Annotated in this window: 57 protein-coding genes and 1 riboswitch (1 of these 58 running past the window's edge); of the genes, 16 read left to right on the top strand and 41 right to left on the bottom strand. The window is 32.3% G+C overall.

The genetic code is table 11. The features are described from left to right. The 6 genes from ACFFGA_RS06475 to tpx form a co-directional block, all read right to left on the bottom strand. Positions 1-1,472: the 5' portion of an LptF/LptG family permease gene (locus ACFFGA_RS06475; RefSeq protein ID WP_386061390.1), read on the bottom strand. Its footprint begins 511 nt before the window's first position; 1,472 of the gene's 1,983 nt are visible here — the first part of the coding sequence; it begins with the start codon at positions 1,470-1,472; its stop codon lies off the left edge, out of view. A 19-nt stretch (positions 1,473-1,491) separates the two neighbouring features. After that, complete coding sequence (lolA1, locus tag ACFFGA_RS06470) at positions 1,492-2,133, bottom strand: outer membrane lipoprotein periplasmic chaperone LolA1 (protein ID WP_386061387.1); 642 nt, start codon at positions 2,131-2,133, stop codon at positions 1,492-1,494. Between the two features lie 19 nt (positions 2,134-2,152). Next, complete coding sequence (locus ACFFGA_RS06465; RefSeq protein ID WP_386061385.1) at positions 2,153-4,564, bottom strand: DNA translocase FtsK 4TM domain-containing protein; 2,412 nt, start codon at positions 4,562-4,564, stop codon at positions 2,153-2,155. 20 nt (positions 4,565-4,584) lie between these two features. Beyond that, complete coding sequence (locus ACFFGA_RS06460; RefSeq protein WP_386061382.1) at positions 4,585-5,364, bottom strand: M15 family metallopeptidase; 780 nt, start codon at positions 5,362-5,364, stop codon at positions 4,585-4,587. A 78-nt stretch (positions 5,365-5,442) separates the two neighbouring features. After that, the gene (locus ACFFGA_RS06455; RefSeq protein WP_386061379.1) at positions 5,443-5,811 is read right to left on the bottom strand and encodes a diacylglycerol kinase; all 369 of its coding nucleotides are present in this window, start codon (positions 5,809-5,811) and stop codon (positions 5,443-5,445) included. Positions 5,812-5,817: 6 nt separating this feature from the next. Next, entirely contained in the window at positions 5,818-6,318 is a 501-nt protein-coding gene (gene tpx / locus ACFFGA_RS06450) for a thiol peroxidase (RefSeq protein ID WP_386061376.1), read from the bottom strand. A gap of 272 nt (positions 6,319-6,590) precedes the next feature. Between tpx and ACFFGA_RS06445 the strand changes: the two genes are divergently transcribed. Continuing rightward, positions 6,591-7,313, top strand: coding sequence for a DUF8692 domain-containing protein (locus tag ACFFGA_RS06445; RefSeq protein WP_386061374.1), 723 nt, complete (start codon positions 6,591-6,593; stop codon positions 7,311-7,313). A gap of 73 nt (positions 7,314-7,386) precedes the next feature. Here the strand turns inward: ACFFGA_RS06445 and pheT are convergent, their stop codons facing one another. Next, positions 7,387-9,813 (bottom strand): phenylalanine--tRNA ligase subunit beta, encoded by a 2,427-nt coding sequence (pheT, locus tag ACFFGA_RS06440; protein WP_386061371.1) that lies wholly within the window; start codon positions 9,811-9,813, stop codon positions 7,387-7,389. 117 nt (positions 9,814-9,930) lie between these two features. Between pheT and ACFFGA_RS06435 the strand changes: the two genes are divergently transcribed. Beyond that, positions 9,931-11,160, top strand: coding sequence for a peroxiredoxin family protein (locus ACFFGA_RS06435; protein ID WP_386061368.1), 1,230 nt, complete (start codon positions 9,931-9,933; stop codon positions 11,158-11,160). A gap of 102 nt (positions 11,161-11,262) precedes the next feature. Here the strand turns inward: ACFFGA_RS06435 and ACFFGA_RS06430 are convergent, their stop codons facing one another. Then, positions 11,263-11,559: an N-acetyltransferase gene (locus tag ACFFGA_RS06430; RefSeq protein WP_386061365.1), complete on the bottom strand. Its 297-nt coding sequence runs from the start codon at positions 11,557-11,559 to the stop codon at positions 11,263-11,265. A 213-nt stretch (positions 11,560-11,772) separates the two neighbouring features. On the opposite strand from ACFFGA_RS06430, the gene ACFFGA_RS06425 reads away from it, so the two are divergent. From ACFFGA_RS06425 to cls, 3 genes are read left to right on the top strand one after another with little or no spacing between them, the layout of a single operon-like run. Then, the gene (locus ACFFGA_RS06425) at positions 11,773-12,405 is read left to right on the top strand and encodes an alpha/beta hydrolase (RefSeq protein WP_386062407.1); all 633 of its coding nucleotides are present in this window, start codon (positions 11,773-11,775) and stop codon (positions 12,403-12,405) included. A gap of 50 nt (positions 12,406-12,455) precedes the next feature. Continuing rightward, positions 12,456-13,391 carry a lytic transglycosylase domain-containing protein gene (locus tag ACFFGA_RS06420; RefSeq protein WP_386061362.1) on the top strand — a complete coding sequence of 312 codons (936 nt, stop codon included), beginning with the start codon at positions 12,456-12,458 and terminating at the stop codon, positions 13,389-13,391. A gap of 2 nt (positions 13,392-13,393) precedes the next feature. Further along, entirely contained in the window at positions 13,394-14,842 is a 1,449-nt protein-coding gene (cls, locus tag ACFFGA_RS06415) for a cardiolipin synthase (RefSeq protein WP_386061359.1), read from the top strand. Here the strand turns inward: cls and ACFFGA_RS06410 are convergent, their stop codons facing one another. Continuing rightward, a complete protein-coding gene (locus ACFFGA_RS06410) occupies positions 14,843-15,421 on the bottom strand; it encodes a tetratricopeptide repeat protein (RefSeq protein ID WP_386061356.1) in 579 nt (192 codons plus the stop codon). It abuts the gene before it with no gap. Between the two features lie 174 nt (positions 15,422-15,595). On the opposite strand from ACFFGA_RS06410, the gene rpmH reads away from it, so the two are divergent. The 3 genes from rpmH to ACFFGA_RS06395 all read left to right on the top strand — a co-directional run bounded on the left by rpmH (position 15,596) and on the right by ACFFGA_RS06395 (position 19,094). Continuing rightward, positions 15,596-15,757 (top strand): 50S ribosomal protein L34, encoded by a 162-nt coding sequence (gene rpmH, locus ACFFGA_RS06405; protein ID WP_033961596.1) that lies wholly within the window; start codon positions 15,596-15,598, stop codon positions 15,755-15,757. A 98-nt stretch (positions 15,758-15,855) separates the two neighbouring features. Beyond that, positions 15,856-18,708 carry a carbamoyl-phosphate synthase large subunit gene (gene carB / locus ACFFGA_RS06400; protein WP_386061352.1) on the top strand — a complete coding sequence of 951 codons (2,853 nt, stop codon included), beginning with the start codon at positions 15,856-15,858 and terminating at the stop codon, positions 18,706-18,708. Between the two features lie 77 nt (positions 18,709-18,785). Continuing rightward, positions 18,786-19,094 carry a T9SS type A sorting domain-containing protein gene (locus ACFFGA_RS06395; protein WP_386061349.1) on the top strand — a complete coding sequence of 103 codons (309 nt, stop codon included), beginning with the start codon at positions 18,786-18,788 and terminating at the stop codon, positions 19,092-19,094. A 56-nt stretch (positions 19,095-19,150) separates the two neighbouring features. Here ACFFGA_RS06395 and ACFFGA_RS06390 read toward each other — a convergent pair whose 3' ends face one another. From ACFFGA_RS06390 to ACFFGA_RS06340, 11 genes are all read right to left on the bottom strand, one after another. After that, positions 19,151-19,696, bottom strand: coding sequence for an acyl-CoA thioesterase (locus tag ACFFGA_RS06390; protein WP_386061346.1), 546 nt, complete (start codon positions 19,694-19,696; stop codon positions 19,151-19,153). Further along, the gene (locus tag ACFFGA_RS06385; RefSeq protein ID WP_386061343.1) at positions 19,689-20,402 is read right to left on the bottom strand and encodes a DUF3307 domain-containing protein; all 714 of its coding nucleotides are present in this window, start codon (positions 20,400-20,402) and stop codon (positions 19,689-19,691) included. The genes ACFFGA_RS06390 and ACFFGA_RS06385 overlap by 8 nt, the downstream gene beginning before the upstream one ends. Next, positions 20,399-21,013, bottom strand: a complete 615-nt coding sequence (locus ACFFGA_RS06380; RefSeq protein WP_386061340.1) for a transcriptional regulator — start codon at positions 21,011-21,013, stop codon at positions 20,399-20,401. The genes ACFFGA_RS06385 and ACFFGA_RS06380 overlap by 4 nt, the downstream gene beginning before the upstream one ends. Positions 21,014-21,148: 135 nt before the next feature. After that, the gene (locus tag ACFFGA_RS06375) at positions 21,149-22,468 is read right to left on the bottom strand and encodes a DNA recombination protein RmuC (protein WP_386061337.1); all 1,320 of its coding nucleotides are present in this window, start codon (positions 22,466-22,468) and stop codon (positions 21,149-21,151) included. A 188-nt stretch (positions 22,469-22,656) separates the two neighbouring features. Next, entirely contained in the window at positions 22,657-23,070 is a 414-nt protein-coding gene (locus ACFFGA_RS06370; protein ID WP_386061334.1) for a DsrE family protein, read from the bottom strand. Positions 23,071-23,091: 21 nt separating this feature from the next. Next, a complete protein-coding gene (locus ACFFGA_RS06365) occupies positions 23,092-23,772 on the bottom strand; it encodes a Tat (twin-arginine translocation) pathway signal sequence containing protein (RefSeq protein WP_386061331.1) in 681 nt (226 codons plus the stop codon). Position 23,773: 1 nt separating this feature from the next. Further along, positions 23,774-24,811 carry a c-type cytochrome gene (locus tag ACFFGA_RS06360; protein WP_386061328.1) on the bottom strand — a complete coding sequence of 346 codons (1,038 nt, stop codon included), beginning with the start codon at positions 24,809-24,811 and terminating at the stop codon, positions 23,774-23,776. A 191-nt stretch (positions 24,812-25,002) separates the two neighbouring features. Further along, on the bottom strand, positions 25,003-28,950 hold the full coding sequence (locus ACFFGA_RS06355; RefSeq protein ID WP_386061325.1) for a hybrid sensor histidine kinase/response regulator transcription factor: 3,948 nt from the start codon (positions 28,948-28,950) through the stop codon (positions 25,003-25,005). A 110-nt stretch (positions 28,951-29,060) separates the two neighbouring features. Then, positions 29,061-29,852 carry an ABC transporter ATP-binding protein gene (locus ACFFGA_RS06350; protein ID WP_386061322.1) on the bottom strand — a complete coding sequence of 264 codons (792 nt, stop codon included), beginning with the start codon at positions 29,850-29,852 and terminating at the stop codon, positions 29,061-29,063. 62 nt (positions 29,853-29,914) lie between these two features. Then, the gene (locus ACFFGA_RS06345) at positions 29,915-30,943 is read right to left on the bottom strand and encodes a FecCD family ABC transporter permease (RefSeq protein ID WP_386061319.1); all 1,029 of its coding nucleotides are present in this window, start codon (positions 30,941-30,943) and stop codon (positions 29,915-29,917) included. Beyond that, positions 30,944-32,095: an ABC transporter substrate-binding protein gene (locus ACFFGA_RS06340; protein WP_386061316.1), complete on the bottom strand. Its 1,152-nt coding sequence runs from the start codon at positions 32,093-32,095 to the stop codon at positions 30,944-30,946. A 76-nt stretch (positions 32,096-32,171) separates the two neighbouring features. After that, positions 32,172-32,507: riboswitch (cobalamin riboswitch) on the top strand. Positions 32,508-32,571: 64 nt separating this feature from the next. Here ACFFGA_RS06340 and ACFFGA_RS06335 point away from each other — a divergent pair. Beyond that, complete coding sequence (locus ACFFGA_RS06335) at positions 32,572-34,503, top strand: TonB-dependent receptor plug domain-containing protein (protein WP_386061313.1); 1,932 nt, start codon at positions 32,572-32,574, stop codon at positions 34,501-34,503. Positions 34,504-34,535: 32 nt separating this feature from the next. Here the strand turns inward: ACFFGA_RS06335 and ACFFGA_RS06330 are convergent, their stop codons facing one another. Then, entirely contained in the window at positions 34,536-36,020 is a 1,485-nt protein-coding gene (locus ACFFGA_RS06330) for a GFO_1087 family putative carboxy terminal peptidase (RefSeq protein WP_386061310.1), read from the bottom strand. 326 nt (positions 36,021-36,346) lie between these two features. Between ACFFGA_RS06330 and ACFFGA_RS06325 the strand changes: the two genes are divergently transcribed. The 4 genes from ACFFGA_RS06325 to ACFFGA_RS06310 are packed head-to-tail and all read left to right on the top strand — an operon-like array spanning position 36,347 to position 38,481. After that, the gene (locus ACFFGA_RS06325; RefSeq protein ID WP_386061307.1) at positions 36,347-36,856 is read left to right on the top strand and encodes a GFO_1088 family ECF-type sigma factor; all 510 of its coding nucleotides are present in this window, start codon (positions 36,347-36,349) and stop codon (positions 36,854-36,856) included. Beyond that, positions 36,843-37,334 (top strand): PG0215 family putative anti-sigma factor, encoded by a 492-nt coding sequence (locus ACFFGA_RS06320; protein WP_386061305.1) that lies wholly within the window; start codon positions 36,843-36,845, stop codon positions 37,332-37,334. Before ACFFGA_RS06325 ends, ACFFGA_RS06320 begins: the two co-directional genes overlap by 14 nt. Before the next feature lie 25 nt (positions 37,335-37,359). Then, positions 37,360-37,929 (top strand): GFO_1090 family protein, encoded by a 570-nt coding sequence (locus ACFFGA_RS06315; protein ID WP_386061303.1) that lies wholly within the window; start codon positions 37,360-37,362, stop codon positions 37,927-37,929. 6 nt (positions 37,930-37,935) lie between these two features. Next, complete coding sequence (locus tag ACFFGA_RS06310) at positions 37,936-38,481, top strand: GFO_1091 family lipoprotein (protein ID WP_386061300.1); 546 nt, start codon at positions 37,936-37,938, stop codon at positions 38,479-38,481. Between the two features lie 26 nt (positions 38,482-38,507). On the opposite strand, the gene ACFFGA_RS06305 is transcribed toward ACFFGA_RS06310, so the two are convergent. From ACFFGA_RS06305 to ACFFGA_RS06295, 3 genes are all read right to left on the bottom strand, one after another. Next, positions 38,508-38,735 carry a hypothetical protein gene (locus tag ACFFGA_RS06305; RefSeq protein WP_386061297.1) on the bottom strand — a complete coding sequence of 76 codons (228 nt, stop codon included), beginning with the start codon at positions 38,733-38,735 and terminating at the stop codon, positions 38,508-38,510. An 11-nt stretch (positions 38,736-38,746) separates the two neighbouring features. Next, positions 38,747-40,090, bottom strand: a complete 1,344-nt coding sequence (gene purB, locus ACFFGA_RS06300) for an adenylosuccinate lyase (RefSeq protein WP_386061294.1) — start codon at positions 40,088-40,090, stop codon at positions 38,747-38,749. A gap of 109 nt (positions 40,091-40,199) precedes the next feature. After that, on the bottom strand, positions 40,200-40,763 hold the full coding sequence (locus tag ACFFGA_RS06295) for an adenylosuccinate lyase (protein WP_386061292.1): 564 nt from the start codon (positions 40,761-40,763) through the stop codon (positions 40,200-40,202). A 39-nt stretch (positions 40,764-40,802) separates the two neighbouring features. Here ACFFGA_RS06295 and ACFFGA_RS06290 point away from each other — a divergent pair, with 39 nt between their 5' ends. Both ACFFGA_RS06290 and ACFFGA_RS06285 read left to right on the top strand, forming a co-directional pair. After that, positions 40,803-41,276 carry a heme-binding domain-containing protein gene (locus ACFFGA_RS06290; protein ID WP_386061289.1) on the top strand — a complete coding sequence of 158 codons (474 nt, stop codon included), beginning with the start codon at positions 40,803-40,805 and terminating at the stop codon, positions 41,274-41,276. Positions 41,277-41,454: 178 nt separating this feature from the next. After that, positions 41,455-42,687 (top strand): glycosyltransferase family 4 protein, encoded by a 1,233-nt coding sequence (locus ACFFGA_RS06285; protein ID WP_386061286.1) that lies wholly within the window; start codon positions 41,455-41,457, stop codon positions 42,685-42,687. Between the two features lie 70 nt (positions 42,688-42,757). Here ACFFGA_RS06285 and ACFFGA_RS06280 read toward each other — a convergent pair whose 3' ends face one another. The 6 genes from ACFFGA_RS06280 to ACFFGA_RS06255 all read right to left on the bottom strand — a co-directional run bounded on the left by ACFFGA_RS06280 (position 42,758) and on the right by ACFFGA_RS06255 (position 47,231). Then, the gene (locus tag ACFFGA_RS06280) at positions 42,758-43,213 is read right to left on the bottom strand and encodes a DUF4303 domain-containing protein (protein ID WP_386061283.1); all 456 of its coding nucleotides are present in this window, start codon (positions 43,211-43,213) and stop codon (positions 42,758-42,760) included. A 145-nt stretch (positions 43,214-43,358) separates the two neighbouring features. Beyond that, on the bottom strand, positions 43,359-43,928 hold the full coding sequence (locus tag ACFFGA_RS06275; RefSeq protein ID WP_386061280.1) for a hypothetical protein: 570 nt from the start codon (positions 43,926-43,928) through the stop codon (positions 43,359-43,361). Between the two features lie 161 nt (positions 43,929-44,089). Continuing rightward, positions 44,090-44,518: a lipocalin-like domain-containing protein gene (locus tag ACFFGA_RS06270; RefSeq protein ID WP_386061278.1), complete on the bottom strand. Its 429-nt coding sequence runs from the start codon at positions 44,516-44,518 to the stop codon at positions 44,090-44,092. Positions 44,519-44,651: 133 nt separating this feature from the next. Beyond that, positions 44,652-45,479: a CPBP family intramembrane glutamic endopeptidase gene (locus tag ACFFGA_RS06265; RefSeq protein ID WP_386061276.1), complete on the bottom strand. Its 828-nt coding sequence runs from the start codon at positions 45,477-45,479 to the stop codon at positions 44,652-44,654. A gap of 145 nt (positions 45,480-45,624) precedes the next feature. After that, positions 45,625-46,239, bottom strand: coding sequence for a hypothetical protein (locus ACFFGA_RS06260; protein WP_386061273.1), 615 nt, complete (start codon positions 46,237-46,239; stop codon positions 45,625-45,627). Positions 46,240-46,547: 308 nt separating this feature from the next. Continuing rightward, positions 46,548-47,231 carry a nucleoside/nucleotide kinase family protein gene (locus ACFFGA_RS06255; protein ID WP_386061270.1) on the bottom strand — a complete coding sequence of 228 codons (684 nt, stop codon included), beginning with the start codon at positions 47,229-47,231 and terminating at the stop codon, positions 46,548-46,550. A gap of 337 nt (positions 47,232-47,568) precedes the next feature. Here ACFFGA_RS06255 and ACFFGA_RS06250 point away from each other — a divergent pair, with 337 nt between their 5' ends. Further along, positions 47,569-47,787, top strand: a complete 219-nt coding sequence (locus ACFFGA_RS06250; protein WP_386061268.1) for a hypothetical protein — start codon at positions 47,569-47,571, stop codon at positions 47,785-47,787. Here the strand turns inward: ACFFGA_RS06250 and ACFFGA_RS06245 are convergent. The 11 genes from ACFFGA_RS06245 to ACFFGA_RS06195 all read right to left on the bottom strand — a co-directional run bounded on the left by ACFFGA_RS06245 (position 47,741) and on the right by ACFFGA_RS06195 (position 57,538). Beyond that, positions 47,741-48,019 (bottom strand): hypothetical protein, encoded by a 279-nt coding sequence (locus ACFFGA_RS06245; protein ID WP_386061265.1) that lies wholly within the window; start codon positions 48,017-48,019, stop codon positions 47,741-47,743. The two genes, ACFFGA_RS06250 and ACFFGA_RS06245, sit on opposite strands and share 47 nt — an antisense overlap. A 552-nt stretch (positions 48,020-48,571) precedes the next feature. Next, a complete protein-coding gene (locus ACFFGA_RS06240; protein WP_386061262.1) occupies positions 48,572-49,282 on the bottom strand; it encodes a hypothetical protein in 711 nt (236 codons plus the stop codon). A 482-nt stretch (positions 49,283-49,764) separates the two neighbouring features. Beyond that, a complete protein-coding gene (locus ACFFGA_RS06235; RefSeq protein WP_147860724.1) occupies positions 49,765-49,971 on the bottom strand; it encodes a GDCCVxC domain-containing (seleno)protein in 207 nt (68 codons plus the stop codon). After that, complete coding sequence (merTP, locus tag ACFFGA_RS06230) at positions 49,971-50,570, bottom strand: mercuric transport protein MerTP (RefSeq protein WP_386061258.1); 600 nt, start codon at positions 50,568-50,570, stop codon at positions 49,971-49,973. The genes ACFFGA_RS06235 and merTP overlap by 1 nt, the downstream gene beginning before the upstream one ends. Next, the gene (locus ACFFGA_RS06225; RefSeq protein ID WP_188460185.1) at positions 50,567-50,941 is read right to left on the bottom strand and encodes an ArsR/SmtB family transcription factor; all 375 of its coding nucleotides are present in this window, start codon (positions 50,939-50,941) and stop codon (positions 50,567-50,569) included. Before ACFFGA_RS06225 ends, merTP begins: the two co-directional genes overlap by 4 nt. 296 nt (positions 50,942-51,237) lie before the next feature. Continuing rightward, positions 51,238-51,909, bottom strand: coding sequence for a hypothetical protein (locus ACFFGA_RS06220; protein ID WP_386061255.1), 672 nt, complete (start codon positions 51,907-51,909; stop codon positions 51,238-51,240). A gap of 320 nt (positions 51,910-52,229) precedes the next feature. Next, positions 52,230-52,829, bottom strand: coding sequence for a hypothetical protein (locus ACFFGA_RS06215; RefSeq protein WP_386061252.1), 600 nt, complete (start codon positions 52,827-52,829; stop codon positions 52,230-52,232). A gap of 153 nt (positions 52,830-52,982) precedes the next feature. Beyond that, positions 52,983-54,731 carry an ATP-binding protein gene (locus tag ACFFGA_RS06210; protein ID WP_386061249.1) on the bottom strand — a complete coding sequence of 583 codons (1,749 nt, stop codon included), beginning with the start codon at positions 54,729-54,731 and terminating at the stop codon, positions 52,983-52,985. A gap of 8 nt (positions 54,732-54,739) precedes the next feature. Then, entirely contained in the window at positions 54,740-55,771 is a 1,032-nt protein-coding gene (locus tag ACFFGA_RS06205) for an SIR2 family protein (RefSeq protein ID WP_386061247.1), read from the bottom strand. A gap of 177 nt (positions 55,772-55,948) precedes the next feature. Further along, positions 55,949-56,410 (bottom strand): hypothetical protein, encoded by a 462-nt coding sequence (locus tag ACFFGA_RS06200; protein ID WP_386061244.1) that lies wholly within the window; start codon positions 56,408-56,410, stop codon positions 55,949-55,951. 402 nt (positions 56,411-56,812) lie between these two features. Next, positions 56,813-57,538, bottom strand: coding sequence for a PH domain-containing protein (locus tag ACFFGA_RS06195; protein WP_386061241.1), 726 nt, complete (start codon positions 57,536-57,538; stop codon positions 56,813-56,815). Between the last annotated feature and the right edge of the window lie 133 nt (positions 57,539-57,671).

Below are 57,671 nucleotides of genomic sequence, written 5' to 3'. Positions count from 1 at the left end.
TTTTTATAGTAATTATAAGATTTGGTTTCACTCTCTGACAGTTGAATTTTATTCTTTGCTGTAAATAATCGTTTTAGAGGTACAGTGATAGCATCAAACTGAAATACTCCCTTATCATTAGTAGCTCTAGTTGTTAAATAAATACTCAACGGTAGCATTACTGCTGTTGATATCCATGAACCAATGATTGGACTAAAGGTTCCTTTTTCAGCACTGTTTTTAGCAAAAATCCCAAAGAAGTGATACGTTAGGAATAGTACAATAGCTATAACCATAGGTAAACCAATACCTCCTTTTCTAATTAGAGCTCCAAGTGGTGCTCCAACAAAGAAGAGTATAACACATGCAAACGCTAAAACAAACTTATCATGTAAAGCGATAATATGTTTGTTTAGATGTATGGCTTTGTTCTCAAAGTTCTTATTGTTAGAATCTATAATTTGACGCGTACTATTTGCAGAGTTCAATGCCAAGTTAATAATCTGAATCTTGTTCTTTGTACTAAAAAGATCCATAACATCACCTGTGTATAAAGTGTCTTTTTTTGTAGGTGTTATATTTAGGTTTAACGCAGCATAAGTTGTACGGTTAAATAAAGTATTTGAGAGATTTTTATAATCGTCTTCTTTTTTTAATTCTAGACTATCAATGGTGTAGGTTAATTGATTGATATTCTGCATTGTATGTCGTCCTTTGTAATTTTTTTCGTCAAGATCTTCATTATTTAGAATTTCGAGGTCAACATTTATGGTATAGCTGTCAAAATAGCTTTTGGCGTGAGGTTTATTTATGTTTTTACGTGCGTCTCTATCAACTATTTCTTCATAATAATTTCCGTTGATTAACTCTAATTGAAGCACGTTAGAGTCCGGACTGCTTTTCAATTCACCCTTTTCTGAAACTATAACTTTATAGTTCCCTTTTTTGGCTGTGTTTTTGTCGTGGATAATAACATTTTCTAAATACTGACCTCTATCTCCAGTTTTCTTATCGACTTTAATATTAATATCTCCAATCTCATTAAACTGGCCTTCGGCTATTGCAAGTGCTGGTTTTACTTTTGCAATATTTCGTCTTAAATTATAGAAGTTATATTCTCCCCAAGGGATAACATTATTGGCAAAAAAGAAACACGCTATTCCAAGCATAACAATAAAAACACTTAGGCTTCTCATAGCACGTTGTAGTGAGATACCTGTAGATTTCATTGCAGCAAACTCATAGTTCTCTGCAAAATTACCAAATACCATTATGGATGATAAAAGCACAGTTAAAGGCACTACAAGCGGAATTAGCTTTGGCATGTAATACAAAATAAACTTTGTAGTAACAGAAATATCCAAATCTTTACCTGCTAGCTCAGAAATATAGAGCCATACGCCTTGCAGTACAAAGATGAACATGAATATAATAAAGACGCTAAAAAACGTCCTTAAGAATGTGATAAGTATGTACCTATCTAATATTTTCACTTATATAAGTTTAAAAACCTTAATCGATTCTGTTAATAAAGTAATCACTGTATTTACTTTCGTCAAATGTAAATAAGGTTTTTGAGATAGGCTCATCTGTTTTAAAAGAATTAACGGTTAATATGGTTTTTGTGCCATCTTTTCCAACTTCGATTAAATTATAAATGTGTTTTGTTGTAGCATCAATACCTAATAGCACATGTTTTATTTCAGAATTAGTGTCTATTGGACTCAATTTTACATATTGAATCTGTCTGCCTTTTACATTCTGAATAATATCCATTTTATAGGTGTAACCGTCTTCGTAAAACGATAACATTTTACTAGGTGTAATAGTGCCTTCATCTTCTGTATTATCTGAAGAAATAGTAACTTCTTCATCTTCTGGACTTATGGTGTAAAGTGTCTTACCATCATAAATACGTGTAATACCAAGAATATTAAGTTTATACTTTTCGCCCTCAATTACGACATCACCACGAGTTTCTTGCTTAATGTTTTCACTAACATTATTCAATTCGTATTTAAAATCCAAACTAATATTTTTATAAGCTTTTATTTTACTGCTTACTTCATTAAGTAACGTTTCTGCTTTTGTGTCGTTTTGAGCAAAACCAGTTATTCCTAGTGCTAAAAATGCTATAATAAATAATCTTTTCATTGTATAGTTATGTATAGTGTTATTGTATTTCATTTTCTAATAATTGGTCTAGAGCAACTAAATCTGGCACTAATACTTGTCTGGCTTTACTACCTTCAAAAGAACCTACTATACCAGCAGCTTCTAGTTGGTCAATAATTCTACCAGCTCTATTGTAACCTAATTTTAATTTTCGTTGTAATAAAGAGGCCGAACCTTGTTGTGCTGTAACAATGATTTCTGCAGCTTCTCTAAACAATTTATCTCTGTCTGATATATCTATATCAAGATTTGTGCCACCTTCTTCACCAACATATTCTGGTAATAAATGCGCATCTGGATATGCTTTTTGCGAACCAATAAATTCTGTTATTTTCTCTACTTCTGGTGTATCTACAAAAGCACATTGAATACGGATTAAATCATTGCCTTGTGTATATAGCATATCACCACGACCAATTAATTGGTCTGCTCCAGAGCCATCTAAAATGGTGCGCGAATCAATTTTACTTGTAACTCTAAAGGCAATTCGTGCAGGGAAATTCGCTTTAATGATACCGGTAATTACGTTAACCGAAGGTCGCTGTGTAGCAATAATTAAATGGATACCAATAGCACGTGCTAATTGTGCTAATCGCGCTATTGGTGTTTCTACTTCTTTGCCAGCAGTCATTATTAAATCAGCAAACTCATCTACAACCAAAACAATATAAGGCAAGAAAGCATGACCATCATTAGGATTTAGTTTTCTAGCCTTAAATTTGGTATTGTATTCTGCAATGTTTCTACAAAAGGCATTTTTTAGCATTTCGTAGCGGTTATCCATTTCAATACATAGTGAATTTAATGTATTGATAACTTTAGTATTATCTGTGATGATGGCATCTTCACTATCCGGAAGTTTAGCTAAGTAGTGACGTTCTATTTTATTGAAAAGCGTTAATTCTACCTTTTTTGGATCAACTAAAACAAATTTAACTTCAGCAGGATGTTTTTTATAAAGTAAAGACGTAAGTACTGCATTAAGACCTACAGATTTTCCTTGGCCAGTAGCTCCAGCCATAAGCAGGTGAGGCATTTTAGCTAAATCTACAACTAAAGTTTCATTGCTAATTGTTTTACCTAATGCAATAGGCAATTGCATTTTGGATTGCTGAAATTTCTGCGACGCTATTACAGATCGCATTGAAACAACTGTAGAATTTTTATTTGGTACCTCAATACCAATAGTTCCTTTTCCAGGAATTGGAGCTATAATACGAATACCTAGTGCTGCAAGCGATAACGCGATATCGTCCTCTAAATTTTTAATTTTTGAAATACGGATACCAGCATCTGGTACAATTTCATATAATGTAACCGTTGGCCCAATAGTAGCTTTTATACTACTGATACCAATTTTATAATTGCTTAAGGTCTCTACAATTCGGTTTTTGTTTTCTTCAAGTTCTTCTTGGTCTATTGAAATTCCTTCATTATCATACTTTTTGAGTAAATCTAGTGGAGGAAATTGATATTTACCTAACTCTAAAGTAGGATCAAACTGTCCAAAATCCTCAACGAGTTTATCAGATAGATTATCTGTTTCGGACTTTTCTTCTTTAGTGGCTTCAACTTCAACTTGTAATTCTGGAACATCAACCGATTCTTCTTTTGGTTTGGTATCAACTTCCATTTTAAGTTCTTCTGCCTTTGGCTTAGAATGGTTACTAATTGTTGGTTCAGTTTCATCAAGCGAAATCTCTAAAGCAGATTTTATAGCTTCAGCTTCTTCAGTTAAGCTGTTATCAATTATAACGGAAGGTTCGTTTGTATTAGTTTCAGAATTTAAATCATCTTTAATATCTTTTTTCGCACGGTTAAAGAGATTAACAAAGGAATCTCCAGTAATCTTAAACCTTATGGCTAAATAAGTGATGAGTCCAAATAGGAGTAGGAGAGCAGTTCCTATTTTACCAATATAATCTTGAAAGAAATGATTCATTTCAAAACCTATGGTTCCTCCAAGAATATCATATTTGTGCGTAAAAAAACCAAAAAATACAGATAACCAGATGACAATTAGAGTTCCCCATATCCAGTGCTTTCTCAGCTTTGCTTTTTTTAGATTTAAAGTAACATAAACTCCAGATAGGAAAATTAAACCTGAAAAAATAAATGAAGGAATACCAAAACCTTTGGTAATAAAAAGTTCACTAACCCATGCACCTAATTGGCTTGCCCAGTTTTTATAAGCATCTGAACGTTCAGGGAAGTTACTCAGTACACTTTGATCTTCCTTACCTGTAAAAATGAAAGACAGAAAAGAGATAAATAGAAGCACACCAAGTATAATCAACAAACTTCCAAAAATGAGTTTTTGTTGATTAGAAAATTTAAACGAAGGCTTTTTTATTATGGCCTTCGGCTTTTTTTTGGCAGTAGTTTTCTTTTTAGTTGTTTTTTTTGCCATACTAACTTTCCTCTCGGAAATTAATTATTTATATACGTTTTAGCATTTTTTGCTATGCCATTTACGTAATTGTCTATTATGTTTAGTTCTTTCGCTAGTTCACTACCTTTAAATCCACTGATGTCTTGGTAGGTAATGTTAGCATTGTAAAACTCTAAATATTTGCTTGCCAATGGTAAATAAGACCAATGCCATTTTTCGAGATTATAACCCGTTCTACCATTTTCTTTTGTGGTATAGACTTGATAGAATCCATAAGCATTAGCGTTATTTACTAGCCACTCATATTCTTGTTTACCTTTTCCGCTGTTAAAATACGAATTATTAAGACTATTTAGGTCGATATCTGTTCCCCAATGATGTCTAGAGGTTGAAGGCATCGCACTATATTCCATAATCTTATTGATACGTTCCGTAGGTTTCAAGCTTTTATATTTTAACCATTTACGATCCCAAATTGCCTTTTGTTCTTCAAAATTACGTGTTGCAGATAGTATTTTTAATTCTATACTATCTTTTTTAGCAGCATTGTACATCTTTACAAAAGCATCATAAGTTTCATTTTTTAAGTATAACGCCTTAGCTGAATGATCTGAACTTGCTTTAACAAAAGTTGTATCATTCTTATAATTAAATTGACCTAAAACATCTACTTTGGTAATATTAAAGTGAGTTGTTTTTGTAGATAACACAGTATCTTTTGTGGTTTCTTTAATTTCGACTTGACTAATTTTTTTATTGCTGGTATTACAGCTTAAAAGCAGAAAAATAAAGTAAAACGTAGCAAATTTGGGTTTCATTTTAATGCTAATAAGAGCAATGGGATTTAACATAAACAAAAATACAAATATGTAACGTTTATCCTAGTGGTTTTGGTATTAAAGAAACTTTGGAATATAAATAATCCCAGCAACGATAACTGCTACAATTGAAGCAATAAAAACAGCACCTGCAGCTATATCTTTAATTAAACCAATTTTTGGGTGATGATCTGGGTGAATAAAATCTGAAATATATTCAATAGCCGTATTAATGCCTTCGATGCTCATAACCAAACCAATCATGCTAACTTGAACAATCCATTCGGTTTTAGAGATATTAAAATAGAAGCCAGCAATAGTTACAACTATTGCAATAAATAGTTGAATCTGTATGCTAGCTTCAGTTTTTATGAGGATGAGCATTCCTTTAAAAGCATAACCCACGCTTTTAATGCGATTAACAAAAAAGGAATCTTTTTTTTGCATAAATATTTATGCTAAGCTCTTTAAAGCACTATCATAATTTGGCTCATCAGCAATTTCACTAACTTGCTCAGTATAAAGTACAGTACCATCTGTATCTATAACAACGATACAACGGGATAATAAAGTTTCAAAAGCGCCTGTTTTAAATGTTAATCCATAATCTTTACCAAAGTTTCCGGTTTTGTAATCTGAAAGACTCACCACATTTTCAATGCCTTCTGCTCCGCAGAAGCGACCCATTGCAAATGGTAAATCTTTTGATATACAAAGTACTTTAGTGTTTTCTAATCCACTGGCTTTTTCGTTAAAAGTTCTAATAGATTGTGCGCATGTACCAGTATCTACACTTGGAAATACGTTTAAGATCAGTCTATAGCCATTAAAATCATCATTGGTTTTATCCTCTAAGTCTGTTCCTGTTAATTTAAATTTAGGTGCTTTGTCCCCAACTTTTGGTAAATTCCCTGTAGTTTCTACTGGTGTGCCTCCTAATGTTACGTTTGCCATAATTTTATTGAATGTTTTGATTGCTAAATTTAAAGATATTTAGCTTTTTAAGTGCTAAATAAATGATAATGTTTGTGCATTATTATTTTAGTGATTCAAAAAAGAAACATTCAATTTACTTTAAGTTAACATTTAAACGAAATTTTATGTAGTTGAAACACTTTATTAATGCCATCAAATCTTATGTTTTACTTTCGTGTTAAGAGCTATTAATTATTTAACAATCAAAAAGGTAAACTCCCTATTTATCTACTTTAATCTAATATTATTTTATGAAATTTAAATTAAAAAAATCTAAGATTTTACGCATTCTGTTTATTATCATTGGCTTACTATTTGTTACAAATTTAATTGCTGTTTATGTGCGTTTTCAGACTATGGGAATGGAAAATAAGGTAAGTAGATTAATTATTAAAATGTTTGATTTTAATCTTGAAGCCAATTTACCAACATACTTCTCATCGTTATTATTGATGTGCAATGGTTTTTTATTGGCAATAATTGGGGGTAGCTATAAAAAAATAGGACAGAAGTTTTGGCATTGGTATGGACTTGCAGCGATCTTTATCTTTTTGGCATTTGATGAGATGATTCAAATCCACGAGCAACTCAGAGCTCCTATGGAGGCTATGTTTAACACTACTGGTCTCTTATATTTTGCATGGTTTATTCCATATATTATTGCTGTAGCTATTATTGGTATTGCTTATTTTAAGTTTATGATGCGCTTACCAAAACATATCTTAAAACTTTTTATAATTGCTGGTGCTTTATACGTTGGTGGTGCTGTAGGTATGGAAATGTTGGGAGGGTGGCATGCCGAAGTACATGGTGAAAAAACCGTAACTTATGCACTAATGTATAGTTTTGAAGAAGCACTTGAAATGTCTGGTGCAGCAGTTTTTCTTTATGCTTTATTAAGTTATATAACTGGTGAATTCAAAAATTTTAAATTAAAATTTAAGTCAAAGAAAAAAAAGAAAGCTGAAGCCTAAAATATATTTATATGAAATAAAAAAATTCTTGAGAAATCAAGAACTTTTTTATTTTTTTAATGTCAACTAGAATTTATCGCAATTCAGCTCCAAGTTTACTTTCAAAATTAGACTGAAGTTTATCCATAATTTTATCAATCTGCTTGTCAGTTAATGTTTTATGCTCATCTTGTAACGTAAAACTCACAGCATAACTCTTTTTACCAGCAGGTAAGTTCTTACCTTCATATACATCAAACAGGTTAACGTTTTTAAGTAATTGCTTTTCGGTTTGCTTTGCAATAGTGTGTATGTCTTCAAACGTCACATTATTATCTATTAATAAGGCAAAATCTCTTCGTACTTCAGGGTATTTCGGTATTGCAGCAAACTTAATTTTGTTGTGCTTAACCACTTCTAGAATATTGTCCCAATTAAAGTCTGCAAAAAGTACATTTTGAGAAATTCCAAAATGTTTTAAAATAGATTTCTTAACTAAACCAAAGTCAACCAATTGTTTCTTTCCAAGTGATAGACTACTGCCTTCACTAAGAACACCAGATTTAGTAGGTGCTGATTTTAAACGGTTTAATCCCAAACGTTCAAAAATCACTTCAATAGTACCTTTTAAATAAAAGAAATCACTAGGACTTGTAGCAGTATTCCAACGTTCATTTGTTTTATTTCCAGTAACAAAAATTGATAAATGCTTATGTTCTTCTCTGTTTTCAGAATATTGATGATAGGTTTTTCCGAATTCAAATAACTTTAAGTCGTTACGTTTTCTGTTAATATTATGTGCAACGGCTTCTAATCCAGAAAATAATATAGACTGACGCATTACCTCTAAATCATTGCTCAAAGGATTTAGCATTGTTACATTATGGTCTGCATTTAAGTCATCTGTTAACTCAACATATTTTGGCGTAGTCAATGAATTTGCCATGATTTCAAAGAAACCTTGAGACACTAATTGATTGCCTATGACATTCTGTAGTTTATAATCTTCAAAACGTGAAGAATTAGAAATTGAAGCATTTAGCTTTTCAGTAGTACGGATATTGTTGTAACCGTAAACTCTAAGTATCTCTTCAATTATATCTGCTTCGCGTTGCACATCATTTCTAAAAGCAGGCACAGTAAGACCCAAGCCAGCTTCAGTAACATTATTTACTTTAATATCTAATGACGTTAAAATACTTTTAATGGTTTCTTTAGGAATTTCCTCTCCAATAAGTTTGGCAGCATTATCAAAACTAAGACGAACTTCAAAGTCTTTTATTTTATTAGGATAAGCGTCAGAAATATCACTGGTAATTTCGCCACCAGCAATTTCTGTAATTAGCAAAGCAGCACGCTTAAGTGCATATTCTGTTATGTTAGGATCTATACCTCTTTCAAATCTAAATGAAGCGTCTGTATTTAATCCATGACGTTTTGCTGTCTTTCTAACACTTACTGGATCAAAATAGGCACTTTCCAAGAAAATTTTAGTAGTACTTTCTGAAACTCCAGAATCAATACCGCCAAAAACACCTGCTATGCACATTGGTTTTTCTGCATCGCAAATCATTAAATCATCTTCATGCAACTCTCTAACAACTTCGTCTAAGGTGGTAAACTTTGTACCGGCTTTACAGGTTTTTACTTCTACTTTATTGCCTGAAATTTTATCAGCATCAAAGGCGTGAAGTGGTTGACCTAATTCGTGCAATACATAGTTTGTAATATCTACAATATTATTAATTGGAGACAACCCAATAGACTTTAAACGATGTTGTAACCAGCTAGGTGATGCTTCTACTTTTACGCCAGAAATTGTAACACCACAATAACGAGGACATTTTTCAACGTTTTTTACATCAACATCTATTTTAAGTGACCTTGCGTCTAAGTGATAAGAACTCACTGAAGGTGTAATAAGTTCTAAAGGAATTTCTTTCTGTAAAAGTCCGGCTTTTAAATCGCGCGCAACACCATAATGACTCATGGCATCTGCACGGTTTGGTGTTAGGCCAATTTCAAAAACTTCGTCGTTTTCAACATTAAATATATCTGCAGCAGCTGTACCAACTTTTAGTTTAGAGTCTAATACCATTATGCCATCATGAGATTCACCAAGACCCAATTCGTCTTCTGCGCAAATCATACCATGACTTTCCTCTCCTCGAATTTTACCTTTTTTAATTTTCCAGGCTTCACCTTCAGCAGTGTATAATGTTGTACCAATAGTCGCTACAGGTACTTTTTGGCCAGCAGCTACATTTGGTGCGCCACAAACAATCTGTAAGGGAGTATCTGTACCAATATTTACGGTTGTTATTTTTAAACGATCTGCATTTGGGTGTTGTTTGCAAGTTAAAACCTCGCCAACAACTATACCTTTTAATCCGCCTTTTACAGATTCGTAGTGCTCAATGCCTTCTATTTCTAGACCAAGATCAGTAAGTAATTCTCCTGTTTTCTCGGCATCCCAATCTATTTTTATAAACTGTTTAAGCCAGTTGTATGAAATCTTCATGTGTCAATTTAATCAAGTTGCAAAGATAGCAAAACCAATAAGTCAATGAAACATCGGTTTACTTTTTTATGTAAGGATTTTGTTGTTATTTCGAACTTCATACAAAAGTATTATTACATGCGACATATCCTAGTCTTCTTATCAATCTTATTTATATTTTCTTGTAAAGGGGAAGCTAAAAAAAATGAAAACGAAATAAACACTCTTAAAGTTGGGTTTTATAGAGCTGTTATAGAGGTTAAAGACAATGAACAATTGCCTTTTGTTTTTGAAGTAAAATCACCTACCACGCTCAATATTTTTAATTCTGAAGAAATTATTGAAGTTGATGAAGTAGAATATAAAAATGATTCTGTTTTTATTTCAACTCCTGTATTTGAAGGGTATTTAGCAGCTAAGTTTGAAGGTAACAACCTTAAAGGAAGCTTTATAAAAGAAAGTTTAAATCGAACAGTACCATTTAGTGCAGAATATAATAATAAAAAACGTTTTGAGGTAAAGCATAAACCAAATCGAAACGTTTCAGGAATTTGGGAAACCGTTTTTAGCCAAGGCATTGAAGACGACGAATATATTGCCAAAGGCATCTTTAAGCAAGAAGGCGAGAAGGTAACAGGTACATTTAGAACCACAACTGGCGATTACAGATACCTTGAAGGAGTTATGGATGGAGATACAATGAAACTTTCAACTTTTGATGGTGCACATGCCTTTTTATTTACCGCAAAAGTGTCAGATTCCACAATGGAAGGAACATTTTATTCTGGTAACCATTGGAAAGAGCCATTTGTAGCAAAACGAAATGAGAACTATGAACTGCCTAGTGCTAACCACTTAACTTTTTTAAAAGAAGGATATAATAGTTTAGAGTTTTCTTTCCCAGATGCAAATGGAAACTTGGTTTCACTTAACGACGAACGATTTAAAAATAAAGTAGTTATTGTACAGATTATGGGAACGTGGTGTCCTAATTGTTTGGATGAAAGTAAATATTATACTGAGTTTTATAAAACTAATAAAAACAAAGACCTTGAATTTGTTGCATTAGCGTTTGAGTATGCTAAGACTAAAGAAATGGCTTTTAAAAGAATCGACAGGCTACAATCAAAATTAGGAATTGAATACCCAATTCTTTTAGCGCAGTTTGGCACGTCAAGCAAATCCAAAGCTCAAGAAAAGTTACCAATGCTCAATCATGTATTATCGTATCCAACCTCAATTTTTATTGATAAAACTGGTAAAGTAAGAAAAATTCATACAGGCTTTAATGGACCAGCCACTGGTAAAAAGTATGAAGAATTTAAAACTGAGTTTGAAGCATTTGTAGGCGATTTATTAAAAGAATAGTCTTTTACGGTCTCGATTATAATTGTGATATATATATACAAAACAAAAAATCCGAAACTTTATAGGTTTCGGATTTTTAATTATAATTTCTTTATCTAATTATTATATACGAATGCCAACAGGTAGCATACGCTTATATTTTCTATTGCTTCTTACAAATTTTGCAATTTCAGGACTCGTAGGAACTACACTAATATTTCTATCCTTAATATCATTAAATACCATTGCCAAAAACTCTTTTTCAAATTCTGTAGTTCTAATTGTTTCTGGTATAATCATTTTAGTTAAGAATATCTTACGCTCTTGTAAGGAATACTCGATAACAGCCATCTCATCTTCAACCTTTAATTCATATTGACGCAGAAAGTCATTATCGATCAATTCAGCAGTTTCTGTCATAATTTTCTTTGTTTTAAGTTAGCGGTTGGCAAGTAGATACTATATTTTATATAGTTTTGCAGTGCAAAGGTACAAAAAATCAATGAGACTTTAAGGGTTAGATTGTTAAAACCTTAAATTATAAGTAATTATAATAACTATGACAAGATTATATTTAAACTCAGAAAAACTAAACTAAAGTTGGCAAACTCAAACCTTATACATATTTACTTAATGCCAGGAATGGCTGCTAATCCTACAATTTTTGAGCATATAAAATTGCCAGAAGATCGATATAAAATTCATTGGTTAGAATGGCAAATACCTGATAAAAATGAAACATTACAAGCGTATGCGAAACGTATGTGTAAATTTATTGAGTATGATGATGTGGTATTGTTAGGAGTGTCGTTTGGTGGTATTTTAGTACAGGAAATGAGCAAATTTCTAAAACTTAGAAAGCTATTTGTAGTTTCTAGCGTAAAATCGTGTCATGAGTTACCGAAGCGTTTAAAATTTTTAAAAATTACAAAAGCCTATAAAATTTTACCAACACAATTAGTTAGTAATATAGATTTATTAGCAAAGTATGCTTTTGGTGAAACCATAAAAAAGCGTGTGGATTTATATAAAAAGTACCTTTCCGTAAGTGATAAAATATATCTAGACTGGGCTATTAAGCAGGTCGTTTGTTGGGAACAACAAGAACCACATACAGATGCGATATATATTCATGGAGACAAAGATGTTATATTTCCGCATTCTTGTGGTGGAAATTGTATTGTTGTTAATGGTGGTTCACATATTATGATTATTAATAAATATAAATGGTTTAACGAAAATTTACCAAAACTTATAGAGTCTTGAATTTGAAAGAACTAAATAGTTTACTACATTTAATAAAAAAAATGAAAGCCATGCAAATCTTAAAAAATATTTTAGCAATAGTTGGTTTAGTCTGTGTATCGGGACTTTTTATCTTCGCTATGCAAAAATCTCCCTCAGATGAAACCATAGGAAAAGAAACACCAATCGTTAATGACTATAACGTCTATGCGTTAGAAATGCCAGAGGGTCTAAACTTTGCTGGCGAAATGGTACCTATTGAAAATCCTGATATATATGAGCGAATGGACAGAGAGTTGTTGGTGAATACCTACTGGCAATCCAATGGTTTGTTAATGTTTAAACGTGCACAAAAGTACTTTCCTATTATAGAACCAATATTAGAAAAAAATGGAGTACCAGATGATTTTAAATATTTAGCAGTTATTGAAAGTGGTTTAACAAATGCAGTTTCTCCTGCTGGAGCAAGAGGGTTTTGGCAGATAATGGCAGCTACAGGTCGCGAAAATGGATTAGAGGTTAACTCAAACGTAGATGAACGTTACAATCTAGAATTAGCAACAGAAGTAGCATGCAAGTATTTAATAAATGCCAAAGAAAACCTTGGATCTTGGACACTTGCTGCAGCAGCTTACAATGCAGGTAATGCAGGTATTTCAAGACGTTTAAAAGAACAAGATGTAAATGACTACTACGACTTGCTGCTTGGAGAAGAAACAGGGCGTTATATGTTTAGAATAGTCGCTTTAAAAGAAATACTTAATAATCCATCTAAATACGGATTTAACTTTAATAAAAGCGATTTGTATAAACCAGTCCCAACATATAAAGTAGAGGTGGATACAGCTGTTACTGATTTTTCAAAGTTTGCAAAACGATTTGGAATTAATTATAAAATCTTAAAACTGCATAATCCTTGGTTGCGTGAACCTCATTTAAACAATAGATCTAGAAAGCAATATATTATAGAAATTCCAAAAGAAGGTTATTATAATACTAAACCTTAAGGTTGGAATTTATCAAAAATCATATCTGGCAGATTATCATTGTGCTAAACTATGTCTTGGCGCTCTCTGCAGTTGTTACTGTTTTATTTAAAAGATTAAACCCAACAAAGACTTTAAGTTATATTATTGTGTTGTTGGTTTTTCCTTTTGTGGGCTTATTGGTGTATTATCTTTTTGGTCAAGAGTATAGAAAATCAAAAATCTTTTCTAGAAAGAATGTACTCAATCAATCTATTGTAAAAAGGATTCAACAGGAATTAGAGTTAGATACGAAAACTATAAACAAAGTTGATGATCTTTTAGACGAAAAATCCAAGCTTATTCGACTACTGTATAATAACGAAAAATCTAAGCTAACAGTAGATAATGAAGTAAATCTCATTAAAGATGGTGATGAAAAGTTTAAGCTACTTTTGGATGATATAAAGAAAGCTGAGCATCATATTCACCTCGAATATTTCATTATTAAAGACGATAAAATAGGTACTTTAATAATAGATGCGTTGTGCGACAAAGTTAAAGAGGGTGTTGTAGTTAGAATTGTTATAGATGATGTTGGGAGTTCTATTACATCTAAAATGAAGAAGAAAATAAAAGATTGTGGCATAGAAATGTATTCTTTTATGCCAGTACTTTTTTCTAAATTTACTGGTCAGATGAATTATCGTGATCATCGAAAAATTATAGTAATAGATGGTAAAATAGGGTATGTTGGTGGCATAAATATTTCAGATAATTATGTCAATGCTAATAACAATAGATATTGGAGAGATACACATATTAGAATTGTTGGTGAAGCTGTAAAACCACTTCAGATTTTATTTTTTACTACTTGGGATTTTGCAAGTGATGGAGAAATAAAAATTTCTAAAGACTATTTTCCTAGTTATAACGGTAAAGGTAAAATGCCTGTTCAAATTGCAGCTAGTGGCCCAGACACTGATTGGTCTAACATTATGGAGGCTATTTTTGTCGCCATAACAAATGCAGAAGAGTGTATTTATATAACAACACCATATTTTATTCCAAATGACGAAATCATTACAGCCCTACAAGTTGCAGCAAGAAGTAATGTTGAAGTAAAATTAATTGTACCAAAAAAGTCAGACTCTTGGGTAGCAGAGTATGCTACAAACTCTTATATAGAACAATTGTTAGAAGCTGGTGTTGAAGTATATCAATACACTAAAGGCTTTGTGCATTCTAAAACTATGGTTGTAGATGATGTTTTTGCTTCAGTAGGAACCGCAAATATGGATTACAGAAGTTTTAATATCAATTTTGAAGTAAATGCATTAATGTACAACAAAGACTTTTGTACACAACTTACAGAACTTTTTAATGCAGATTTAAAAGATTCAGAAAAACTTGATTACCAAAAATGGAAAAACCGTTCAAAAGGTACAAAAACAGTGGAAGCCATAGCTAGATTAGCTGCGCCATTACTGTAGTTATCTTCGACTTCTACGGTTTTGACGTGATGAAGTTGGCTGTCCATAATGCTGTTTTGGAATAGAAGCTTTCTTCATTTGTTGTTTCATCATTTTAATTTGGTCAGCCAGCATATTTCGCTTGTCTAACTTTTCAGCCTCAGATAATAGTTTATGAGCTTCTTGTTTACGTCGTTTAGAAAAAGCAATACCAGCAAGGTTCAATTTTGCCATAGCCAAATCATGGTCCATAGATAAACCAAGGTCTATTGCTTTCTTAAAATATTTCTCGGCTTCATTCATATTGGTTTGTGAAACCATTATTCCATTTAAATAATTTAAGTAGCCTTGTTGTTTTTTTACCAATGAAGCTTCTGGGTTTTTAATTTTATCTAGCCACTTTTTTGCACCTTCAAAATCTTGTTTACGGAGTTTTAAAAACGCCAACAAGATCATCTCGTTTTTAAAATATAAGAAAATAAATATCGTAGAAAGTAAGATATACATTATCCCATTGCCAATATAGCCTTGGGTAAATTGATAGATTGCATAACCGATTATTAATGCAGCAATGACTAATTTTATATTTTTATTGAACATAGTTCTCTTATTTTTTGCAGTGTGCAAAGGTATAAAAAAGTGAAGTTAAAATTTGAAAAAATATTTTTAATCACGTGCTTGTTAAAGTAAAAAGTTGTTGTATATTTGCACGCAGTTTTGAGGAAGCCCTCAACTTATTAAAAAATAAATATTAGTATATAAAAAGATAGGACAATGCCAAAAAGAACGTTTCAACCGTCAAAAAGAAAGAGAAGAAACAAACACGGTTTCAGAGAAAGAATGGCTTCTGTTAATGGAAGAAAAGTTTTAGCACGTAGAAGAGCTAAAGGAAGAAAGAAATTGTCTGTATCTTCAGAAACTAGACATAAGAAATAATGATTAACAATTGTTAATATTTTAAAGGTGTTACTTAGGTGTAACGCCTTTTTTTATACCCTATTGATAACTATTTTTGCACACCAAAACACATTCTAATGCCAAAAAACAAAAACATCAAGTCCATTTTACTTATAGGTTCAGGTCCAATTATTATAGGACAAGCCTGCGAATTTGATTATTCAGGTTCTCAAGCATTACGTTCATTGAGAGAAGACGGAATAGAAACAATTCTTATCAACTCCAATCCTGCAACTATTATGACAGATCCAGCAATGGCAGATCATATTTATCTCTTGCCATTGACCACAAAATCTATTATAAAAATTTTAAAAGAGCATCCACAAATAGATGCCGTTTTGCCAACTATGGGTGGGCAAACAGCATTGAATTTATGTATAGAAGCCGATGAAAAAGGAATCTGGGAAGATTTTGGAGTCGATATTATAGGTGTTGATATCGATGCTATAAATATTACTGAAGATAGAGAGAAATTTAGAGAATTGATGCTAAAAATTGGTGTTGGTATGGCACCACAAGCTACTGCAACATCATTTCTTAAAGGAAAGGAAATTGCTCAAGAATTTGGATTTCCTTTGGTAATTAGAGCTTCGTTTACACTTGGTGGAGCAGGAGCATCCATCGTTTATAAGGAAGAGGATTTTGATGAATTGCTAACACGTGGTTTAGAGATTTCACCAATTCACGAAGTAATGATTGATAAAGCACTAATTGGTTGGAAAGAATACGAATTAGAGCTTTTAAGAGATAAAAATGACAATGTTGTTATTATCTGTACAATAGAGAATATGGACCCAATGGGAATTCATACAGGTGATTCTATTACAGTTGCTCCTGCAATGACATTATCTGATAAGACTTTCCAAAGAATGCGAGATATGGCCATCCATATGATGCGAAGTATTGGTGATTTTGCAGGTGGATGTAATGTTCAGTTTGCGGTTAGTCCAGATGAAGAAGAGGAAATTATCGCCATTGAAATTAACCCTCGTGTATCAAGGTCATCAGCATTAGCAAGTAAAGCAACAGGTTATCCAATTGCTAAAATTGCAGCAAAATTAGCTTTAGGTTATACACTTGATGAATTAAGCAATCAAATAACAAAATCAACTTCTGCATTATTTGAGCCAACACTAGATTATGTAATTGTAAAGATTCCACGTTGGAATTTTGATAAATTCGAAGGGTCTGACAGAACGTTAGGTCTTCAAATGAAAGCAGTAGGTGAGGTGATGGCTATTGGACGTTCTTTTCAAGAAGCATTGCATAAAGCTACACAATCATTAGAAATTAAACGTAATGGCTTAGGTGCAGACGGAAAAGGATACAAAAACTATGATCAAATTATAGATAAATTAACTAACGCAAGTTGGGATAGGGTTTTTGTGATTTATGATGCCATTCAAATGGGAATTCCGCTTAGTCGTATTCACGAAATCACTAAGATTGACATGTGGTTCTTAAAACAATACGAAGAGTTATTTCATCTTGAAAGAGAGATTTCAACCTATAAAATTGAAAACATAGATAGAGAATTATTGCTTGAGGCTAAACAAAAAGGTTATGGTGATAGACAAATAGCTCATATGCTTGGATGTTTAGAAAGTCAAGTATATAATAAAAGAAGAGAACTTAAAATAAACAGAGTTTATAAATTGGTTGATACTTGTGCAGCAGAATTTAAAGCACAAACACCATACTATTACTCTACATTTGAAAGTGAAGTAGAAACAGCTGATGGTGAAATTTCAGTACATAACGAAAGTGTTGTTACTGATAAAAAGAAAATCATTGTATTAGGCTCAGGACCAAACAGAATTGGTCAAGGAATTGAGTTTGATTATTGCTGCGTACATGGTGTGTTAGCTGCTGCAGAATGTGGTTATGAAACCATTATGATTAACTGTAATCCTGAAACAGTTTCTACTGATTTTGACATTGCTGATAAACTTTATTTTGAACCTGTTTTTTGGGAGCATATCTACGACATCATTCAGCATGAGAAACCAGAAGGTGTTATTGTACAACTTGGTGGACAAACAGCTTTAAAACTTGCTGAAAAACTAGAGCGTTATGGAGTTAAGATTATGGGAACAAGTTTTGAATCTCTAGATTTAGCTGAAGACAGAGGAAGTTTTTCTAATATATTAAAAGAAAACAACATTCCTTATCCAGAATTTGATGTTGCCGAAACAGCAGATGAAGCTTTAGCAATTGCAGATGTACTAGACTTTCCAATATTAGTAAGACCATCTTATGTACTTGGTGGTCAAGGAATGAAAATTGTCATCAACAAAAAAGAATTAGAAGAGCATGTTATTGATTTATTAAAGTCAATTCCAGGAAATAAATTGTTATTAGATCACTACTTAGATGGTGCTATAGAGGCAGAGGCAGATGCTATATGTGATGGAGAAAATGTGTACATCATTGGTATTATGGAGCATATTGAGCCTTGTGGTATCCATTCAGGAGACAGTAATGCTACATTACCACCATTCAATTTAGGTGAATTTGTAATGCAGCAAATTAAAGATCATACCAAAAAGATTGCATTGGCTTTAAATACTGTTGGTTTAATTAATATACAATTTGCTATAAAAGACGATATTGTTTATATCATTGAAGCTAATCCAAGAGCTTCCCGTACTGTACCTTTTATAGCTAAAGCTTACAAGGAGCCTTATGTAAATTATGCAACCAAAGTAATGTTGGGTGAGAAAAAAGTGACTGACTTTAATTTTAATCCTCAATTAGAAGGTTATGCGATAAAACAACCTGTGTTTTCATTTAATAAATTCCCTAATGTAAATAAGAAACTAGGTCCAGAAATGAAGAGTACTGGTGAAAGTATCTTATTTATTGATAGTTTAAAGGATGATGAATTTTACGATTTATATTCTAGAAGAAAAATGTATTTAAGTAAGTAATGGCACGGTTTTCGATGAATAATTGTAATATTTGGTTAATATTTATTAACTTAGCTTAATAAGATACCTACTTAATTATGAAGAAAAAATTACTTATACTATTATTTTTTGTTTCAGCATTTTCTTTTGCTCAGCTTTCCACTGACCAAAATGATGAGTTTACTATTTCACCAAACCCAGCAAAAACAAAGCTTAATATTAAATTAGCTAGTGCTGACGAAGACGTGAAAGTTGAAGTATTTGATGTCTTAGGAAAACGAGTTTATAAAGGTGAAATGACACAATTAGATTCTTCTATAAATGTTTCTAATTGGAAAAGCGGAGTATATTTAGTGAGGGTTTTTAATGATAAAACCACACAAATCAAACGTTTTATTAAACAATAAATACAAGTTTTTATATTATAAAAAAAGCGACTTATTTTAATAAGTCGCTTTTTTATTTAATTATCAGGTAGTTCAATCTTTACACGATAGTTTCTTAGCTCATCAAGATAGTTTTCTAAAGTAAAGTTGATATGATTAAATTCATCTATACGAGATTTTTTTGTGTTAATACGTTTTATAGCTTTCAAAAAACGCATCACTTCGGTTTTATCGTTTAAAATTAAACCAGGAATTTCACTGGGCTTTCCTAATTCATTTTTTGCAACCATAGTAAAATATGACGAGTTGCAATGTTTTTTTGTACCTGTTTGTATGTGCTCAGATTCTACACGTATGCCAATTACCATAGATGTTTTACCAACATAGTTTACCGATGCTTTCATAGTTACTAGTTCACCAACTTCAATAGGATTTATAAAATCTACCGTATCAACAGAAGCTGTAACACAATACATGCCTGAATGTTTAGAGGCACAAGCAAAAGCAATTTGATCCATAAGATTTAAAATGTAACCACCATGTATTTTACCACTAAAATTAGAATGTGATGGTAGCATTAATTGAGAGATGCTTATTTTGGACGAATCTATAGTTTTAAACATAATTTCTTAGATATAAATAAACGAGACTAATAACTATAGCAATACCAAAGCTAATAAGTGTACCAATTAAAATATACTCTGTAAGTTTTCTTTCTTTTGATGCTGTTAAATCACCAAATCTAAAAACAGACTTTGCTGTAATTAAAAAACCAACAGCTTCCCAATGTCCAGCAACTATAAATATAAAGACTAAAAGGCGTTCTAAAATACCAATATATTTACCTGCATCTTTAAGAGATTCGTTATCCTTAGTTAGTTTAGATATATCCCATTTAGAAAAAATAGTTTTCATTATGATTGAAGTTGGCATTGTTAAAAATGCCAAGCATATAGTCAATAAAAGAAGGTTTCCTCCTAGCGTTAAATGAAGCTCAAAGCCTTCTTGAAATAGGCAAACTAATACAATAATTGAAATAATATGTAGTATTTGGTCTAAAAAAAAGTAAAAGCGTTTGGTTTTTTTCTTTTGAAGAGTAAGCTTTAAACCATCAATTATGAAATGTATAAGTCCAACACATAGAATTAGTAAAGAGTACGATATATCCCAAACAATTAAAAACATTAGAGCAATATGGATTGCAACATGCACATATAGCCATACAGATTTTAGTTTCTTCTTTTCTTTGTCCTTAACCCATTTTTGAGGCTGTAAGAAGAAATCACCTATGAGGTGAGCTAAAATGAGTTTTAAGATTAGTACCATCATAGTTGTGCTATTTTTTGTCTGTATAAGCTATCTAATTCAAAAATTTCGTCTAAATGGGCACGTTTTTGCCTTGTACTGATGGCATTTTGATTAATCCCAATAATATCACCTAACTCGCTTTGGAGTGCTCTAGGCTTTTCAATTGTTAATTTAACTATTTCTGCGGAATTTTTAGTCCATCTATCCATAGCTATGAGTATTAATTTAAAATAGAGATTAAGTTCCTTGTTTAGTTGCGAATTTTCTGTTTTTATTCTTAAGTTTTGTTTTTCTTTTTTAAGCTTTTCTAGAGTTTCACCAGAGTATAAAAAAGCATCTCCACTAGATTCACTAACACTATTTCCTTTGTAGGTTTTTTTGCCAATACCTATAGCGAGTCTCACATCCAAACCATCAATAGTTTTTATACAAGCCTTTAAATACACTGCGGCTAAAAAACCAGATACTTCATCGTTTAACTCTATCTGAAAGCTATCTCCACGATAAATATCCCAATACTCTTTAATAGGATTTAAATGCGTCAATGCATCCTTTAAAGTGGTTAGCCATAATTCATTGTCCGATTGGCTTCTCGACTTTATAATGTCTCCAGTAATTATACAAGTTTTCATATATCACATATTTGAGTGATAAACAAATATATCACGTTTTTTAGTGATAAACAAATATATCACGTTAAAATGTGATAATATAAAAATATCTTTAAAGCTGGAGCTTTGAAATATACTGTGTATAATTATTACACATTAATCATCTTCAGATGCACGTTTTATAATACTCTCAGGAAGCGCTTTCTTAGCTTTGGCACCCATTTTCTTAATCTTTTCTACTCTCGAGATTAAATTGCCTTTGCCCTCAACTAATTTGTTCATCGCTGCAGAATAATCCGTTTTAGCAGCGTCAATCTTTTTGCCGACACCAGTTAAGTCGGTAACCAAACCTTCAAACTTATCGTACAATGCTCCTGCTTGTTTAGCAATTTCAATAGCATTTTGTTGCTGTTTTTCATTATTCCACATCGTATCAATTGTGCGTAGTGTAGCTAAAAGGGTAGAAGGAGTAACGATAACTATGTTTTGTTCAAAAGCTTTATTGTATAAAGAATTGTCTTCATTTATTGCTACTGCAAAAGCTGGTTCTATAGGAATAAACATCAACACAAAATCGGGTGATTCTATATCATATAAATCTTGATAGTTTTTTGCAGATAATTGATCGACGTGTTTTTTAATAGAATTTACATGTGCCTTTAAAAACAGAGCTCTTTGGTCGTCGTCTGCATTAACCATGCGTTCATAATCGGTTAAAGACACTTTAGAATCAATAATCATCTTTTTGTTATCAGGTAGATGCAGTACCACGTCTGGCATAACTCGAGACCCATCTTCGCGCTGAAAATTTTGCTGTACAAAATATTCTCTATCTTTTTCTAAGCCAGATTTTTCTAAAACGCGTTCCAATACCAATTCTCCCCAATTTCCTTGCATTTTACTGTCACCTTTTAAAGCTCTTGTAAGATTAGTGGCTTCTAATGCCATTTGTTGGTTGAGATCTTTTAAACCTAATAACTGTTCTTTTAAAGCTGAATGCATACTAATACTTTCTTTCTGAGTATCTTCAACTTTTTTCTCGAAGGTTTTAATCTTTTCTTCAAGCGGGTTTAAAATGTTCTTGATGTTCTCTTTATTCTGAAGGGTGAATTTTTCCGATTTTTCATCTAGTATTTTAGAAGCCATCAACTCAAAATCCTTACGCAATTGTTCTTGCTGTTTGGCTAATTCTTCATCGCGTTTAAGATTCTGTTGTTGTAGGTTTTCAAATTCAGAATTACGTCTAGAAAGTTCTGTATTCAAAAAATCTTTTTCTCTACGTATCTCTTCACGTTCCGATTCAATTTTTTCAACCGTTTGCTTTAGTTCACTAATGTAATTATTGAGTTGAAGTTGGCGTTCTTCAAGAGTACTTTTATCACTTTTGCTTTTTAGTTGTGCAAATTTAAGTCCAATAAAAGCGCCAATGCCAGCAGAAATAATGATAGCTATAAATAGAATGAGTGTATCGTTCATTAAATGAAATAAAATTTAACCAAAGATAAGTATTTTGTGATACAGAGTGAAGAGAAGAATTTACTTAAAAGTAGATTCATTTCACATTATATACTTTGATTAAATTTTATTTTAATTTTTGAATTGTTTTTCAAAAATCAGTAAAAGTAAAATTAAGGGTTAATATTTGATTAAGCTATTCTTGCACTCTACTTAGCTTCCTTAATATAACCCCAACCTAGTCCTTGCTTATTGATGATTTCTAAAATGCCATCAGGTACCGAACGCACTCCAATAACTAATTGGGAATCTTCGATGTTATTATAATTTAAGGATGCTTGGCAAACCACAAAATCTACATTATTACGCTTTGCAAGTGCTGCCATATCTTCTGAAACAGTTGACTCTTCCTTGACAACCATTTTGTATGCTCCACTATACATTACCATCTCAAATTTTGAATTTGGATAGGCTTCAGACATCAGTTTTATGTGTCTTATGGCAGATTCATGTACCTTGGTGTCACTACTTGTAACATCAAATACAATTTTAACTGGTTTTTCTTGAGCAAAAATCATAGTGCTGAATAAGCACACTAGCATTAAATTTAATATTGTCTTCATAAATTTTTATTTAAAAATTAATTATTCGCCAGCAAAGATGTAGCCACAGCCATTTTCTTGTGCTCTGCCAAGTGCCCAAACTCCTGATGGAACTGGTTGAATTCCTGGAAGAATACCACTTACCCAGTCTTCATATACTTCAGCAGGATCCAAATTCATTTGCTGAGCTACAGCATTACTATAAACCTTTGTTGCTAAGTCGCACGCACAAAACATAGCACCACGTTCTTGTAATCGTTTAATTCCATCTATAATTGGTAATGGAAAATCTCCATCTTTAGGCTCGTAATATGGATTTCTAAGTGATGGCTTACCTGTAGAATTATCAGTTACATTAAAGACTGCACCAAGGTTGTACTTTTTCCATAATCTATCTTCGAGAGCTAAGCCTAGCGCACTATGCCTTAAAACAGTCATTGCGGTCATATCTTTATCTGCTGTACCTGTTTCATTATTTGATAGATAATAGGCCCAGTTCCAAATAATCGGGAAACCATCATGTGGTGTAGATCCGTCATATACAATTCGGTGACTTCCTTTAATTTTTTTAAACCACTTTTCAGAATCATTAAATTCTATTTCAATGGCTTTTGCGGATTTAGCGTAAATAGGATTTGTAAGTACACCTAATGTACTTGCAGTGGCACCTAATGCGAGGGCTCCAATGAATTTACGTCTAGAGTTTTCGTTTTTTGTTTTCATATTATTTGGTTTTAATTATGTTATATTTTTGTTTATAAAAAGCCATAATTGGTTGAAAGGGACCTAATTGATGTTGTGTCACAGAAAATGAATCTATATATGGTGGATATGGTGTAGATACAGGTTTTCTGGTCAGATCCGGAAAATCATATTCTGGATTAGGTTTCGAAGGTCGTTTTTGACGATTTATATAACCTGCAACATCGTAAGCTTCTTCATCAGTTAATGTGGGAGCTTCATAAGTGGTGCCATAAGGCATATTGGCTTTTATAAATTGTGCAGCTGTAATTACCCGTGTCATTCCTGCGCCATTATTATAAGAATCTTCACCCCAAAGTGGTGGATACTTATAAGTATAGCTGCCTAAGGATCTGACTCCCTGCCCATTTTTACCATGACAGACAATACAATTTAACTCAAAAACTTGTTGTCCTTTTTTTAAATCAACAGCTCTATCTGGTATTTGTATTTTTACAAATCCTTGCCCAGTTACTTTTCCGTCTTCAGGAGAAAATCGGCTTAACCATGTGAGGTAAGCAACAATAGCTTTCATTTCTTTTGAATTTGGAGGCATTGTTCTACCGTTAAGACTTCGTTCCATACAACCGTTAATACGTTCCTCAATACTTCCTATTTTATTTTCTCTACCTCTATACTGAGGAAATCTTTTAATAATACCTATGAGAGGAGCAGAGTAAGGTTTTGTACCAGATTGTAAGTGACAATTATTACAGGCTAACCTATTGCCCGAATAAGCCAAATTTGAATCTCCGTTTTCGGGACCGATATATTTTGGTGTTTGTATAAAAAGTTGATGCCCAAATTTTATAGCTTCATTTTCTTTAGAATTATCTAATAAAGAAATATCATACTGAGCTGAAATAGGACCGAGTGAAATTTCATAAGGAGATATTGAATCCTTTGAAAAAACATTAAAATAATACAGTAAAAAAACTAAACCAACTAGAACCATTAAGCTAGAAGTGATAACAATTTGGTTTACTAATTTCTTTATTAAGATTGAAAAATCATCTTCCATAATATATGGTACTTGTTAAGTACAAAACATTTGATTTATTATTTTTTTTAATTAATCATATGTAGTTATTATAGGGAGTTTTTAGGGGAATTTTTGACAGTGTTATACAAATGTAATAGTGATAGTTAAAGAAGTATTGCACAATTGTTTCAAAAGAATGAAACATTGTTCCAAACTAATAGAAATGGGTGTTACACGTGGTTATTACGAAATGTAATAGGTGCCATTCCTAGCTCTTTTTTGAAAACTCTAGAGAAATAAGTCGAAGATTCAAACCCAACTTCATAAGCAATTTCATTACTGTTGAGTTCAGTAGTTACTAATAAATTTTTAGCTTTCTCTATGCGGATATGATTGATGTAATTTGTAACAGACATATTAGTTAATGCCTTAATTTTTCTATGCAATTGTGTGCGGCTTGTACCAAGTGTTTTTGCTAATTGATCAATAGATAATTTTATGTTTTTGTCTAAAACATATTTTTGAAGATTTTGTATCAAATCTAGATCTAATTGATTTGTAGTTGTATTTTTTGGACTTTCTTTTAGTAGTAAAAGCTTTTTAAAGTAATTAACCTGTTCCTGTTTTTTCTGGAGTAAATTTTTAATAATAAGTAATAATTCATCCTTGTCAAAAGGTTTAAACAGATAAGCATCTATTCCTAACTTATAGCCTTTTATTTTATCTTCTTGGGCTGTTTTTGCACTTATGATTATAAAAGGGATGTGAGAAGTATTTATATCGTTTTTAATGTGTTTACAAAACTCAAAGCCATCCATTTTTGGCATCATTACATCACTGATAATAAAATCAATAGTTTTGTTTTTTGCAATTTCTAAGCCTTCTACACCATCTTTAGCCGTAATAATATTATAAATATGCCCAAGTAATAAGCTGACATAATTTCTTATTTCTTTATTGTCTTCAACTAGCAATATTGTGTGTAATTCTATGTTTTCTGCTGTTACTGATTCAACACTTTTAGTTGTATTAGTATTTGCTGCAAACGGAATTTGATATACCAATTCTGAAGTAGCATTTATCGTGTTTTTAATTGGCAGTTGTATCGTAAAGGTCGTTCCTTTATTAATTTCGCTCTCTACATCAATTTTCCCTTTTAAGAGATTAACGAGTTCTTTGGTAAGTGCCATTCCAATTCCATTTCCAACATCAATATTATCTTCAGATGTTTTATAATAACGATTAAAAATATGTGGTAAATGTTTACGATCAATACCTTTTCCCGAATCTGAAATTTTGAGTATTAAATTTTGATTATTTCTGTCAATTTCAACATTAATTTTACCTTTTTCGGGTGTAAACTTTATGGCATTTGATAATACATTATTTATTATTTTCTGTAATTTATCATCATCAAAATCCATATTTAACGACTCAATTGTTGAAGAGAATGTAAGTTGTTGTTGTTTAGAATCTGAATGAAATTTGTAATAAGACACGCATTGTTTTATAAACCCAATAATATCGCCATTTTTATAATTTGCTTTTACTTTACCAGCATCAAAGGACACTAACCCTAATATTTGATTAACGAGTTTTAGTAACTGATCTCCACTTCGATGAATTCCTTTTAGCTTTCCGGTGTTTTTGTTATTACTGTTTTCTTCAATAAGTACTTTAGATAATCCATTTATCAGTGTTAGAGGCGTTCTAAATTCGTGAGATATATTGGCATACATTTTTGTTTTTAATTCATCGAACTCTATTGCTTTTTGCTTTTCTGCTACTGCTAGTTTTTTATCGAGATTAAATCTATAAAGTAACCAAGCAATTGTAATTAGTAGTATGCTGTAAATTAAATAGGCAAGCCAAGATTTATACCATGGTGCACGTACAGTAAAGTTATAGTTAACCTCATTACACTCACCAAAATTATTACATGCTTTAATTTTAAAACCATACTTACCTTGTGTTAAATTGGTAATATTTATTTCTTGATTTGTACCCAAATCTATCCAATCATCACCTAGTTTATAAGAGTAGTTTGATTGCTCAGGTAGTTCAAAGGCTAACGCACTGAGGTTAATTACTAAGTTGGTTGTACCACTTTCAAAAATTAATTCTTGATTTTCTAGACTATTATTTTCGTAATAAGTTTTACCATTTCCTGTTATTTTTCTAACATAGGGTTTTGGTGTATGTGAGCTTGATTTTTGATTTTCTGATTTATGAATTAATATCCCATTTCTACTACCAACTATATATTCTATTGCATTTTTTCTAATAACTGGGCCAGTTATATATTGCTTGTTATTATTAATATTTATAATGGTATGTGTATTATTATTTATGTTGTATTTACCAAGAAATCCTTTTCCAATGGTAAACATTATACTATCGTTATACTTATAAATTCCTGCAAAATACCCATCCATTTGGTGTTTTATCCCTTTTTTAAAATCTTCAAAATTGGTATAACCTAATCCATTATCATAACCAGCAACCCAAACACGTCCTTTTTTATCTTCGAGAAAATTGCTGGCGTCATGATAAGATGGAACAGAATCTTTAGGGTTTAAAAGTGAAATTTTTAAATCATCTAAGTTCATTACACTTTCGGTACCTTTTGCTATCCAAAGTTTATTTTTACTATCTATATATAAGCTGTTTATCCATACATGATTTCCTTCTTTATAAGTATTAAACTCTTCTTTATAATTTTTAATTGTATTACTGCTAAAGTCCAGAGAGGTAAGGCCATTTCGTCTTGCGCCAACCCAATATCTATTGTTTTTATCTTTGACAATACTTTGTATTGAAGAAGAGGGATGATTTATTTGAAGTGGAGATAATTTACTTTTTTGAGTATTTGTATTGAAAATATATAATTTTTCATAAGAGGCTATAAGCAGGTTTTCTTCATCCATAATTGCCATATCTCGTAAGTTGTAATTATCAATTTCTCGTTCTGAAATTTGTATAGTTTCAAAAGAAAAGTCATTTAAATTGATTTTGTATAAGCCAGAACCATTATGGCCTATGACATATAAATAGTCTTTTAAAAACAACATTTTTTCAATAAGAAAGGGGTTTTCTAAATTAGTTCTATCTTCAAGTAAAATAAACTTATTTTGAGAGTTTGACGGGTTGTATTTAAACAACCCTTTTCCGTAACCAAACCAAATAATTCCATTAGAATCTATAAACTTAACACCCTTAATATTACTCTTTGAAGCGTTGTTAATTGCTACTTTTTCTATAGCATTAGTTGCTGTGTTAAACTGTATTAAACCTTCTGTTGACGTAACCCATAAATTTTGATCATTACTTTTAAAGAGTTCTAATATGAGCAAATGAGAATTAGGAAATGTGTTTTTTAAAGGTTGATTAAATTGTTGAGTTTCTAAATTAAACACCACTAAACCTTCTTGCCAAGTTCCAAGATATATATTGTTTTTTGTGGCTGCAATTTCACGAATTCTATTTTGAGGCAAGTCAACATTATCATTAAAAACAAATACTTTATAAGTTTTTGAAATAGTGTTAAAACGAATTAGACCACCACTAGAAGCTAACCATAATACAGTATTATCATTTAGGTCTTTAGCCATAGAACGTATGCTATTTATCCAAGCATTATTCTCTTGAGTTGGGTTGTTAATACGAAAACTTTCGAAAGTGTTATTGCTAATGTCAATTTTTACTAGGCCATATCCAAAAGTAGAAGCCCAACAGATTTCCTTATCATCAAATAATAGGTTCGAAATTCGTTTTATAGGCAAGTTTACAGATGGTACTAAATGACTTATAGGTTTAAATTGAATATTTTTTAATGACGAATAAAAAATACCTAATGCGGTCCCAATGAATATCTTTTCGCCCGATTTGTCAAAAGAAAGCGCATTTACGTTTCCAAATTTTTGTAAAGAATCATTGGCAATAAAAGAGTTGTAATTTGCAAAATGATTGCCATCAAAACGAGTAACACTTTTAGCATTTGCAACCCATATAAATCCATATTTATCTTCAACTATATCAACTACAGAATTTGAAGATAGCCCATCCTCAATACTATAATGGGTTAGGTTGTCTAAGTCTGAAATATCAATTTGCGAATGTAAAAAGTTACAACCAGTAAGTTGTAACAATAGAATTACTACAAATCGGTGAAACTTCATTTTTGCAAAATTTGTTTTAGATATATTTTCAATGAAGTAAGGTAGTCGTTTTGACGTAGAAATTAAAATAGAATTTCATTATCAGTAGATTAGAGTAACAACTTAATGTTTTATGTTACCTTAAAACTTCCTGATTTATCATCGAAAACAATCAAATCTTTTGGGAAAAGGGATTCAAAAATACCATCAGAAATTAAACGGCAAGGTTGGTCGCAAACTATAGTGTCTTTAGACATAACAATCATAGTGTCGCATAGTTGAATGGCTAAATCAATTTCGTGAGAAGAAAACAGAATAGTTTTACCGGTATCTTTAGTCAGTTTTTGAAGCAGTTTCAAGATGTAAGCTTTGTGATACATATCGAGATGTGTTGTAGGCTCATCTAAAACTATAACATCTGTATCTTGCGCTAAAGCACGCGCTATCATTGCTTTTTGAAGTTGTCCATCACTAAGTTCGTAGCATCTTTTTGCTTTTAGATCTAAAATATTTACTTGTTCTAAAGACGACTCAATAATAGCATTATCGCTATCGGTAAGATTACCAACCCAATTAGTATAGGGATGTCTTCCTAAAGCAACTAACTCAAAGACCGAAAGATTTTTAGACATTAAAGGCTCAGTCAATACAATACTGAGTTGCTTTGCTAATTCTAAAGTTGAAGTGGTTTTTAAATCTTTGTCGTTTAAAAAGACACGTCCAGATAAAGCAGGTTGGACTTTTATTAGCGTTCGTAACAGTGTTGATTTTCCAATTCCGTTAGCACCAACCAACCCAATTAATTGTCCTTTTTGCAATTCAAAGTTTATGTTTGAAGCAATCACAGTTTCAGCTTTCTTGGTTTTGTAACCGATTGAAAGTTGTTCTGCTTTAAGGATGATATGTTTTTCGTTTTTTGTCACTTATCCATTTATTTTTTCCAGACCTGTCAGGTTTTTGAAACCTGACAGGTCTCCAGAATATATTAAAACATCATTTTCCGTTGTCTCACCAATAACCATATCACTACAGGCGCACCAACCAAGGCTGTTATTGCATTAATTGGTAAGGTGTAATCACTTGTAGGCACTTGTGCAATACTATCGCAAATTAGCATAACGATAGCTCCAAACAAAAACACAGCTGGTAATAATACTTTGTGATTTGAAGTCTTAAAAATCTGACGTGTTAAATGCGGAATCGCCAAACCAATAAATGCAATGGGACCTGCAAAAGCGGTTATAGTTCCTGCAACTAAACTTGTTGCGACAATAATGATTAATCGACTTTGCTTCAAATTTAAACCTAAACTTTTCGCGTAATTATCTCCAAGTAAAAGGCTGTTGAGACTTTTTATTGACGCAATGCCTAGAATAATTCCAATAGTATATATTCCGAAGAATATCAACAATTCTTCCCAGGACAAATTACCCAAACTACCAAAACCCCAAAATATGTATTGTTGCAGTTGTTCTGCAGTACTAAAATAGGAGAGTACACTAACAACAGCAGCAGTAATGCTACCAAACATTAAACCAATTATTAGTATAGCCATAGTATCTCTCACTTTGCTAGAAACTGCTAAAACAGCTAGTAGCACTAAAAAACTCCCTAAGCTTGCCGCAATAACAATGCTCCATTTTGAAATTAAAGCGGTAGCAAATAAGCTACCAAACAGACCTGAGCCTAAAATAACCAATGCAACTCCTAAACTTGCACCAGAACTAATACCTAATACAAACGGTCCAGCCAATGGATTTCTAAACAAGGTTTGCATTAACAATCCCGAAATTCCTAAGCCAGATCCAACTAAAATGGCAGTTATTGCTTTGGGTAATCTTACATTTGTAACAATAATATCCCAAGTGGAATTCTCGATTGTCCCAAAAAGACTACCAAATACACTTTTTAGTGGTATGCTAACTGAGCCTAAACTTATATTCAGAAAAAAGCACAGTAACAGTATAACCGAAAGTGACAAAAATTGAAGTTGATATGTTTTTTGAGAACTCAATTAATTAAGTTGTTTAAAGAAATATGGAGTATAGCCTTCCAATAATTCTGGATGGCAGATTTTGATTAAATCTTTTAAGACTAAATCTGGTCTAGCTGTACCTAGTTCGTAATATAGAACTCCACCTGTTTCGCCTGTTGTGTTGGCAAAAGTGTATATATTTTTATTTTTAAAAGCTTCAAAATTAGTATAAAGTGCATTTGCTTTTTCGAGTTGTTCTAAACTACTATAGTATGATGGACTCAACCATAAATCTGCATCTTTTGCTTTTTCAAAAACAGACTCAAAACTCAGGGCTAAACTACCATTCCCAGTCGTTTCACTCCATAGATAATTGACATTAGCATCTTTTAGAAATTGTGCTTCTGGACTTGAACCATTTGGCAAATACCAAACATCTTTTTGCATGGCGCCACTTAAAACAGTTGGTTGATTTTTGGCTTGTTGAGCCATCTTTTTCGCTTCTAAATAATCATTTTCAATTTGGTTAAATATAGAGTCTGCTTCTTTTTCCTTATTAAAAAGCACACCAAAAAACTTAATCCATTCCGCTTTTGCCAAAGCTGAAGATTCAACCCAATCTCCATTATAAATAACAGGAATTCCTGCTTTCTTAATGGTTTCGAATGTTTTGTTAACGCCATCTACGCCAAAACCAATCACCACATCAGGATTTAATTCTAAAAGTACTTCGGTATTAATGCCTTCGTTTTTGCCTAGTTCTCTTATTTTTCCATTATCAATACGTTGTCTAGTTTTCTCAGAAGAAATATAATCCGTTCCAGGAAAACCAACTAAAGTGTATTCAACACCTAATAATTCTAGTGCTGGAATATGAGTAGTGGAAGTAACAACAAGCCTTTTAATTGGTGTTTGTATACCAAAATCAAAGCCATCATTTTTCTTATTTCCTAATTCGTCTGTTGTGAGTTTCGAATTCGTGAACAAATAAGGATATTCTTTTTCAGCATTCGGCCAAGGTTTTTTTATTGTAACATAAGTAAAATAGTCTTTGGTATATTCTACCGAAAAACCTTCAGCATATTTTAACTCAAGTTCTTTACCTTCAATCGTTTCAGGTAATTGATGTTTAGGCTCATTTTTACAAGAAACAAAAGCAAGTACGAATAAAAGAAAAGTATATAATCTCATTTTTTTATTTAAGGTCCATTATGGACTCAAAAGTAATATTATTTAAAGTTTTGTGTCAATCATTAAACAAAATGTTTAGTTTTGCGCCGAAATTAGGTTCTAATCGTTAACCGATTGGATTAAAAGGGAATCAGGTGGAATGATTTACGATTTTAAATTTCAGATTTACGATTTTCAATAACTACTAAATCGTCAATCAAAAATCGTAATTCGTCAATTCCTGAGCTGTTCCCGCAACTGTAAGTTTATGCTGAATTTATTTCAGCACCTCATAGATATGAGGTTATTATTTACTACAATACCACTGAGATATTGCCACAGTTGACTAAAAAGTCAACTTCGCAATGACATTCTTGGGAAGGTGAAATAATAAAGAACGAGCCAGGAGACCTGCCAATTTCAACATAGAAGTCAAACTTTCGGGATAAAAGTTTACATACTAATTACAGTGTGTTCTCGAGCAATTAAAAATTAAAATGAACAAAACAAAAGTGTTTTGTAGCATCCTTGGTATAGGTATGTTATGCAATGGGTTTGCGCAATCGCAAACTGATTCTTTAAAAGTTGAACAGTTAGAAGAAATCGTAATTACGGATTCAAAATTTCAGCTAAAACGTGAAAACTCTGGTAAGGTGATTACCAAAATTACTTCAAAAGATTTAGAAAAATTACAAGGACAATCTATTGCAGAAATTATTGGTAGAACTGCAGGAGTCGAAGTGAATGGAGTACGCAGCAATGCTGGTCAGAACCTTAGTTACTTTATACGTGGTGGACGAAATCGCCAAGTCTTAGTATTAATTGATGGAATCCAAGTTACAGATGCTTCTCAAATTGCCAATGATTACGATTTACGATTATTAAATGCAGACCAAGTAGAATCTATTGAGATTTTAAAAGGTGCATCGAGCACACTTTATGGAACAGGTGCAGCAACTGCTGTGATTAATATTAAGTTGAAAGAAGCTTCGAAAAAAGCGTTCAATTTGAATTTGAGAAGTACGTTAGGAACTAACCAATCTGCTAATGAGAACGCTTATGCTATTGAAGATTTTAGAAACAGTGTTTCTATTAATGGAAGTGTAGGAAAGTTTAATTATCTAGCAAGTTTTGGCCAACAATATACAGATGGTTTATCTGCAGTTGCAGACGGAGCTGAATCCGATGCTTTTAATAGTTACAACGGTAATGTTAAACTTGGCTATAAATTCAGTAAGTCGTTTAAATTGAATACTTATGCAAGTTTCGATAGATACAAAGCAGATTTTGATGATAGCTTTGGTTTGATGGATGCAGATAATTTATCTACTTCAAAACAATACAGAATTGGTGTATCTCCAGAGTTTAAATATAATAACGGTAGCGTAACAGTAAATGCAGCTTATAGTGATGTTGAGCGTGAAATTGAATCTAGTTTTCCAGCAATATTCAATGCACAGAACATTGTAGTTGATGCTTTTAACCGTTATAATTTTAATGATAAGTTTTATACTGTTGTTGGTGTGAATTTTCAAGACAATCAAATGGAAAGTTTTTCAATTCCTTTTGGAGGAACTGATTTTAGCCAAGCTATAAATCCTGAAAATGCACAATTTACTATTACAGATCCTTATGTAAATGCTGTATATGTTTCAGATTTTGGATTAAATGTCAACGCAGGAGCACGTTTAAACAATCATAGCGAATATGGAAGCCACCTTGTTTATAGTGTAAATCCATCATTCAAAAAGGATTTAAATTTTGGTTACATAAAAGGTTTGGCTAGTTATAGTACCGCATTTATAACACCATCATTGTATCAGCTATTTGAGCCTACTTATGGTAATGCCGATTTACAGCCAGAAGAAAATCAGACTATAGAAGTAGGAGCAGAGGTGTCTGTAAAAGATAGAGCGACATTTAGTTTGGTGTATTTTACTAGAAATGAAGATAATTTTATTGACTTTGTAGATACTGGTGGCTTTGTGTTTCTATACGAAAATATAGAGGAATCTTTTACTGCTAGCGGATTTGAATTTGTTGGACAAGTTAATATTACTGATAAATTAAATTTTAATGTAAATGCCACCTACACTAAGTTAGATGAAGATTTAAGTCTTAGAATACCGGAAATTAAAGTAAATACAAGATTAGACTATCAATTGTGCGATGCTACTTTAATGAGTTTATCTTACCAATATAATGACGAAAGAGAAGATTCAGTTTATAACAGCACAACGTTTATGAATGATATTATAAATCTTGAATCTTATGGATTGTTAGATTTCTACATCAGTCATAAATTAAGTAATAATAAAATGACACTATTCGCTAATGTTACAAACATATTTAACGAAGAATACCAAGAGCTCTTTGGTTTTGCCACTAGAGGGCGTGGTATAAATTTAGGATTTAATTTGAATCTCTAAGTGAATAAAAAGCCGCTTTTAAGCGGCTTTTTTTATTCTATGAACATAGATTTTTCTATGGAAGATTCTAATTTTAGTGATTTTATTTCCTGCCAAGAATTACTATAGTTGTCTATTTGTTGCAATGGTCTATCAGCAAGTGTAATTTCTGAAATTGCTGCAGCTAATAAGGGTTCATTTACATCTCCAAGAACTCCAAAAGTAAGCGGTGATTCTGCAATTTCTATATCAGGAACTAATCCATCTGATGGAACAAGTTGATCATTGACATTAGTAGAATTCGCTATTAAAGGCAGCATAGCATAGCTGTGGTTTGGATTGATACCTTCGGTAGTAAACAATGTTGACGAATCATAAACAATCTGAGAAGCTTGAGTTTTACCTGCTGTATTTTGTCCAATTACAACAACATCGATATAAGGTTTTAAGCTGTTTATTACAAGTTCACTTGCAGATGCTGTTCTATTATTGGTGGTCAATACATACACTTTATTTAAATTAAGGCTATTGATGGAACCACCACCTTCAATAGAGTTTGTAAAGACGTAATTGGTATCTAAATTTTGAAGATTATCATTATGAAACGTTTTAGAAAAAACTTCGCCATTAAATTGACCTGTAATCATGCTACCTAAATAAGCTGCTGTTTGTACGGAACCACCTCCATTATATCTTAAGTCTAATACCAATTCAGTTACGCCTTCAGCTTGAAACTGGCTAAACGCACTGTTTAGTGCACTATTAAAATTGCTTGTAAAACGATTGTACATTAAATAACCAATATTAATACCATCGATACTTAAAACCTCTGTTTTATAAACGGGATTTTCGGTATAAGCAACTTTGGTAAGGTCTTCGGTTTCGCCATTCAGAATAACGGTGTCATCTGCAATTTCCGTTGTGCCATTATCATCATAGTCAGCAAAATTCAATGTGTAAGAATTTAATTCAAGTAAATCATTAAAATTATTTAAATTAAGGTTTTGGTTATTTATAGCTCTAAAAATTTGCCCACGTTGCAAGCCTGCATTTTCAGCTGGACTATTATTTAAAACCAAGGTAATTGCGCCAAAAATTTCAGAATCGCTACCTGGAACAAAATAGAGATTAAACTCTAAGCCATTACTAAGGGAAGTACCACTCAGTAAATTCTGTAAATCTAGATAGTTACTGTAAATTCTACTGAATCTGTCCACATCATCTGGTAAGTATTTTAACGATTCAAATAAGTCTTCTGGTGTATCAAAACCATTAAGATAGTTATTGTAATCTTCGTCATTAGTAAATCTATCATTTGCCAAATCCGGAACTTCAGGCTTGTATAGATAAACCAGATTCATTCCTTTCCAAACAAAATCTTTAACTCCTAGACTGGAAAAAGAAATGTTATCATCCATATCCTCAAAACAACTTGTAAGGGGTATGGCAACAATACAGGCTAATAGTAAAATTTTAATTTTTTTACCCAATGCACTCATATTAAATAGGTGTTCGCGAAAATTTTTCAAATGTCTCATAGTTTCTTTTTTCTTTATAGATAGCAATCTTTTACAATAGTCTGTAAAACTCTAAATTTACTTACATTATTATTAATAAAAAAACTGAAGTTCTTTTATCTTTTTGTTTGTGACCGAGAATAAAGGCTTTAGTGCCTTAATGAAATTATTTTTTTGTTGCATAGTTTAAGTTGCGTAAGGGAAAAATGATAATAATAGGTTGCAAAATGCGCATTCGTATGTAGAAGAAAAAGATAAAATAACTTCATCGTGTAACAAAATGTATTGTATATCGTCGTAATTATGAAAGCAAGTAAAAAAGCATTCAACCACCAATCAAAACAGTAATGAAGCAGGCAGATTTTGTAAGCTTAGTGATGCCATTTAAGGATAAAGTATTTCGTTTAGCAAAGCGACTACTAGTTTCTCGTGAAGAAGCTGAAGATGCTACACAAGAAATACTGTTGAAATTATGGAGAAACAAAGAGAAGATTGAAGACTATAAAAATGTAGAAGCCTTCTCTATGACGATGACAAAGAATTTTTGCTTAGATAGATTAAAGTCTAAACAGGCACAAAATCTAAAAATTGTTCACAGTAATTATACGGATAACAATACGTCATTGCAGAAACAAGTTGAAGCTAGAGATAGTATGGATTGGGTTTCAAAAATAATTGAAGACCTTCCAGAACAACAAAAAATAATAGTGCAGCTTAGAGAAATTGAGCAATATGATTATGTCGAAATAGCCGAAATGCTAGATATGAATGAAACAGCAGTAAGGGTAAATTTATCTAGAGCACGAAAAACAATAAGAGAAAAATTAACTAATACACATCAATATGGTATTAAATAATATAGAAAAACTATTAGAAAAGTATAATAATGCGGAAACATCGCTACAAGAAGAAGCACAATTACGAGCTTATTTTCAAAGTGATGATGTAGCTCCACATTTAGAGCAATACAAATCAATGTTCTTATACTTTTCGCAATCGCAACAAGAGCAGTACACTAAAGACGTTCCATTAAAACCTAAGAGAACAAAATTGTATCAATGGATTTCTGTCGCAGCAGTTGCCGTTCTAATGCTTGGAATTTTCATGCCTAATTGGGGTGAAGAACCAGATCCTTGGGATAAATATACAGCTGAGGAACAACAAATGTATTTAGAAGCTAAAGCAGCTTTGGCATTACTTTCGGATAAGTTCAGTGATGGCACTTCGAGTATAAATGCACTTAGTTTGGCTTCTGAAAACTTTAATGTGGGACTAGACAAAGCTAGCCACGTTACAGAATTTAGCAAAACAACAAACAAGTTATTAAAGAATTAAAAACAAAAATTAAAAACAAGAAATCATGAAGAAAGTAATTTTAATCATTGCAGTAATGCTTACATCAATGACCTCATTTAGTCAGAGTGTATTTGATAAGTTTGAAGATTTAGAAGGTGTAACTTCGGTTATTTTAAATCAAAAAATGTTCAAAATGTTAGCTACAATGGGAGTTGATATCGATGATCCAGAAGCTAAAGAATATGTTGAAATGGCTAAGAGTATAACAGGCTTTAAGGTCTTTACAACAGGTGATGAGAAAATCTCTGCAGATATGAATGCTACAGTAACAAAGTATTTAAAATCATCTGAACTTGAAGAGTTAATGCGTATAAAAGATGGTGAGCAGACTGTAAAGTTTTATGTTAAGGAAGGAAAAGACGAAAACCATGTGAAAGAGCTTTTAATGTTCATTACCGGACTTAAGGCATTGACCGATGGAGAAATAGAAATCAATGGTAAAAAACGTGAGTTCGAAACCGTTATTATGACCTTAACAGGTGATATAGATTTGAGACAGATTTCTAAAATTGCAAACCAGATAGATATGCCAGGTGGTGAGCAATTAAAGAAAGTTGACAAAGACAAAAATTAAGAACAAATGATACAATCAATCAAAAAATCAGTTGTTATGTTGCTTTTGGTTGTGGCTTTTACAAGTTGCAACCAAGGGCCAACATTACAAACCTACTTTGTGGATAATGAGTTGAAACCAGGATTTATCTCTGGAGATATCCCAACAAGTATTATAAATGTTGAAGATATTGAGCTAACAAAGGACCAAAAGGAAGCTTATGAGTCTGTAGATAAACTCAATATTTTAGCATTTCAGGTTGGAGATAATAACCAAGAAGAATATAAAGTAGAACTTGGTAAAATTAATTCCATACTAAAAAATGATGCTTATGAGGAATTAATGAGAGGTTCAACAGACGAAGGTAAGTTTGTGGTGAAATTCATTGGAGATTCTGAAGCGAGTATTGACGAATTAATCTTATTCGGAAATGCTGCCGACAAAGGATTTGTAGTGGTTAGGATATTAGGAGATGAAATGAATGCAGGTAAGCTTATGAAATTGTCAAGTGTACTTGAAAATGCAGATGTAGATAACGCTCAGCTAGAAAGCTTTAAAGATTTTTTTAAATAAATTACTGACCTTATTTATTTAAAATGTTAATGTGAATCGTCTTGAAGTTGATCTTCAGGACGATTTTTTTTATTGTCATTTTTTAAAGCATAAAAGATAGCAATAACCAATAAAGCACCAAAGCTTGTAAAAAGTAAAACTTGAATTATGACGTAGTCTAAAACTTCAAACAATCCAGCAACAAAAAAACTGAAAGTAATAATTGCAACAAAGCTTAATGCTATAGAATTTTTACTTAAAGGAAATAGTTTCATGGGTGTAGGTTTTATATACCTGTGTAATTACTTGGTGTAATCGCTTTTAATTCAGATTTAATAGTATTAGAGACTTCTAAGGTATCAATAAAATTTGAAATAGAGCTTTGTGTAATGGCTTGGTTGGTTCTCGTTAAGCCTTTTAACGCCTCATAAGGATTAGGGTAGCCTTCGCGTCTTAAAATGGTTTGAATCGCCTCTGCTACAACAGCCCAGTTGTTTTCTAAATCTTGTTCAAACTTATATTCATTCAACAATAATTTACCTAAACCTTTTAAAGTCGATTTAAAACCAATGAGTGTATGTCCAAATGGTACTCCAACGTTTCTTAGAACAGTACTATCGGTTAAATCACGTTGTAATCTAGAGATTGGTAGTTTTGCTGATAAGTGCTCAAAAATAGCATTTGCTATACCTAAGTTTCCTTCACTGTTTTCAAAATCTATAGGATTTACCTTGTGTGGCATTGCAGAACTACCAACTTCACCTTTTTTAATTTTTTGTTTAAAATAGTCCATAGATACATACGTCCAAATATCTCTATCTAAGTCTATAACAATAGTATTAATACGCTTTAAGGCATCAAATAAGGCTGCCATGTGGTCGTAATGCTCTATCTGTGTTGTTGGGAAGGAATGTTGCAAACCAAGCTTTTCTTGAACAAATTCTGTCCCAAAAGCTTTCCAGTCTATATTTGGATAGGCTACTTTATGCGCATTAAAGTTACCTGTTGCACCACCAAATTTAGCAGCACTTGGTACATCATTTAATAAGTTAAATTGTTCTTTTAAACGCACAGCAAACACTTCTATTTCTTTTCCTAATCGCGTAGGAGAAGCAGGTTGACCGTGTGTTCTTGCTAGCATTGGTATAGCTTCCCATTCTTTGGCTAAGGTTTCAATTTTTTCTAATAAAGTAAAATATTCAGGAACATAGACATCGTTCATAGCTTCCTTAATACTCAAAGGAATTGCAGTATTGTTTATGTCTTGAGATGTTAATCCAAAATGAATAAATTCTTTATAATCCGATAAACCTAATGCATCAAACTTTTCTTTAATAAAGTACTCAACCGCCTTAACATCATGGTTGGTCACCTTTTCAATTTCCTTAATAGCCGATGCATCTACTGGTGTAAAATTCTTGTAAATAGCTCTTAAATCATCAAAAACAGTATTAGAAACAGACTCTAATTGTGGTAATGGTAATTCGCAAAGTGCAATAAAATATTCTATTTCTACTAAAACACGATATTTTATCAATGCTTCTTCAGAAAAATAATTACCTAAAGCTTCTACTTTAGATCTGTATCTACCGTCTATTGGTGAAATTGCGCTAAGTGCTGTAAGTGCCATTTTTTTGTTGGTTTTAAAGAAGTGGCAAAGATAGGGAAGTTAGTTATAAGTGTAAAGTAAGTAGGTGTAAAGTTTTAGCTTATAAGTAAGAAGTATTTAAAGCACTTATTTACTTTTTTATTTTCTTCAAAATATGTCTGGCTCTAGCCTTAAATCCAGAACTTTGCATCTGAAAATCGCGTTCCAAAATTATAGCCAATTCTGGATGAACCCAATCATACTCATTGCCTAACAAAAACAAACTATTCATACTATAAGCTTTTGGAGCAATTTTTTCGTCATTAATCATCCAATCAAAACAAGCTTCAGTAATTTTTTCTTTGTGTTTTGGTGATAGATGTTTTTTTATTTTGGATTCAGCTTTACCGTAATAAGCCATTGTAAGAAGTTCGCATATTTTAGCTATAGGACGTACAGCAGGATCTAAATGGACTTTTGAAATGTTTTCGGTAAACGTATCTAAATAAGGTATAATGGCTTCAATGTCTTTACTGCACATAAACTCAAAAACCCAGGCAGCTCTGCATGAAATCTTATCGTCAACATCAAAAAGGATGTCCAGTAGAATAGGAATTAAATCAGGATTACCAATAACTAAGTTGGCATAATGCAAGCGTTTTTCGCGCGAATGGTTAACATAACCTAATTCCTTATAGAGTTCTGCTTTAGTCAATAGAAATTCATTAAATTTAGACCTCTAAAATAATCAAAAATGAAAATTCTCAAAACACTAGGACTCATACTTTTAATTGCTTTTGTAATTGCACAATTTTTTGGGCCAGATAAAAATGATGGCGATATAGCTTCCGTTGACGCTTTTTTTGCGGATACAAATCCACCAGAAGATGTTAAGCTGGTTTTAAAAAATGCTTGTTTAGATTGCCATAGCGATTACACACGATATCCATGGTATAGTAATATTACTCCAGTTAATTACTGGTTGGCAGACCATGTAAAACATGGAAAAGGAGATTTTAATGTATCTAAGTGGAATGATTATTCGGATAAGAAAAAAGATCATAAACTGGATGAATTAATTGAAATGGTAGAGGAGAAGGAAATGCCATTACCTAGCTATACATGGACGCATGGCGATGCCAAACTATCTCAAGATCAAATTGATGCTATGGTATCTTGGGCAAAAACAGTAAGACTTAAGTATGCGTTTTTAAAAGAGCCGCAATAGAAAACATAAATCTCAATTTTTTAAATCCCAATTTCCAAGGGTAGCATTGGGATTTGGGATTTAATTTTTTGAATTTTCATGTTATGAAAGCCCATAATGGGCATTTGGCAGGCAATAGATATTACCCACCAACATAATTAAATCATTGAACCACAGGTTGTTGAAAATTATTGAATAGATGAGGGATAAACTTCTAATCATTGGATTAGTTTGGCCAGAACCTAAAAGTTCTGCTGCTGGTAGTAGGATGTTGCAGCTTATAGAACAATTCCAAAAACAAGGTTTCGATATTGTATTTGCCTCTGCTGCAAAAACCTCTAGTAATACTTTTGATTTGTCTGTTTTAGGTATTGAAAAACAAGACCTTAAGTTAAATGACAGTTCTTTTGATGATTTTGTTTCGGCATTAAAACCAGACGTTGTTTTGTTCGATCGGTTTATGACCGAAGAACAATACGGCTGGCGTGTTGCAGAGCAATGTCCTGATGCATTGCGAATTTTAGATACAGAAGATTTTCACGGTTTAAGAAAGGCTAGGGAAGAAGCTTTGAAACAAAACGAAGTCATAAGCTTAAAACATTTGCAAAACGCTATTACAAAGCGCGAAATAGCTAGTATTTATCGCTGTGACTTAAGTTTAATGATTTCCGAAGCTGAGATTGAGATACTAACCAAACAATTTAAAATTGACACTAATTTACTTTATTATTTACCGTTTTTGTTAGAACCAATTTCTGACAGTGAAATTGAACAATTACCATTGTTTGAGGAACGACAACACTTTATAACTATTGGTAATTTTTTACATCCACCAAATTATGATGCCGTTTTGCAATTAAAGCAAAATATTTGGCCACTAATAAGACAAAAATTACCTAAAGCCGAACTTCATATTTATGGTGCTTATGAATCGCAAAAAGTGTTGCAATTGCACAATGAAAAAGCAGGTTTCTTAATAAAAGGGTTTGCAGATGATGTTAATGAGGTTATGAAGCAGGCAAGGGTTTGCTTAGCACCTTTACGTTTTGGTGCAGGACTAAAGGGTAAGTTGGTAGATGCTATGCAAAACGGAACACCTTGTGTTATGTCTGGCATTGCAGCAGAAGGTATGTTTGATAATATGGCAACTAATGGTTTTGTAGAGGACAATACACAAGTTTTTGCTGAAAAAGCAATTGAAATTTATAGCAACTCTGATGATTGGGTTAACTTTCAAGAAAACGGATTTAAAGTAATCAACCAGCGTTTTAATAAATTAGCTTTTCGACAAGATTTTTCAGATCGTATTAGTCATTTAATAAACCACCTTAAAACCCATCGTGAAAATAATTTTATAGGTCAGTTGTTACAGCATCAATCTCTACAAAGTACTAAGTATATGAGTAAGTGGATAGAGGAGAAGAATAGGTAAGTTTTATAATTTGGCGAGACCAAAAAAGCAATTATTCATAGCAATTGTTGTAGAATTGTTTTTTATTCAGTTAGTAATTGTGTTCAACTCGATTTGCATAAAAGTTATCTGTCTTTTTTAATAAATCAAAAACTCCGCTCTTTTTCAAGTTCTCAATTACTTTGTCCATCGATTTTGCGTAATCAGAAGTCAATTGAAATTCCTCATCTTCGTGGTAGTGTTCGTTGTATTCATCCATACTAAACCCTGAACTTTCATCAAATTCCGCAAACCCTTGGTATTCCCAATCTCCAGTATTTGCTTTTAAATCTGAAATGCGTTCTTTTGTATCGTATTCGCCAAATTTTCCTTGGTAAAATTTTAATGTTTTTTTAAATTCTTCTTCCGAATTCAAACATAAAAGGCTTGCGTCAATTGAGAATCCGTAAAATGTTTCATTAGGATGTTCTTTAGCGAATTCTGTTATTTTGCTAATCGCAAATTCCGTTAATTTTTCAGTGTCAAATTTACTTTTAGGTTCAGTCATTTTATTCTGTTTGGTTACAGTTAAATGCAAAAAAAGGTTATTAAAATAATTATAATTTTCTTCACAAGAGTTTTTATAAATAATGTGCAACCTATTTGTATGTGACTTGTTACGTGTTTTAAGCACCTGATTTAGCAAATATATTTTAATTAGGAACCTCTGATGAGTCACTAAATTCTACCTGTCCATTATAATTTCCTATAACTTCATTTCCGTCACTATTTGTAAATTGATAATCAATGTCAATTTCTGTAGTCACATAGCGATCATTCTCGTCTAATATATTAGTAATAGAATTAATAGTCACAGTTCCACTATTGTTTGAGCCTTCAGTGTAGAAAAGATTACTGAAACTAATATTATTTCTAAATTGAATTATTTGAGAACCTACGGTTATTGGAATATTAGAAGTTATATTACCAGCATTAGTATTATAAGTTCCGGTGATTAATTTTCTATCACCATCCGTATCGTCTGGATGCAAGAAAAAACTAGAATAATAGTCTAAATCAAAATTTGAAAACAATTCTATTTCTACAGAAGGTAAAGAACTTTGTGATGCTCGAGTTACTTTTGAAATGGCAGCATGATTTATTTCGTAAAATTCTCCATCGATAATGAATCCGTTGTTAACATTAATATCATTTGAATCATCACTTGAACATCCAATAAAGATTAGTGTAATTAAAAATAATGTTCTTTTAAAAATAGTCATAAAGTTTGGATTAAATATTTGCTAACGGTCTCGGCTAGGATTAGTAATGTGTTTCAGCAACTAATTTAGTAAACAAAAACCAATGCGAGAAAATTCCTAAGGAATTTTCCAAATAAGCACTTGACAAGGCAATTAATTATACACTTTGTCACAAACGTTTTTTATTCAACTTTTTCATATTCATAAGTGGTTCTATTATTCAATTCCAAAGTTTCTCCATTCCTGTAAAAATTTTCAATACTCAATTCCGTTGCTGACAGAGTTAGAACATTATATCTAAAATCAGAATTTTGGCCAAAGAGAATAGTTAATTCAGTTCCATTCAGGATATATTGTTGATTTTCAGTAAAGAATTCACAAGGGTCATTATCTGTATAATATGATATCAAAGTTCCATTTGAACTAAAAGTGAGGGTTTCTTGCAATTCACAAGCCGAGAGATTTTCATTTTGTCCATCGTAAATTTGATTAACTAAAATCCATTCTCCAATTATTGTAGGTTCATTTGTGTTTGAATCATTATCATCAGAAGAACAAGCTAAAATTGTTAATCCGATTAAAAGGCCAAATAGTAAGTTCAGTTTTTTCATTTAGTAAAGGTTGGTTTAAATTGTTTGTAACGGTCACGGCTATGAGTAGTTGCGTGGGTTAGCACGAAACTTTGCAAATACACACCAAACTGAAAATCCCTGAGGATTTTTAGAAGTAGGCGAGAACAAGCAATTATTTATAGTCAATGTAGGCACTTGTTTTTAATTTATTTTTAGCAATCAATATTCCTGTAAATATTAGCATTCCAATACTGGACAATAAATGTACTTTTTTAAAATCTACACTTAATTCAGGGAAAAACAGCAAAGCTATTCCTGCATTAATGGATAAGTGAAATAAGATTGCAACTAGAACACTTCCATTAGAATTAATTACCAACCAAGTAATTATTATTGACAAGCAGATTAGCATTATAAAATAAGTTACTACAGTTAAAAAAGAAATTGATTCACCACTAACTAAAGTTCCAAATGGTGCCCACCAAAGTGGAATATGCCAAATAAACCATATAACTCCAATTATGATTGCACTTTTTAAGTTAGAATATTTTTTTTGTAATTCGGGTAATAAAAGACCTCTCCATCCAAGTTCCTCTCCTAAAGGTCCAGCATAAAACCCAGCCCATAATACATTTGGAATCGAAAGAAAAGCTGCTATGTCAAAACTCCCAATGTCTCCAATAAATATGTTATAAAATCCAATTCCAATAATGATAAAAATTATAGGTAAAAATATTATGTATAAATAGTTTTTATAGGGAATATTCCAAATAAACACTTTTTTAAGTAAATTCAATACACCTTTTAGTCCATCAAAAATGAGTGTTGTTATAATTCCGCTGATTGTAGGTCCATATACACCAGTAAAAAAGAATATTAAAAATTTTCCGATTGATTCTTGATTGATTCCATCGGTAAGATAATTTAGACCTAAAATCCAAAAAGACCAAGACCAAATAAAGGTCATTAATAAAAACATATTAGTCTTTTTAGTATTCATATTTTTCCAAAATAAGTGCCAACGGCGATGTGTATGGTTAGTTGCGTGTTTCAGCAACTAATTTAGCAAACATTCACGAGCCAGAGAAAATTCCGAAGGAATTTTCCAAGTAAGCACTTGCCCAAGCAATTAATTATACACGGTGTTAGCAGCTGTTTTTTATTTTCGGTTCATAATTATTCGGAACAAAAACATTGTTTTCAGATTTCTCTATTAGAATTTCTAGTAACTTTTGGATATCGTCCACGTTATATTCCGTTGTTTTTATCGAGATTTCAGATTTTGATTTGAAATCAAGTTTTAAGTTTTTACCAAATCGGTCAAATCGGATTTGAGTAAGTTCAGTCAGATTTCTTTTTTGAGTCCAACGTTTGACTAAAATCAGTTGATTTTCTTTAATGAAAACTGTAAAAGGTTTTTTCTTTTTGTAAATAAACCACAAAACTAATTCAGCCAATGGAAAAGTCCAAAATATTAAAATTAGGAATATTACATCATTATAATTGTCATTGCTAAAAGACAATAATATTGTCCAAGCTATTGCATAAATCAATTCATATACTCCAAGTATTTTCCGCTGACTTTGCATTTTGAAGTCAGATTCGTAGTTTTTATTAAGAACGGAATATTCCCAAAAAACTGGTGTCAATAAAATCAATAATATCAGTACAATATTCACAACAAGAGGAAATTCAGGTTCCATTATTTGACCATAACTCAAAGCTGTAAGTAGTAATATTAATGATATAAAGTACTTCATTTAGTAGATGTCGTTCAAATTGCTGCTAACGTCCGCGCAGCTATGCGCAGTTTTGCGAAGTTGAAAATAGTGAAACATTTTCACTTTGTGAAATTGCGTATAGCTGACTGTTCTGCGGCGTCCTCGCCGAAGGGCAGGCAGCGTAGCTGCGCGGACGTTCGGCGGTATTTGGTCCGATAGGACCGGATGCCGCCGAACGGTTTCGTATAACCGTCAGTTACGGGTTAATATGCGTTAATTTTCGGTTTAGAACTGGCGTTAGCAATTCCGAGTGGATTCGGACGTAGTCGAATCCGCCGTAATTGCGGTTATACATTGTTGGCTGTAGTATTTTTTATTATTTTCAGATTATTGAAATCAGAATTGTCAATTATAATATCAGCAATTTTTTCAGGCTTGTTTTCGTTCAAATATATTCTCGAAGATTTGTGATAACGTTTTTCGTATTTTTCTCTTGTCAACTCAATTCCTCCTAGTGAGTTTTTATCTCGTTCAATTCCTCTTTTCATTGCAATTTCAAAACTTGTTTTTAAATAAATTTTTAAATCCCAATAATTTCTATAATTTGGTTTAAACAAATATGCTCCATCAGTAATTAAAACCGTATTATTCTCCAGTGCTATTGGTTCTAAATTCAAATATTCATCTGTTTCTAAATTGTGCGTGGCGATTGTATAATTTGGAAATTCTGATTGGGAAGATTTCAATACTTTTTCCACAAACGCTATTTCGTCATAGGAATCTTCATAATATCCTTTCGCAGAATCACGACCTTGTTTATATCTTACTTCTTTTTTAAAATGAAATCCATCGATTGAAACTTGGATAGCTCTTATATTTTTTGAATTTAGATATTCAGTTAGTTTTTCAGCCATTACAGTTTTCCCAGTTCCTTCAATTCCGTTTATTGCAATTCGGACTGGTTTTCTTTTGTCTTTTTGAATGGATAAAATTCTGTTTGTTATAAGTTCAAATGTTTCTTTTTCGCTCATTGTTCTATATTACAGCCAACGGTCTCGGCTATGATTTCGTTGCGGAAAAATCCGCAGGATTCTTTCCGCCGTAGCCGAAAGATAGCAAATAAGCGTTGAATTCCGATTAGGAATTCAACCGCAATGAATTATAGCCATTGTTGTAACACGTTTTTTTAGTTCATGTCTTATGTGTTCATGTTTCTTTCTGATTTTGTTATGTATGTGTGTTATAAATTCTGGCGTAATCTTTTTTCAGAAAAAATATGGACTTTTGAATATATACTGGTTTTAGTGATTATGTCATTTATTATACTGGCTTTGTAAATATAAAATTAATATGGCAAAGAATAAAAATATGGAAAAACTTTGGGGTGAAGCTGTAAATAATTTAGGCGACCATTTTAATAAGTTAAAGCCAGAGTTAGATAAATTTCCTTTAGCATATAGTTTGCAATATTCTTTAAAAGACGGATATACGCTTGTTGTTAATGAAGATTATTTAGTTGAATCTGATCCGATTAAATGGTCTAAAAATCCTTATGCTTCAAAACCTCATGTAAAGATTCGAGATTAAGTTCTTTGACTATGGTTTCTAAATAAGATTCCAAAGTATTGTGTGGTTGACGTAATGAATGTCCAATACATTTAACTCGAAACATTTTATTGTCAGAAACAACATCAATAGAATCTATTTTCATCTTGATATTATCATAAGGTATTTTACCAATGATTTTATCTTTATAATGTTCTTTTAAATATTCAGCTTCTTTTAATGTGAAGTAAAATTTATCGTTAATTTCTTTCATATATTTTATTTTAAATAAGCAAGAGAGGTGAAACAATACTAGGTTCATCAAGGGCATAATAGCACTGCTCATTACACCGACTAAAACTACCTTGGCGGTCATTAGTCATTCCCTAGCATCATTTCGGCTTACTCTCTTGCTTTTTCTTTTTCATAAGGTACATGCGTTTAGCTTTTTCTAGCTTTGGCATCTTGGCTAACCTTTCCTCTATACTGATTTCCTTTTCCACGTACTGTTAAATGGGTTACAACGTCCGCGCAGCTATGCGCAGTTTTGCGAAGTTGAAAATAGTGAAACATTTTCACTTTGTGAAATTGCGTATAGCTGACTGTTCTGCGGCGTCCTCGCCGAAGGGCAGGCAGCGTAGCTGCGCGGACGTTCGGCGGTATTTGGTCCGATAGGACCGGATGCCGCCGAACGGTCTAGTGTATGATTTCGTTGCGTGTTTTAAGAACTAAAGTTAGCAAATAAATCACGGATAGAAAGTCCGCGAGGACTTTCGTAAGTAAGCTCTAACTAGCAATGAATTATACACATTGTTGGCAGTAGTTTTTAATTATTAAAGTCAATAGTATAATCAGAAGTAGTTCCAGCTTCAAGAAATAATGTCTCAAATTCAGAAGTCGATACTCCATTAATTGTTCGGCGAATTCGTAATTCAACTGGCACGTTTCCTGCAACTTCGATTAAGTTATTTTGTTCAGATTCATTGCTCCAGCCGATAACTTGTCCGGTAATTGATTGGTCAAATCCACTGGGACTTTCATAAGAAAAATCAGTAGCTAAATGGTTGCCACTTTGTATATCACTTAAATTTAATAGCGATAAATTCAAAAATGCTTTTTTAGGAATATTATAATTGATATTTAGTGTAGTATCTCTGGCTATTTGAAATATTGTAATTCTATTTAAATGTGAAGATAAATATTCGTTTTCGTTGAGTTCATATTCTATTCGAAAACCACCAGCCTCGATTTCATCGTCTCGAATAAAAAAATTTAAGTTGAAATTCCCTTCAGAGTCAGTTCGTGTTGTGGCTTTATTTCTTATCGTGCCAGAACCTAAATAAGGTATATTATCCCATTTTACTGTAAGCTTTACGTCAGAAATAGGCACAGTACCATTGTCAGTCATTATTTTTCCAATAATTTGAGTACAATCAATTTCGCAATTTTGACTAATTAAGTCATCTTCTTCTTTGGAACAGCTAACAAAAAGAAATATTCCTAATACTAACCCTAAACTTAATTTTCCTATTTTCATAATTCTAATTTGTCCTCTTATTTTATAGATGAAGAAACTCCGAAATGGTTGCGTCAAATTACTGCCAACGTCCGCGCAGCTATGCGCAGTTTTGCGAAGTTGAAAATAGTGAAACATTTTCACTTTGTGAAATTGCGTATAGCTGACTGTTCTGCGGCGTCCTCGCCGAAGGGCAGGCAGCGTAGCTGCGCGGACGTTCGGCGGTATTTGGTCCGATAGGACCGGATGCCGCCGAACGGTCTTGTATATGAAAAGTAGCGTGCAGAAAAGAGCTAAATTTTCGGAAAGCAAGATACTTAATTAAATGCAAAAACGGTTCAGGTTAGCACCTAAACCGCTATTTTTTATATACGTTGTTACCCACTGGCTTTATTCCGTTCAGCTTGGTTTTCAGCGTTGGCAAAGACATACTCTTTTGCAATTTTTGGCGTAGCGTTGGCTCGTGTGAATTGCAAATGTGTATGGCTTTTAGCGTTGGCTTTTTAGCAACAACTTTCTTTCTGTTGTATTGAAGGACATTTTACTGAACCAAAACTGCAATAGACACAACAATCGCCTTCGTTTGGTCGTAATACTTTTTTACAATTCTCACATTCGTAAAAGAATTGACAGGATTCTGTTGGCATTTCTTCTACTTTTTTATGTCCACAATTTGGACAAGTAATTTCTGATTTTAATTGAACTTCCATTAATTTTCTTTTTTGTCGGTTACTTTATAACCTGTTGAGTTAATTGCTTTCTCGATTTCCGTTTCGTTGGTTTTGGTTTTGTCAAACTCAATGATTGCATTTCCATTTTCGTAGGACGCTTTTGAATTTACAATTCCATTGAGTTTATTTACTTCGTGATTTACGTGTTCTTCGCAACTCGCACAAGTCATTCCGCTGATTTTAAATTCAGTGGTTTTAATGTCCGATTTGTCAACTACAATTATTTGTTTTTCTGTGTTTGGGTAAAAAATTCCAGAATAATATGGGAAAGCCAACATTACAATTGCAAATACGGTTACAATTCCTAAAAACTTTTTTGATTGAATAAATTTTGGTTTTTCGTCCGTCTCACAATCACAGTCTATTTCTTTTTGAGGTTTAAGTTTTTGATACCAAGCAAAGCCAAGAACTAAAATTGTCAGTCCGATTAAATAAGGTCTAAATGGTTCAATCCAAGAAAATGTTGAAGCAATTCCGCTTGTTCCTGCGATTAGAGCCAAAACTGGTGTAATACAACATAATGAAGCTGTAATTGCAGTTAACAAACCTGCACCAATTAATTTGTTTTCTCTTTTCATATCGTTTCTAAAATTTTGTTTTTATCAAGTATCTCAAAGAATGGATTTAGCATTTTTTCGTATTCAGCCGTGAGTGAGTAAAAAATCGTTTGAGCATCTCTTTCTGTTTCTAATAAATTTCGGTCTTTCATTTTTCTCAAATGTTGAGAAATAGCAGAAATGTTCATCCCGAGAATATCGCTCAAATCACAAACGCAAAGTCTTTTTTCTTCAAAGAGTAGGTAAAGGATTTTCAGTCGAACGCTATTTCCGACTAATGAAAGTCCATTTGCCAAATAGTCGAACGATTCGTTTAATTCAGAAACTGTGTCTTTGCAACGATTTATTTGTTCAATATCGGCTTGTTGTCTTATGCAAGAATTATTTTCCATATCGCAAAGTTACAATTATTTCTTATTTAAGCAAATACTTAAATACATAATTCTCAAGCGTTGGGAAAATTTTAGCTCTTTTGGTTTTTTAGCGTTGGATTTGTGTGTCGGAAAAAACCGAAAGTGCTAAAATGTGCGGTGGGTTTTCAGCTTGTGGGTAACGGTTTTGTGTATGGTTTCGTTGCGTGAAAATCCGCAAGGATTTTCCGATTAGTAAACTAAGATAGTAAAAGTGCGAGGATTTTCGGCAGAAAATCCGAAGCAATGAACTATACACGTTGTTGTACACTGGCTTTTTAAAAGTATATTTTTTCACAAAACTTTATTACTTCGGGACATTTAATAACCATTGATTTATCTACTTTATTTTTCGTAAACCAAATCATTCGGTATTCTTTCTGATGTTTGTATTTATCTAATTTTAAAAACAATTCGAAATCTCGTGTAATAGTTGCCAACTTTTGAGCTGCAAAAGGGTCATTACGAAAATCAATACTCTGAAAAGCCTTATTTTTTTCAATTTCTTTATCAAGCATTTGAACTCTTGAATCTGCATATATACAATGTCCTTCATATCCTTTGTGTGCAAACGGAAGTTTTCTTGTTATTTCAACTCCGAAATACGAAGGATTGTTGATTTTTATAGCACATTTTGCATTAAAATCTTTTTTAACTCTTTCTGTTAATTCTGTCGTTGTTGACATTATAAAGGCATTGTCTCCAGAGTCATATTTTATTCCAATTAAATCTCCATTTTCATTGGGTCCCGCAATCAATGAATCACCTTCATCTCTATCTCCAATCATTTCGTCAGGATAATTTTTAAAATTGCTTAAACAGCTAATCATCAACTCACCGTCATCGAAAAAATTTTCCATCCATTTCACGTCATCAAGAAGTCGGTAAATCGGTTCTTTTTTTATACTCCATTCCAATGGATAATTTAAATGACTGTGATAAAAATTCATAAGCGGTTTGTTGGTTCAAGCTTGTGTACAACGTCCGCGCAGCTATGCGCAGTTTTGCGAAGTTGAAAATAGTGAAACATTTTCACTTTGTGAAATTGCGTATAGCTGACTGTTCTGCGGCGTCCTCGCCGAAGGGCAGGCAGCGTAGCTGCGCGGACGTTCGGCGGTATTTGGTCCGATAGGACCGGATGCCGCCGAACGAGTTTGTATAACGCTAGTGGCGTGGTGTTTTCTTTGTTTTAGGTAATCTAACTTACACAATTTGTGGGAAACTAATTAAATTTAACCGGCAATGTCTTAGCCATTGGCGTTATACGTTGTTATGCAATGTTTTTTACTATTTGACAAATTAATGAATATGACTCATCCATAACTTGTAGATGGTCAATTTCGGGAATAAATTCATTGAAAATTGTTTTTCCATTGATTTCTGATGTCATAATAAATTTTTGAAAATTCATATGATAATACATTTGACTTCCAATAAAGGTTAATGCCTGACTATTTCTATAATTTAATGGCTCCCCTTTAGGATAATCAATTGACCTGTGAGCAGTATTCTTCATTCGAAAAATTTTTAGCTCATTGATTTTCGGTGTATGTTGAATAGCATCCGCAACAATTTTATTTGTAAAAGCTGATTTGATGAAATAGTATAATTGACCAACTCTATTTAAATACGCCATCACGTCATGAATCCGATTTGTAGAATTTTCATTTTTTAAGAAACAGTCAAAATGATAGTCAAGCGATTCTAAAATGTTTAATGCGCCTAATAATTCAGTTGCTCCAGTCAATTCATCCAGTCGCGTCTTATTTCTATTGACCAGAGAAAATGCCCTTAATGAAATAGGGTTTATTTCTTCTAATTCGGTATATGGGAAGAGGTCTTTTATTGTCCAATCGCTAAATTTAGTCATTGAAATATTGCATAACGGTCTAGTGTATGAGTAGTAGCGGATTTCTACTCACAAACCTTTCGGTTTTGAACTGGCATTTGTTTTATGTTTATACTTTCATTTTATCACTTAAACCGCTATTACTTATACACATTGTTGTGCTTTCGTACTTTTTCATTTCGATTGTTTTCTTAGTCCAATTACAGCACTTGGAATATCCTGTTCAGCTTCTTCATTGCTCCATTCTTTCCAAAAGTCAATCGTTGCACTTTGAGGTTTAATCGTTGGTTCATCTATCAATATTCTTGTTGGTAAAAGAGATGAATCTCCAACGACCAGAGCTTCTCCAATATCCAAAATCGGTAATACATCTGTTAGCCCAGAAAGATTGTCTGGTAATAATCTTTTTATTACTGATTGGTCTTCTGCATTTGATAACCTTAGCGATATGAAATTATTACATTGACTAAGTACTGTTCTATTGACTTCTGCTGGTCTTTGACTTATGACAGTTAGACTAACACCATATTTTCTTCCTTCTTTTGCAATTCTTTCAAAATTCTTTAAACCAAGCTCGGAAGCAGAATCTTGACTTGTTCTTTCGGGAATGTATAAATGAGCTTCATCACACAGTAAGCAAATAGGATGTCTTTTGTCATTTGCTGTCCATTGTTGAACAGTAAAAACAATTCTAGCTACCAATCCTATAACAAGCGGTAAAACGTCCGAAGGAACCTCCGAAAAATCAATGACTTTTACACCTGATTTTTGGTCATTGTGTTTAGAACCTTGCATTAACGAATTACATAAGCTATTCATCCATTCAATATCCAACTCGTCATTTGATATTTGAAATAAGAAACCTAATCTCTTATCTTGACTTTTGGCTTCTAATCTTTGTACGAATCTTGTTAGTTTTCCATTGAATGGTCCTGCTTTATCTGAGCCTGCTCTAGCTCCGGGAACTCGTTCCTCATCAAGAGCTTTTAATTTAGTTAATACGTTTTCAATTTTATATGGTATTGGACTATCAATAGTTATTGAATCTTTAAATTCGGTATCTCCAATAGAATCCAAATAGGCTAATTTCTCTTCAAAGACTATTTTTGAAAATAACATTGCTTGATTAGGTGCATTACTGTCACTTCTATCTAATAGCATTGCTAACATTTCTTCATAAGTCAAAAGCCAATAAGGAAGCATTAAAACACTATTTTGAAGATTTCCAGTTTTCCCTAAGTCAGAAGGATTAGCAACCCTTAAATGTTGTATTCCATCTGTTTTAAAATCTTCTCCACTATATTCCCCGTGAATATCAAAAAGAATTGAATTTGCCATTGGAAGTTTAGCAATTTGTTCAACCAATTTTGCTACGCACCAAGATTTTCCAGAACCAGTACTACCTACAATTACAGCGTGTCTTTGAAAAAGTTTGTCTCCATCTAAATAAGCATCTGCATTTTCATCAATTGAGTATTTACCTAATGAAAGAGGGATATCATAATTTTCCTTCGATGATATTGTACGCATAAACTTTGTGATATTTTCTCCGTCAATTGGAAAACAGTTTGCTTCAATTTCGGGAACTGTATCTAAAGTTCTTTTGAATACATTTTCTTTCTGTCCGTGCTTGTCTATTAAAGTACCAATTAGGTTAACTTTTAAAATATTTTCTGTTAGTAAAAAATTGGTTAGACCTAAATCATCAGAAACTGGATTCTCATCATCTGATACTTTTCGTGTAATTCGGTTGATAATACCAATTAAATGCTGTCCAGCTTTTGAGCTTTTTATAGCAATTAAATGATTTACCTGTAGTTTCCTTAGCTTTTCAAGTTCTTCAACTTTTACGATTAGAGTAGAAGTGTCAACACTAAAAACTGTACCGATTTTTGTAGATTCTTCAAATTGGAATATAGCCATAGTTTTGTTTATGAAATGATTAGTTTTAAATATTCTCCCAATTCCCAATAACTAGTATCTTCAATTACAAATTCTCCAAATTTGGAAGAATAGATTTTGGTATCTTTAGAATTAGCCTCTTCGATAAGCAAGTACTTTTGGCATTTATTATCGATGATTGATTGTTTAGTTTTTTCAGTAAGTTCTTTAGTTATTACAATAATTGGCTTATTGTTTTTTATTTGTTCAATTAGTTTTGGTTGAACGTGAGTGTCATTAAACCCATAGCCAATACATAGAAAACCATTCGCATTCTCAATTTCAGAGTCTGCTTGTGTGAAAATTGTTCTATATGGTTCATTATGTGTCTCTGAATATTTGCTTAAGCCAGGTGTTACAATTAAAGGTCGATAGTCTTTAGGAATACTTTGTCTTAACGGAAGTTGAATGTTTTCATCTTCATTAGACTTAAACCAGTCTAACGAACCGTGAACTTTCCAAATGTTTACTTGTCCTTTATATCCATTTAAAGAAGCTAAATTGTTGGATTGAATATTGTTTGAGAAGTGCCCAATATGACTTTGAGCATAACCACTACACACAATGGCTTTAGCAAGACTAGTAGCATATTCAGCTAGTCTGTCATAGTTCGTTGTTATGATTGAAACTTTTTTACCTGCTGTGTCTAAGAAATATTTTAATAATTCAGCTAAGGGGAATTCAATTTCTTTATTGATAAATTTCTCGTACGCTTTTAAATCTGATTTATTGACAAGTTCCCAAGTTTTATCAACAATTTCAGCAAGTACATTGGTTCTTAATTGAAGTTTAGTAAGTGTTGTTTCTAAATCACCAGTTTTGTCAAACTCGTCTTTAAACTTTTCAAATTGAGCTTGGTCATCAGAATCTACAAAACTTATTGAGCTTTTCAAAAAATCTCCCAAAGTCCACATTGAAGGAAGTTTGAAAGGAACAGAAGCTCCGCTTCCAAGAACAATTAGAGGAATATTATTTGTCCAGGTTTGTAATTGTTTTAATACAGCTTCTTTTTCTTTATTCATTCATTTTAGTTTTGTTCTCGGTGTTTTTCAGTATGAAGCACAACGGTTTTGTATAAGATTAGTTGCGTTGTTTAAGCAACTAATTTAGCAAATACAAACTGAATAGAAAATCCGCGAGGATTTTCGTAAGTAGGCTTGTACTAGCAATTAATTTTATACGTTGTTGTGGTTAGTTTTTTATCCAAATGCATTTGTTAATCCAATTAAAATTCCCCAAATCACGGCATTTACTCCGATAACTAAACCAACAATTGAAAACAATCTGTTTTTGGTCGAAATGGTTTCTTTCAAGAGTATCTTTAGATTTTTAGGATTTATTTTCTTCTGAAACATTCTTTTTGAAATCAGCATTGAATGTTTGGCAATTAAATCATTTAGATTCTCAAAAGTCAGAATGTATTTTCCGCTTTCCGATATCTCAAAATGCCAATACTCTAATCCAATTGTTCCATTTTTTCGAAAACGATAATTTGGAAAAGTTTTGTTGAGTTTTATCAGCTTTCCGTTTTCCGATTTTAATTCAGCACCGAACTTTCCTTGATTGTCAACAAATCCAGCACCCAAAAAACTCAGCGAATAAAGTCCAGTCGAATTCAACTGAATTTCTTTGCTTTCAGAGTCAAGAGTAAATTCAGTCACCAATTTATTTTTACTCGATTTAATTAAAATTCGGATTGAGTAAATCAATAGTATGATTCCAATTATTCCAATGAATATGAATGTTAACTGCATCGTTTTTAAATTAACCACAACGTCCGCGCAGCTATGCGCAGTTTTGCGAAGTTGAAAATAGTGAAACATTTTCACTTTGTGAAATTGCGTATAGCTGACTGTTCTGCGGCGTCCTCGCCGAAGGGCAGGCAGCGTAGCTGCGCGGACGTTCGGCGGTATTTGGTCCGATAGGACCGGATGCCGCCGAACGGTTTCGTATAAGATTAGTTGCGTGGTTTAAGCAACTAATTTAGCAAATAAAAACCGAATAGAAAATCCGCGAGGATTTTCGTAAGTAGGCTAGAACCAAGCAATTAATTTTATACATTGTTACCCAACGTTTTTATTTTCCATTATTATTTCAACTGCTTTGACAGCTTCTTTCTGATATTTTGATTTGTTAACCAAAATTTCGTTCAATTCCGTTTCAGATTTTGTTTTAAACTTTTCCACAAACTTTTCTGTTAGACTTTTTTCTTTTTGCCTTTCCAATTCTTGTTTTAAGGTTAGAGCTTCTTTAGAGTCGGATTTGTTAATGTATTGAAACATTCTAAATCTATATTTTGTATTCTCCACAATTGGTTGGTCGTGCAGAAAGTCCACAATTAAGTTTGAAATATAATATCTGTCACCATTATTAAATTCTAAATCCCAGTATGCAAGGTCAGAGTTTATCATTTTCCAGCGCATTGCGTTGTCAATCCGATTTTTGTAATAAATTCCTAAATGATAAATTGAAGATTTTATTTCCGTTATTTCATATTGTTTTGATACTCCGTTTTTAACAATTCCGATGCTGTTGTTTTTTGTGTCAATCTTAATTTTCGTATTCTTATTTTCTTTGTAATAGTTAAAATAAATAATGAAGTTCGGTAGATTGTAAATTAAGAAAATTACAGACATTATTTTGACAAACAAAAAGTCCAAAACAAATTGCTCTCCTTTTTTCAGATAATAATAAATAGGTGTTATAATTATCAAACCAATAACAAAATAAATATTCTCCCTCAAGAGGATTTTTAGCAGTTTGTTGTTATGTTCAAAGTTTTTTTTCAAATGTTGGGTAACGGTTTTGTGTATGGCTCGTTGCGGGAAATCCGCGAGGATTTTCCGCCGTAACCGAAAGATAGCAAATTGCAATGAATTCCGATTAGGAATTCAGCCGCAATGAGCTATACACGTTGTTGTA

Source organism: Winogradskyella pulchriflava, assembly GCF_042434315.1.
Lineage (GTDB): Bacteria > Bacteroidota > Bacteroidia > Flavobacteriales > Flavobacteriaceae > Winogradskyella > Winogradskyella pulchriflava.
The sequence above is the reverse complement of the archived record's forward strand: the minus strand, read 5'-3'. Positions and strand labels throughout refer to the sequence as shown.

Coding starts and splice junctions, on each gene's coding strand:
- ACFFGA_RS06335 (WP_386061313.1), top strand. CDS start 32,572: ATGAACAAAACAAAAGTGTTTTGTAGCATCCTTGGTATAGGTATGTTA.
- ACFFGA_RS06215 (WP_386061252.1), bottom strand. CDS start 52,829: ATGACTAAATTTAGCGATTGGACAATAAAAGACCTCTTCCCATATACC.
- ACFFGA_RS06455 (WP_386061379.1), bottom strand. CDS start 5,811: ATGCAAAAAAAAGATTCCTTTTTTGTTAATCGCATTAAAAGCGTGGGT.
- ACFFGA_RS06280 (WP_386061283.1), bottom strand. CDS start 43,213: ATGACTGAACCTAAAAGTAAATTTGACACTGAAAAATTAACGGAATTT.
- ACFFGA_RS06225 (WP_188460185.1), bottom strand. CDS start 50,941: ATGGAAAATAATTCTTGCATAAGACAACAAGCCGATATTGAACAAATA.
- ACFFGA_RS06245 (WP_386061265.1), bottom strand. CDS start 48,019: ATGAAAGAAATTAACGATAAATTTTACTTCACATTAAAAGAAGCTGAA.
- ACFFGA_RS06210 (WP_386061249.1), bottom strand. CDS start 54,731: ATGGCTATATTCCAATTTGAAGAATCTACAAAAATCGGTACAGTTTTT.
- ACFFGA_RS06340 (WP_386061316.1), bottom strand. CDS start 32,095: ATGAGATTATATACTTTTCTTTTATTCGTACTTGCTTTTGTTTCTTGT.
- lolA1 (WP_386061387.1), bottom strand. CDS start 2,133: ATGAAAAGATTATTTATTATAGCATTTTTAGCACTAGGAATAACTGGT.
- ACFFGA_RS06315 (WP_386061303.1), top strand. CDS start 37,360: ATGAAGAAAGTAATTTTAATCATTGCAGTAATGCTTACATCAATGACC.
- ACFFGA_RS06410 (WP_386061356.1), bottom strand. CDS start 15,421: ATGTTCAATAAAAATATAAAATTAGTCATTGCTGCATTAATAATCGGT.
- ACFFGA_RS06420 (WP_386061362.1), top strand. CDS start 12,456: ATGCAAATCTTAAAAAATATTTTAGCAATAGTTGGTTTAGTCTGTGTA.
- purB (WP_386061294.1), bottom strand. CDS start 40,090: ATGGCACTTACAGCACTTAGCGCAATTTCACCAATAGACGGTAGATAC.
- ACFFGA_RS06320 (WP_386061305.1), top strand. CDS start 36,843: ATGGTATTAAATAATATAGAAAAACTATTAGAAAAGTATAATAATGCG.
- carB (WP_386061352.1), top strand. CDS start 15,856: ATGCCAAAAAACAAAAACATCAAGTCCATTTTACTTATAGGTTCAGGT.
- ACFFGA_RS06205 (WP_386061247.1), bottom strand. CDS start 55,771: ATGAATAAAGAAAAAGAAGCTGTATTAAAACAATTACAAACCTGGACA.
- ACFFGA_RS06325 (WP_386061307.1), top strand. CDS start 36,347: ATGAAGCAGGCAGATTTTGTAAGCTTAGTGATGCCATTTAAGGATAAA.
- ACFFGA_RS06235 (WP_147860724.1), bottom strand. CDS start 49,971: ATGGAAGTTCAATTAAAATCAGAAATTACTTGTCCAAATTGTGGACAT.
- ACFFGA_RS06370 (WP_386061334.1), bottom strand. CDS start 23,070: ATGAAGACAATATTAAATTTAATGCTAGTGTGCTTATTCAGCACTATG.
- ACFFGA_RS06285 (WP_386061286.1), top strand. CDS start 41,455: ATGAGGGATAAACTTCTAATCATTGGATTAGTTTGGCCAGAACCTAAA.
- ACFFGA_RS06385 (WP_386061343.1), bottom strand. CDS start 20,402: ATGATGGTACTAATCTTAAAACTCATTTTAGCTCACCTCATAGGTGAT.
- ACFFGA_RS06260 (WP_386061273.1), bottom strand. CDS start 46,239: ATGAAGTACTTTATATCATTAATATTACTACTTACAGCTTTGAGTTAT.
- ACFFGA_RS06255 (WP_386061270.1), bottom strand. CDS start 47,231: ATGAGCGAAAAAGAAACATTTGAACTTATAACAAACAGAATTTTATCC.
- ACFFGA_RS06275 (WP_386061280.1), bottom strand. CDS start 43,928: ATGACTATTTTTAAAAGAACATTATTTTTAATTACACTAATCTTTATT.
- ACFFGA_RS06390 (WP_386061346.1), bottom strand. CDS start 19,696: ATGTTTAAAACTATAGATTCGTCCAAAATAAGCATCTCTCAATTAATG.
- ACFFGA_RS06290 (WP_386061289.1), top strand. CDS start 40,803: ATGAAAATTCTCAAAACACTAGGACTCATACTTTTAATTGCTTTTGTA.
- tpx (WP_386061376.1), bottom strand. CDS start 6,318: ATGGCAAACGTAACATTAGGAGGCACACCAGTAGAAACTACAGGGAAT.
- ACFFGA_RS06330 (WP_386061310.1), bottom strand. CDS start 36,020: ATGAGACATTTGAAAAATTTTCGCGAACACCTATTTAATATGAGTGCA.
- pheT (WP_386061371.1), bottom strand. CDS start 9,813: ATGAAGATTTCATACAACTGGCTTAAACAGTTTATAAAAATAGATTGG.
- ACFFGA_RS06460 (WP_386061382.1), bottom strand. CDS start 5,364: ATGAAACCCAAATTTGCTACGTTTTACTTTATTTTTCTGCTTTTAAGC.
- ACFFGA_RS06445 (WP_386061374.1), top strand. CDS start 6,591: ATGAAATTTAAATTAAAAAAATCTAAGATTTTACGCATTCTGTTTATT.
- ACFFGA_RS06380 (WP_386061340.1), bottom strand. CDS start 21,013: ATGAAAACTTGTATAATTACTGGAGACATTATAAAGTCGAGAAGCCAA.
- ACFFGA_RS06435 (WP_386061368.1), top strand. CDS start 9,931: ATGCGACATATCCTAGTCTTCTTATCAATCTTATTTATATTTTCTTGT.
- ACFFGA_RS06270 (WP_386061278.1), bottom strand. CDS start 44,518: ATGAAAAAACTGAACTTACTATTTGGCCTTTTAATCGGATTAACAATT.
- ACFFGA_RS06250 (WP_386061268.1), top strand. CDS start 47,569: ATGGAAAAACTTTGGGGTGAAGCTGTAAATAATTTAGGCGACCATTTT.
- ACFFGA_RS06365 (WP_386061331.1), bottom strand. CDS start 23,772: ATGAAAACAAAAAACGAAAACTCTAGACGTAAATTCATTGGAGCCCTC.
- ACFFGA_RS06425 (WP_386062407.1), top strand. CDS start 11,773: ATGCCAGGAATGGCTGCTAATCCTACAATTTTTGAGCATATAAAATTG.
- ACFFGA_RS06430 (WP_386061365.1), bottom strand. CDS start 11,559: ATGACAGAAACTGCTGAATTGATCGATAATGACTTTCTGCGTCAATAT.
- rpmH (WP_033961596.1), top strand. CDS start 15,596: ATGCCAAAAAGAACGTTTCAACCGTCAAAAAGAAAGAGAAGAAACAAA.
- ACFFGA_RS06465 (WP_386061385.1), bottom strand. CDS start 4,564: ATGGCAAAAAAAACAACTAAAAAGAAAACTACTGCCAAAAAAAAGCCG.
- ACFFGA_RS06375 (WP_386061337.1), bottom strand. CDS start 22,468: ATGAACGATACACTCATTCTATTTATAGCTATCATTATTTCTGCTGGC.
- ACFFGA_RS06355 (WP_386061325.1), bottom strand. CDS start 28,950: ATGAAGTTTCACCGATTTGTAGTAATTCTATTGTTACAACTTACTGGT.
- ACFFGA_RS06310 (WP_386061300.1), top strand. CDS start 37,936: ATGATACAATCAATCAAAAAATCAGTTGTTATGTTGCTTTTGGTTGTG.
- ACFFGA_RS06305 (WP_386061297.1), bottom strand. CDS start 38,735: ATGAAACTATTTCCTTTAAGTAAAAATTCTATAGCATTAAGCTTTGTT.
- ACFFGA_RS06360 (WP_386061328.1), bottom strand. CDS start 24,811: ATGGAAGATGATTTTTCAATCTTAATAAAGAAATTAGTAAACCAAATT.
- ACFFGA_RS06220 (WP_386061255.1), bottom strand. CDS start 51,909: ATGAATTTTTATCACAGTCATTTAAATTATCCATTGGAATGGAGTATA.
- ACFFGA_RS06240 (WP_386061262.1), bottom strand. CDS start 49,282: ATGAAAATAGGAAAATTAAGTTTAGGGTTAGTATTAGGAATATTTCTT.
- ACFFGA_RS06395 (WP_386061349.1), top strand. CDS start 18,786: ATGAAGAAAAAATTACTTATACTATTATTTTTTGTTTCAGCATTTTCT.
- ACFFGA_RS06265 (WP_386061276.1), bottom strand. CDS start 45,479: ATGAATACTAAAAAGACTAATATGTTTTTATTAATGACCTTTATTTGG.
- merTP (WP_386061258.1), bottom strand. CDS start 50,570: ATGAAAAGAGAAAACAAATTAATTGGTGCAGGTTTGTTAACTGCAATT.